The organism is Streptomyces humidus (assembly GCF_014649655.1).
GTDB classification, from domain to species: domain Bacteria; phylum Actinomycetota; class Actinomycetes; order Streptomycetales; family Streptomycetaceae; genus Streptomyces; species Streptomyces humidus.
Genome location: NZ_BMTL01000005.1, coordinates 55,975 through 111,918 on the forward strand (window position 1 = coordinate 55,975; position 55,944 = coordinate 111,918).

The 55,944-nt window shown below is 72.7% G+C and carries 52 protein-coding genes and 1 pseudogene (1 of these 53 only partly in view); 29 read left to right on the plus strand and 24 right to left on the minus strand.

The window, feature by feature from the left end; all coding sequences use genetic code 11:
- The first annotated feature begins 153 nt into the window (after positions 1-153).
- From IE239_RS06965 to glpK, 3 genes are all read left to right on the plus strand, one after another.
- Entirely contained in the window at positions 154-1,737 is a 1,584-nt protein-coding gene (locus IE239_RS06965; protein WP_229877868.1) for a carboxylesterase/lipase family protein, read from the plus strand.
- A gap of 387 nt (positions 1,738-2,124) precedes the next feature.
- Positions 2,125-2,970, plus strand: coding sequence for an MIP/aquaporin family protein (locus tag IE239_RS06970; RefSeq protein WP_190148379.1), 846 nt, complete (start codon positions 2,125-2,127; stop codon positions 2,968-2,970).
- Between the two features lie 24 nt (positions 2,971-2,994).
- Complete coding sequence (glpK, locus tag IE239_RS06975) at positions 2,995-4,512, plus strand: glycerol kinase GlpK (RefSeq protein ID WP_190148380.1); 1,518 nt, start codon at positions 2,995-2,997, stop codon at positions 4,510-4,512.
- Between the two features lie 146 nt (positions 4,513-4,658).
- Here the strand turns inward: glpK and IE239_RS06980 are convergent, their stop codons facing one another.
- The 4 genes from IE239_RS06980 to IE239_RS06995 form a co-directional block, all read right to left on the minus strand.
- Positions 4,659-4,892 (minus strand): WhiB family transcriptional regulator, encoded by a 234-nt coding sequence (locus IE239_RS06980; protein ID WP_190148381.1) that lies wholly within the window; start codon positions 4,890-4,892, stop codon positions 4,659-4,661.
- Between the two features lie 425 nt (positions 4,893-5,317).
- On the minus strand, positions 5,318-5,773 hold the full coding sequence (locus tag IE239_RS06985) for a MarR family winged helix-turn-helix transcriptional regulator (protein WP_190148382.1): 456 nt from the start codon (positions 5,771-5,773) through the stop codon (positions 5,318-5,320).
- Entirely contained in the window at positions 5,773-6,189 is a 417-nt protein-coding gene (locus IE239_RS06990; RefSeq protein ID WP_190148383.1) for an SRPBCC family protein, read from the minus strand. The genes IE239_RS06985 and IE239_RS06990 overlap by 1 nt, the downstream gene beginning before the upstream one ends.
- 194 nt (positions 6,190-6,383) lie before the next feature.
- A complete protein-coding gene (locus IE239_RS06995) occupies positions 6,384-6,731 on the minus strand; it encodes a DUF1330 domain-containing protein (RefSeq protein WP_190148384.1) in 348 nt (115 codons plus the stop codon).
- 512 nt (positions 6,732-7,243) lie between these two features.
- Between IE239_RS06995 and gdhA the strand changes: the two genes are divergently transcribed.
- On the plus strand, positions 7,244-8,590 hold the full coding sequence (gdhA, locus tag IE239_RS07000) for an NADP-specific glutamate dehydrogenase (RefSeq protein ID WP_190148385.1): 1,347 nt from the start codon (positions 7,244-7,246) through the stop codon (positions 8,588-8,590).
- A gap of 483 nt (positions 8,591-9,073) precedes the next feature.
- Here the strand turns inward: gdhA and IE239_RS07005 are convergent, their stop codons facing one another.
- A complete protein-coding gene (locus IE239_RS07005) occupies positions 9,074-9,553 on the minus strand; it encodes a hypothetical protein (protein WP_190148386.1) in 480 nt (159 codons plus the stop codon).
- Between the two features lie 327 nt (positions 9,554-9,880).
- Between IE239_RS07005 and IE239_RS07010 the strand changes: the two genes are divergently transcribed.
- On the plus strand, positions 9,881-13,042 hold the full coding sequence (locus IE239_RS07010) for an AfsR/SARP family transcriptional regulator (RefSeq protein WP_190148387.1): 3,162 nt from the start codon (positions 9,881-9,883) through the stop codon (positions 13,040-13,042).
- Between the two features lie 150 nt (positions 13,043-13,192).
- Here IE239_RS07010 and IE239_RS07015 read toward each other — a convergent pair whose 3' ends face one another.
- Positions 13,193-14,185 (minus strand): L,D-transpeptidase, encoded by a 993-nt coding sequence (locus IE239_RS07015; RefSeq protein ID WP_229877869.1) that lies wholly within the window; start codon positions 14,183-14,185, stop codon positions 13,193-13,195.
- Positions 14,186-14,569: 384 nt separating this feature from the next.
- Here IE239_RS07015 and IE239_RS07020 point away from each other — a divergent pair, with 384 nt between their 5' ends.
- The 4 genes and pseudogenes from IE239_RS07020 to IE239_RS07035 all read left to right on the plus strand — a co-directional run bounded on the left by IE239_RS07020 (position 14,570) and on the right by IE239_RS07035 (position 17,297).
- Positions 14,570-15,415, plus strand: coding sequence for an RNA polymerase sigma factor SigF (locus IE239_RS07020; RefSeq protein WP_190148389.1), 846 nt, complete (start codon positions 14,570-14,572; stop codon positions 15,413-15,415).
- A 137-nt stretch (positions 15,416-15,552) separates the two neighbouring features.
- A complete protein-coding gene (locus tag IE239_RS07025) occupies positions 15,553-15,723 on the plus strand; it encodes a hydrophobic protein (protein WP_190148390.1) in 171 nt (56 codons plus the stop codon).
- Positions 15,724-15,933: 210 nt separating this feature from the next.
- Positions 15,934-16,626 (plus strand): annotated as a pseudogene (locus tag IE239_RS07030) (alpha/beta fold hydrolase); the annotation flags it as partial.
- Between the two features lie 164 nt (positions 16,627-16,790).
- Entirely contained in the window at positions 16,791-17,297 is a 507-nt protein-coding gene (locus IE239_RS07035) for an ATP-binding protein (protein WP_190148391.1), read from the plus strand.
- A gap of 110 nt (positions 17,298-17,407) precedes the next feature.
- Here the strand turns inward: IE239_RS07035 and IE239_RS07040 are convergent, their stop codons facing one another.
- Positions 17,408-17,773, minus strand: a complete 366-nt coding sequence (locus IE239_RS07040; protein ID WP_190148392.1) for an STAS domain-containing protein — start codon at positions 17,771-17,773, stop codon at positions 17,408-17,410.
- 255 nt (positions 17,774-18,028) lie between these two features.
- Between IE239_RS07040 and IE239_RS07045 the strand changes: the two genes are divergently transcribed.
- Positions 18,029-18,892 (plus strand): YihY/virulence factor BrkB family protein, encoded by an 864-nt coding sequence (locus IE239_RS07045; protein WP_190148393.1) that lies wholly within the window; start codon positions 18,029-18,031, stop codon positions 18,890-18,892.
- Between the two features lie 95 nt (positions 18,893-18,987).
- Here IE239_RS07045 and IE239_RS07050 read toward each other — a convergent pair whose 3' ends face one another.
- The gene (locus IE239_RS07050) at positions 18,988-19,158 is read right to left on the minus strand and encodes a DUF5670 family protein (RefSeq protein WP_190148394.1); all 171 of its coding nucleotides are present in this window, start codon (positions 19,156-19,158) and stop codon (positions 18,988-18,990) included.
- Positions 19,159-19,466: 308 nt separating this feature from the next.
- Between IE239_RS07050 and IE239_RS07055 the strand changes: the two genes are divergently transcribed.
- Together IE239_RS07055 and IE239_RS07060 are read left to right on the plus strand one after the other, a co-directional pair.
- Positions 19,467-20,273 carry an MEDS domain-containing protein gene (locus IE239_RS07055; RefSeq protein ID WP_190148395.1) on the plus strand — a complete coding sequence of 269 codons (807 nt, stop codon included), beginning with the start codon at positions 19,467-19,469 and terminating at the stop codon, positions 20,271-20,273.
- The gene (locus IE239_RS07060; protein ID WP_190148396.1) at positions 20,270-21,235 is read left to right on the plus strand and encodes an anti-sigma factor RsbA family regulatory protein; all 966 of its coding nucleotides are present in this window, start codon (positions 20,270-20,272) and stop codon (positions 21,233-21,235) included. The genes IE239_RS07055 and IE239_RS07060 overlap by 4 nt, the downstream gene beginning before the upstream one ends.
- Before the next feature lie 177 nt (positions 21,236-21,412).
- On the opposite strand, the gene IE239_RS07065 is transcribed toward IE239_RS07060, so the two are convergent.
- From IE239_RS07065 to IE239_RS07085, 5 genes are all read right to left on the minus strand, one after another.
- Positions 21,413-22,657, minus strand: coding sequence for an NAD(P)/FAD-dependent oxidoreductase (locus IE239_RS07065; RefSeq protein WP_190148397.1), 1,245 nt, complete (start codon positions 22,655-22,657; stop codon positions 21,413-21,415).
- A gap of 216 nt (positions 22,658-22,873) precedes the next feature.
- The gene (locus IE239_RS07070) at positions 22,874-23,962 is read right to left on the minus strand and encodes a DUF5914 domain-containing protein (RefSeq protein WP_190148398.1); all 1,089 of its coding nucleotides are present in this window, start codon (positions 23,960-23,962) and stop codon (positions 22,874-22,876) included.
- Positions 23,959-25,017: a phytoene/squalene synthase family protein gene (locus tag IE239_RS07075; RefSeq protein ID WP_190148399.1), complete on the minus strand. Its 1,059-nt coding sequence runs from the start codon at positions 25,015-25,017 to the stop codon at positions 23,959-23,961. The genes IE239_RS07070 and IE239_RS07075 overlap by 4 nt, the downstream gene beginning before the upstream one ends.
- Positions 25,014-26,567: a phytoene desaturase family protein gene (gene crtI, locus IE239_RS07080; protein ID WP_190148400.1), complete on the minus strand. Its 1,554-nt coding sequence runs from the start codon at positions 26,565-26,567 to the stop codon at positions 25,014-25,016. The genes IE239_RS07075 and crtI overlap by 4 nt, the downstream gene beginning before the upstream one ends.
- Positions 26,564-27,895 carry a polyprenyl synthetase family protein gene (locus tag IE239_RS07085; RefSeq protein WP_190148401.1) on the minus strand — a complete coding sequence of 444 codons (1,332 nt, stop codon included), beginning with the start codon at positions 27,893-27,895 and terminating at the stop codon, positions 26,564-26,566. Before IE239_RS07085 ends, crtI begins: the two co-directional genes overlap by 4 nt.
- A gap of 320 nt (positions 27,896-28,215) precedes the next feature.
- On the opposite strand from IE239_RS07085, the gene IE239_RS07090 reads away from it, so the two are divergent.
- From IE239_RS07090 to IE239_RS07115, 6 genes are all read left to right on the plus strand, one after another.
- Positions 28,216-28,842, plus strand: coding sequence for a sigma-70 family RNA polymerase sigma factor (locus IE239_RS07090; RefSeq protein WP_190148402.1), 627 nt, complete (start codon positions 28,216-28,218; stop codon positions 28,840-28,842).
- A gap of 285 nt (positions 28,843-29,127) precedes the next feature.
- A complete protein-coding gene (locus tag IE239_RS07095) occupies positions 29,128-29,529 on the plus strand; it encodes a hypothetical protein (protein ID WP_190148403.1) in 402 nt (133 codons plus the stop codon).
- Between the two features lie 132 nt (positions 29,530-29,661).
- The gene (locus IE239_RS07100) at positions 29,662-30,855 is read left to right on the plus strand and encodes a lycopene cyclase family protein (protein ID WP_190148404.1); all 1,194 of its coding nucleotides are present in this window, start codon (positions 29,662-29,664) and stop codon (positions 30,853-30,855) included.
- 118 nt (positions 30,856-30,973) lie between these two features.
- Positions 30,974-31,705 (plus strand): class I SAM-dependent methyltransferase, encoded by a 732-nt coding sequence (locus IE239_RS07105; RefSeq protein WP_190148405.1) that lies wholly within the window; start codon positions 30,974-30,976, stop codon positions 31,703-31,705.
- Positions 31,702-33,258, plus strand: a complete 1,557-nt coding sequence (locus IE239_RS07110; RefSeq protein ID WP_190148406.1) for an FAD-dependent oxidoreductase — start codon at positions 31,702-31,704, stop codon at positions 33,256-33,258. Before IE239_RS07105 ends, IE239_RS07110 begins: the two co-directional genes overlap by 4 nt.
- A gap of 189 nt (positions 33,259-33,447) precedes the next feature.
- Positions 33,448-34,260, plus strand: a complete 813-nt coding sequence (locus IE239_RS07115; protein WP_190148407.1) for a MerR family transcriptional regulator — start codon at positions 33,448-33,450, stop codon at positions 34,258-34,260.
- Positions 34,261-34,631: 371 nt separating this feature from the next.
- On the opposite strand, the gene IE239_RS07120 is transcribed toward IE239_RS07115, so the two are convergent.
- The 4 genes from IE239_RS07120 to IE239_RS41865 all read right to left on the minus strand — a co-directional run bounded on the left by IE239_RS07120 (position 34,632) and on the right by IE239_RS41865 (position 39,015).
- Complete coding sequence (locus IE239_RS07120; RefSeq protein ID WP_190148408.1) at positions 34,632-35,402, minus strand: phosphatase PAP2 family protein; 771 nt, start codon at positions 35,400-35,402, stop codon at positions 34,632-34,634.
- Positions 35,403-36,356 (minus strand): YihY/virulence factor BrkB family protein, encoded by a 954-nt coding sequence (locus IE239_RS07125; RefSeq protein ID WP_190148409.1) that lies wholly within the window; start codon positions 36,354-36,356, stop codon positions 35,403-35,405.
- A gap of 1 nt (position 36,357) precedes the next feature.
- On the minus strand, positions 36,358-38,118 hold the full coding sequence (locus IE239_RS07130) for a bifunctional phosphatase PAP2/diacylglycerol kinase family protein (protein WP_190148410.1): 1,761 nt from the start codon (positions 38,116-38,118) through the stop codon (positions 36,358-36,360).
- A gap of 372 nt (positions 38,119-38,490) precedes the next feature.
- Positions 38,491-39,015 (minus strand): hypothetical protein, encoded by a 525-nt coding sequence (locus IE239_RS41865; RefSeq protein WP_229877874.1) that lies wholly within the window; start codon positions 39,013-39,015, stop codon positions 38,491-38,493.
- Between the two features lie 198 nt (positions 39,016-39,213).
- On the opposite strand from IE239_RS41865, the gene IE239_RS07140 reads away from it, so the two are divergent.
- Positions 39,214-39,456, plus strand: a complete 243-nt coding sequence (locus tag IE239_RS07140; protein WP_190148411.1) for a DUF5302 domain-containing protein — start codon at positions 39,214-39,216, stop codon at positions 39,454-39,456.
- Between the two features lie 183 nt (positions 39,457-39,639).
- On the opposite strand, the gene IE239_RS07145 is transcribed toward IE239_RS07140, so the two are convergent.
- Both IE239_RS07145 and IE239_RS07150 read right to left on the minus strand, forming a co-directional pair.
- Complete coding sequence (locus IE239_RS07145) at positions 39,640-40,089, minus strand: spore-associated protein (RefSeq protein WP_190148412.1); 450 nt, start codon at positions 40,087-40,089, stop codon at positions 39,640-39,642.
- 455 nt (positions 40,090-40,544) lie between these two features.
- Positions 40,545-40,979, minus strand: a complete 435-nt coding sequence (locus tag IE239_RS07150) for a VOC family protein (protein WP_190148413.1) — start codon at positions 40,977-40,979, stop codon at positions 40,545-40,547.
- A 177-nt stretch (positions 40,980-41,156) separates the two neighbouring features.
- Between IE239_RS07150 and IE239_RS07155 the strand changes: the two genes are divergently transcribed.
- The 4 genes from IE239_RS07155 (at position 41,157) to IE239_RS07170 (ending at position 44,542) form a co-directional block, all read left to right on the plus strand.
- On the plus strand, positions 41,157-42,293 hold the full coding sequence (locus tag IE239_RS07155; protein ID WP_190148414.1) for a molybdopterin-dependent oxidoreductase: 1,137 nt from the start codon (positions 41,157-41,159) through the stop codon (positions 42,291-42,293).
- Positions 42,290-42,694 (plus strand): hypothetical protein, encoded by a 405-nt coding sequence (locus IE239_RS07160; RefSeq protein WP_190148415.1) that lies wholly within the window; start codon positions 42,290-42,292, stop codon positions 42,692-42,694. Before IE239_RS07155 ends, IE239_RS07160 begins: the two co-directional genes overlap by 4 nt.
- A gap of 121 nt (positions 42,695-42,815) precedes the next feature.
- A complete protein-coding gene (locus IE239_RS07165; RefSeq protein ID WP_190148416.1) occupies positions 42,816-43,436 on the plus strand; it encodes a hypothetical protein in 621 nt (206 codons plus the stop codon).
- Positions 43,437-43,489: 53 nt separating this feature from the next.
- Complete coding sequence (locus tag IE239_RS07170) at positions 43,490-44,542, plus strand: NAD-dependent epimerase/dehydratase family protein (RefSeq protein WP_190148417.1); 1,053 nt, start codon at positions 43,490-43,492, stop codon at positions 44,540-44,542.
- Between the two features lie 131 nt (positions 44,543-44,673).
- On the opposite strand, the gene IE239_RS07175 is transcribed toward IE239_RS07170, so the two are convergent.
- Positions 44,674-45,786 (minus strand): sensor histidine kinase, encoded by a 1,113-nt coding sequence (locus tag IE239_RS07175; protein WP_190148418.1) that lies wholly within the window; start codon positions 45,784-45,786, stop codon positions 44,674-44,676.
- Entirely contained in the window at positions 45,776-46,501 is a 726-nt protein-coding gene (locus IE239_RS07180) for a response regulator transcription factor (RefSeq protein ID WP_190148419.1), read from the minus strand. The genes IE239_RS07175 and IE239_RS07180 overlap by 11 nt, the downstream gene beginning before the upstream one ends.
- A gap of 113 nt (positions 46,502-46,614) precedes the next feature.
- Between IE239_RS07180 and IE239_RS07185 the strand changes: the two genes are divergently transcribed.
- From IE239_RS07185 to IE239_RS07200, 4 genes are all read left to right on the plus strand, one after another.
- Positions 46,615-47,334 (plus strand): glycosyltransferase family 2 protein, encoded by a 720-nt coding sequence (locus IE239_RS07185; RefSeq protein ID WP_190148420.1) that lies wholly within the window; start codon positions 46,615-46,617, stop codon positions 47,332-47,334.
- Positions 47,331-47,987, plus strand: coding sequence for a TIGR04282 family arsenosugar biosynthesis glycosyltransferase (locus IE239_RS07190; protein ID WP_190148421.1), 657 nt, complete (start codon positions 47,331-47,333; stop codon positions 47,985-47,987). The genes IE239_RS07185 and IE239_RS07190 overlap by 4 nt, the downstream gene beginning before the upstream one ends.
- Positions 47,988-48,073: 86 nt before the next feature.
- Positions 48,074-48,850, plus strand: a complete 777-nt coding sequence (locus IE239_RS07195; protein ID WP_229877930.1) for a class I SAM-dependent methyltransferase — start codon at positions 48,074-48,076, stop codon at positions 48,848-48,850.
- The gene (locus IE239_RS07200; RefSeq protein ID WP_190148422.1) at positions 48,847-50,307 is read left to right on the plus strand and encodes a glycosyltransferase family 87 protein; all 1,461 of its coding nucleotides are present in this window, start codon (positions 48,847-48,849) and stop codon (positions 50,305-50,307) included. Before IE239_RS07195 ends, IE239_RS07200 begins: the two co-directional genes overlap by 4 nt.
- Before the next feature lie 30 nt (positions 50,308-50,337).
- On the opposite strand, the gene IE239_RS07205 is transcribed toward IE239_RS07200, so the two are convergent.
- The 3 genes from IE239_RS07205 to IE239_RS07215 form a co-directional block, all read right to left on the minus strand.
- A complete protein-coding gene (locus tag IE239_RS07205) occupies positions 50,338-50,721 on the minus strand; it encodes a toxin Doc (protein WP_190148423.1) in 384 nt (127 codons plus the stop codon).
- Positions 50,721-50,960 (minus strand): hypothetical protein, encoded by a 240-nt coding sequence (locus IE239_RS07210; RefSeq protein WP_190148424.1) that lies wholly within the window; start codon positions 50,958-50,960, stop codon positions 50,721-50,723. Before IE239_RS07210 ends, IE239_RS07205 begins: the two co-directional genes overlap by 1 nt.
- A 154-nt stretch (positions 50,961-51,114) precedes the next feature.
- Positions 51,115-53,343 carry an alpha-L-fucosidase gene (locus tag IE239_RS07215; protein WP_190148425.1) on the minus strand — a complete coding sequence of 743 codons (2,229 nt, stop codon included), beginning with the start codon at positions 53,341-53,343 and terminating at the stop codon, positions 51,115-51,117.
- 453 nt (positions 53,344-53,796) lie between these two features.
- On the opposite strand from IE239_RS07215, the gene IE239_RS07220 reads away from it, so the two are divergent.
- Both IE239_RS07220 and IE239_RS07225 read left to right on the plus strand, forming a co-directional pair.
- Positions 53,797-54,861 (plus strand): sugar ABC transporter substrate-binding protein, encoded by a 1,065-nt coding sequence (locus IE239_RS07220; RefSeq protein ID WP_190148426.1) that lies wholly within the window; start codon positions 53,797-53,799, stop codon positions 54,859-54,861.
- A gap of 55 nt (positions 54,862-54,916) precedes the next feature.
- Positions 54,917-55,944, plus strand: the 5' portion of a protein-coding gene (locus IE239_RS07225; RefSeq protein WP_190148427.1) for a sugar ABC transporter ATP-binding protein. It continues 535 nt past the right edge of the window; the window shows 1,028 of its 1,563 coding nt (coding positions 1-1,028); the start codon lies at positions 54,917-54,919; its stop codon lies off the right edge, out of view.

Below are 55,944 nucleotides of genomic sequence, written 5' to 3' on the forward strand. Positions count from 1 at the left end.
CGGCCCTAGCGTCGAGGTGTGAGCGACGACCTGGCCTGCCTCATGTACCTGCTCGCCACGACGACGGGGCCGACAGCCTGTACGACCGTCGCCGGACGGAGCCGCTGGTGCGTGCAGCCGTGGCACGGCAGGACCTGAGGACCTTCCACGCTGATGGGGGAGAAGATGAGCATGCACCGCGTCCTGACCGCCCTGGGCTGCGCCTTGACCGCCGTACTCGCGTCGGCCGCGGCCCCCGCGCCGACGCAGGCGGCTCCCACCGGGCCTGCCCGGCCCGCCACCACCGTACGCACCCAGGACGGCCTGGTGCGGGGCGCCGCCCACGACGGCTACCGCACCTACGAGGGAATCCCCTACGCGGCGCCCCCGGTGGGCAGGCTGCGCTGGGCGGCGCCCCGCCCCGCGGTCCCGTGGCGCGGCGTCCGGGACGCGACGCGCCCGGCGAGCGCCTGCCCACAGCCGGCCGGCGAGGTGCCCGGCGGCAGCACCGACGAGGACTGCCTCCGCCTGAACGTCACGACGCCCGACGACACCCGAACGGCGCATCCCCGGCCGGTGGTCGTCTGGCTGCACGGCGGCGGCTTCACCACTGGTGCGGGCAGTTCGTACGACGCCCACCGCATGGCCACCCGCGGCGACGTCGTGGTCGTCACCGTCGACTACCGGCTCGGTGCGCTCGGATTCCTCGCGCACGGCGGGCTGCCCGGCTCCGGCACCTTCGGGCTGGCCGACCAGCAGGCGGCGCTGCGCTGGGTCCGCGCCGAGATCGGCGCCTTCGGAGGCGACGCGCGCAACGTGACGCTGGCCGGCGAGTCGGCAGGCGGCTACAGCGTCTGCGCCCAGCTCGCCTCACCCGCCGCCGCTGGCCTCTTCGACCGGGCGGTCATCGAGAGCGGGCCGTGCACAGGCCGCCCCGACCGGCCCTTCGCTCCGTCCTCCGTCCTGCTGTCCGCGGCACGCGCCACGGGCTCGGACCTCGCGGCGAAGGTCGGCTGCGGCTCCGCCCACGACGTCATGGCCTGCCTGCGCAGCGTGGACGTCACGCGTCTGCTCGCCGCCCAGGAGACCGATCAACAGCCCGCCTACACAACCCCGTTGCTGCCCGACGACCCCGCGGCGGCTGTCGCCGCAGGCCGTTTCCACCGCGTCCCCGTGCTCATCGGCAGCAACCATGACGAGGGCAACGGGTGGGCCGCCGGGATCGTCAGGGCGGGCAACCCGGTCGATCCCGGCACCTGGCCCGACGTCGCGGCCGCCTTCTTCCCCTCGCCGGGACAGGCCGAGGCGATCGTCCGTGAGTATCCCGTCCACGACACCGACGGGGGCCCGGTGTTCGGCGCGGTCATCGGCGACGCCGACTTCGCCTGCCCGACGGCGGGCGCGGCAGGCCTGCTCGCCGTCCGGGTACCCGTCTGGCGTTATGAGTTCGCCGACGAGCACGCTCCGCCGCTCACCCCGGGCACGCCGCCCTTCCCGCTCGGCGCGCCGCACGCGAGCGAACTGCCCTACCTGTTCGACCTGGGCGGCCGTCCGCGCGACCTGACCGCGGCACAGTACCGGCTCGCCGACGCCATGATCGACTACTGGACCCGCTTCGCCCGCACCGGTGACCCCGACGGCCCGTCCACGCCGCACTGGTCCCGCCGGACGGTGCTCTCCCTGGAGCCGGACCACATCGTCCCCACCCGTACGGCGCAGCGGCGTCACCACTGTGCGTTCTGGGACGCCCTCAGGTGACCGGAGGGCCGCGCCCCCGGGCCGGCTGCGGCGAGGGCCAGACAGCCGAGCCGGTCGCCGAGGGCTTCGGCCGCGGGGCTCGGGGGGCGAAGCGGGCCCCGGTCCTCGCGGCCGGGGAGGGGCCGCGAGCACTGCCTCACGCGCGACCGTCCTACTCACGCGCGACCGTCCTACTCACGCGCGACCGTCGTCCTGTTCACGCGTCGCACACCGCGCCGGTGGCGCTCCTCATCAGGCTGCTCGGCGGGGCGCCCACTCTCTGATCGTCATTGCCGGACTGTGGATATTTCCGATTTGCGCGCTTCGTTCATGATCGCCCTATGCTGTTCTACGGAAGACCTCGAGCAGACGACGTGCCGGCTCCGCGCCGGCGGGAAGCGGGCTTCCATGGCTGAGCGATTCAAGAGGTCCGGGTTGGTCGGCGAACTGTCGGCCGAGTTCACCGGGACCATGATTCTCATCCTCTTCGGCTGTGGCGTGGTGGCCCAGGTGGTCGCCGGTGGAGCGCTCACGACGCCGCCAGGAGGACTCGGAAACCACGACAGCATCGCCTGGGCCTGGGGTCTGGGCGTCACCCTGGGCGTCTACGTCGCCGCGCGGCTGAGCGGCGCCCACCTCAATCCGGCGGTGACGGTCGCCCTGGCCACCTTCAAGGGGTTCTCCTGGAAGAAGGTGGCGCCCTACGTGGTGGCCCAGACCGTAGGCGCCTTCGTGGCGGCTCTCATCGTGCGGTGGAACTACACCGAGGCTCTGGCCAAGGCCGACCCCGGTCACACCATCAAGACGCAGTTCGTGTTCTCCACGCTCCCCGCCAACGGCAATCCGAACCTGCCGGTCCACGAGTGGGGCGCGTTCCGTGACCAGATCATCGGCACCGCCATCCTGCTCCTGCTGATCCTCGCCGTCACGGACCTCCTGAACACGCCACCCGGCGCCAACCTCGCCCCGTTCATCGTCGGTCTGATCGTCGTGGCCATCGGTATGGCGTGGGGCACCAACGCGGGATACGCGATCAACCCGGCGCGTGACTTCGGCCCTCGACTGGCCAGCTTCATCACGGGCTACGGAACGGCATGGCGAGATCAGTACGGGAACCTCTACTTCTGGGTGCCGATCGTCGGCCCCCTGCTCGGCGGCCTGCTCGGCGCCGGCCTCTACAAGATCTTCGTCGGTCGGTTCCTGCCGACGGCCGAGCCGGAGCCTCCCGGCCGCGTTCCGGCCCCCGAGGAATGACCCCCACAGCAGAGGCGGCAACCCATGGCTGACTTCGTCGGCGCGGTGGACCAAGGCACCACCAGCACGCGATTCATGATCTTCGACCACTCCGGCAACGAAGTGGCGAAGCACCAGCTGGAACACGCCCAGATCCTGCCGCGCTCAGGATGGGTCGAGCACGACCCGGTGGAGATCTGGGAGCGCACCAACTCGGTGATGCAGAACGCGCTGCGCCACGGCAACCTCGCCCCCGAGGACCTGGCCGCGATCGGAATCACCAACCAGCGGGAGACCACCGTCGTGTGGGATCCACGCAACGGACGTCCCTACTACAACGCCATCGTCTGGCAGGACACCCGCACCGACTCCATCGCCGCGGCCCTGGAACGCTCGGGCAAGGGTGACGTCATCCGCCGCAAGGCGGGGCTGCCGCCGGCGACCTACTTCTCCGGCGGCAAGATCCAGTGGATCCTGGAGAACGTCGACGGCGTCCGTGAGGCGGCCGAGCAGGGCCACGCCCTCTTCGGCAACACGGACGCCTGGGTCCTGTGGAACCTGACCGGCGGCCCCGACGGCGGTGTCCACGCCACCGACGTGACCAACGCCAGTCGCACCATGCTGATGGACCTGGAGACCCTCGACTGGGACGACGAGCTGCTGGGCTTCTTCGGCATCCCCCGGCAGATGCTGCCCACCATCAGCCCGTCCTCCCACCGCGAGGCGTACGGGGTGACCCGCACCTCCCGGCCGTTGCGTGCCGCCATCCCCATCACCGGGGTGCTCGGCGACCAGCAGGCGGCCACCGTGGGACAGGTCTGCTATGCGCCGGGCGAGGCCAAGAACACCTACGGCACCGGCAACTTCCTGGTCCTCAACACCGGTACTGAGCTGGTCCGTTCGCAGCACGGACTGCTCACCACCGTGGCCTACCAGTTCGGCGACAGCCCGGTGGTCTACGCACTGGAGGGCTCCATCGCCGTCACCGGGTCCGCGGTGCAGTGGCTGCGTGACCAGATGAAGATCATCAATCACGCGGCGGAGAGCGAGACCCTCGCGCGCACCGTCGAGGACAACGGCGGTATGTACTTCGTTCCCGCCTTCTCGGGCCTGTTCGCACCGTACTGGCGCTCCGACGCCCGCGGCGCGATCGTCGGCCTGGCCCGGTACAACGACAACGGTCACCTGGCCCGGGCGACCCTGGAGTCCATCTGCTACCAGAGCCGCGACGTGGTCGAGGCCATGGAGCAGGACTCCGGAGTCCACCTCGACGTGCTCAAGGTCGACGGCGGCGTCACGGCCAACGACCTGTGCATGCAGATCCAGGCCGACGTCCTCGGCGTGCCGGTCAGCCGTCCGGTGGTCGCCGAGACCACCGCGCTCGGCGCGGCCTACGCGGCCGGCCTGGCCACCGGATTCTGGCGCGACACCGACGAACTGCGCACCCACTGGCAGGAGTCGAAGCGCTGGGAGCCCCAGTGGTCCGACGACCAGCGCGCGGAAGGATACGCGGGCTGGAAGAAGGCGGTGGAGCGCACCCTCGACTGGGCCGAGGTCGAGTAGCCCGACGACGGCAGGCGCCGCCCCTGAGCGTCGGGCGGCGCCTGCCCATGTCCCGAGGACCGGCCCTCTCGACGGCCTGAGCAGGTCCGGCGGTGATCACGGCCTGAGCAGGTCCGGCGGTGATCACGGCCTGGGCAGGCTCCGGTTCAGGTCTTGCGCCAGAGGCGCAGTGCCCGGCGTTCGCCCGCCGTCATCGCGCCCCAGATGCCGTCGTACTCACCGCTGCGCAACGCCCAGCTGCCGCAGGCCGTCACGACAGGGCACCGGTGGCAGACGGCACGGGCCCGCTCGATCTGCAGTTGCGATGGACCGTCCTCGCCGATCGGAAAGAACAGTTCGGGGTCTTCGGAACGGCATGCCGCCGAGTCACGCCAGTTCACGCGCTGCCTCCCGGGAAGCCCGCCGCATGATCGACGTCACTGGCATGCGGGCGCGGGAAGCAGCGACCGGCAGAGCGAGAAGACATCACCACAACCTCCGCGTGGGAGTTCGGCCACCCGCTTACGGGCAGCTCGTCGTAGCGGTGCTCGGTACACCGCATCACCCGGCAGAGGTAGGCAAAAATATAGGACTATTTTCGCGTTCGGTACAGATTCGCGGTCCGGGAAAGCAGCGTCAACCGATGCGGCCGCCCCGGTGGAGCCTTCGGGCGCCGCGTCGGGCGGCCGCGCCCAGGGGCTCGACGGTCGTTTGCCGCGGCCGACCGGGACGTGAGCGAACCCGCCGCCCGCCTGTGTCGCGGACGGCGAGCCGCCTCAAGCGTGGCGTCGGGCGTCCTGACGAAGGACGGAAGGGCGCCCCGCCGTCACGACCGAGGGGTCGACGGGGATGTTCCCGCTTCGGGGTGGGCCAGGCGGCGAAGCAGGGGCACGGCTTCGGCGAGGGGCACCGGCTGGAAGAAGCGTGCGTCGGCGAGTTCGACGGCGGCGACCGCGCGGGGGGCCAGGTCCGCGCCGGCGTCGGTGACGCGCAGTCGCTTGGCGCGGGTGTCGGCCGGGTCGACGTCCCGCTCGATGAGCCCCTTCTGCTCCAGGGTGCGCAGGACCTGTGAGGTCATCTTGACGTCGGTGCCCGCCTGGCGGGCGAGGGTCAGCTGGTTGGGATGCTCGCCCTGGGAGTTGAGCCACCAGGTGCAGGCGAGCAGCACGAACTGAACGTGGGTGAGGCCGAGGGGTGTCAGGACTGCCGCGAGGTCACGCTGCCAGCGCAGTGTGGCGTGCCAGAGCAGCAGACCGGGGCTTTCGCCGGGGCTGAGGGGCATCAGCGCGCAGCCCGTTCGACCAGTGCGGCCATCGTGTCGGGCCAGTCGGCCGTGATGCCCGGACCGATGTGGGCCCCGGCCTCGTCGGCGCCCGCGCCGCTGATCTCCATCCGGTACACCACCCGGACGCGGCCGTGATCGATCCGGTCGATCCGGTGGACGGTCCGCAGCAGCAGATCCCCGAAGCGGGCCTCGTCGACGAACAGTTCGCCTTCGGTGACCTCGGCGATACGGAGCAGTACCGGGTCGTCCCCGGGCGGCGTCATCGTGATGTGGGCGCCCGTCGTGAACGGGCCGTCGATCTCGGTCTTCTCGATCTCCGCGTTCCACGCGCCCCAGTTCTCGACGTCCGCCCAGAGCCGCCAGATCGCCTCGGGGCGCGCGCCGGTCTCGATGCTGTGCTCGTACTTCCACATAGGGGCCGGTCTCCTTCGGTCAAACAATGTGCCCAAAGATTATCTCTGCGCAGACTATCTGTCCAGGATCCTTCCGATCCCGGTCCGATCCCGGTCCGATCCCGGTCCGATCCCGGTCCGATCCCGGTCCGATCCCGGTCTGGTCCCGTTCTGGTCCCGCGCTGAGGCCGGTCGGCCCGCGGTCTGCCGCAGGGCTACCGGGCAGGCGCTGCGTCCCGTATCGCCCGGGCGGTGCTCGTGGGGTCGTATCCGTCGGGGACCCCCGGGACGAGGATGATGTCGCCCTCGATGTGCCGCGAACGCAGCGGCGCGATCTCCTGGTACGCGGCCGAGTCCCACCAGGCCCGCGCGTGGTCGAGTGAGGGGAAACCGATCACCACGACGTGCCCAGGCCAGTGACCCTCCCTCACCTCGTGCTGTGCGCCGTGCACCAGGAAGCGGCCCCCGTACGGCGTCATCGTGCCGATGATGCGCTCCATGTACTCGGCGATCTCCGGGTGCGGTGCGGCTTCCTGCAGGTGCGCTATCGCATAGGCGGTCATGGCGTCCTCCGACTCGTCGACTCCTTGATGCCGACGAGCCTGACACCGCGACACGCTGAGGTCGATGACCTCTCGGGTAAGGGCGCGCACGCCGCCACGCCCGCCTCTGTCACGGGTGAACTCCCCTGCCGTCGTATGCATCGACGGTCCGACGTGTTGAACGGGTCCACATTTCGACGGGGCGCCGTGATGAACAAGTTCATGTGTTGACGGGTCCATGTGTTGACGGGACGACGGCACGACGGGTCGGGGCGACAGGATGACAGGGCGACTGACCCCAGGAATCAACGCGTCGAGGGATCGGAGGGTCGTCACATCGAGGGAAGCAGATGTGTTCGGGAGAGGCAGGTGAATCCGGGGGAGTCGGGGGCCGGCGACGGCCTGGTGTCCCGTCCTCGGCGCTTCCTCCCTGACACGGTGGCCCCTGTCATGCGTATTCATGGACAGCACAGCGGCCAGGCGTGCCGGACGAGGCGAGAGTGCCTGGCGGACGAACAGGAGAGCAGACGCGTATGAATCCCAGTGCTCACATCGAGGCCGTCTACGCGGCAGTCCGCCGGCGCAACCCCGGGGAGAACGAGTTCCACCAGGCTGTGGGCGAGGTGCTGCACACGCTGGCTCCGGCGCTGCAGGCGCATCCGGAGTACGTCGACGCGTTCATCGCCGACCGGCTGTGCGAGCCGGAGCGGCAGCTGATCTTCCGGGTGCCGTGGGTGGACGACACGGGCCGGGTCCAGGTCAACCGTGGATTCCGGGTGGAGTTCAGCAGCGCGCTCGGCCCCTACAAGGGCGGTCTGCGGTTCCACCCGAGCGTCAACCTCGGCATCGTCAAGTTCCTGGGCTTCGAGCAGATCTTCAAGAACGCCCTGACCGGACTGGCGATCGGCGGCGGCAAGGGCGGCTCGGACTTCGACCCCAAGGGCCGCAGCGACGGCGAGATCATGCGCTTCTGCCAGGCGTTCATGACCGAGCTGTACCGGCACCTGGGCGAGCACACGGACGTCCCCGCGGGCGACATCGGGGTCGGCGGGCGCGAGATCGGCTACCTGTTCGGCCAGTACAAGCGGATCACCAACCGCTTCGAGGCGGGGGTGCTGACCGGCAAGGGCGTCTCGTGGGGCGGCTCCCACGCCCGGACCGAGGCCACCGGTTACGGCGCGGTCTACTTCGCGCAGGAAATGCTGGCCACGCGCGGAGACGGCTTCGACGGCCGCAAGGTCGTGGTGTCCGGCTCTGGGAACGTGGCGGTCTACGCGATCGAGAAGGTGCACGCGCTGGGCGGGTCGGTGGTGGCGTGCTCGGACTCCTCCGGATACCTCGTCGACGCGGACGGGATCGACCTGGAGCTGCTGAAGACGGTCAAGGAGGCCCGGCGGGCGCGTCTGTCGGCGTACGCGGAGGCCAGGCCCACGGCACGGTTCTCCGAGCGGGGCTCCGTCTACGACGTGCCCTGCGACGTCGCGCTGCCGTGCGCCACGCAGAACGAGTTGCATGCACCGGACGCGGCGACCCTGGTGAAGAACGGTGTCCGGGCGGTCGCCGAGGGCGCCAACATGCCCTGCACCCCGGAGGCGATCGAAATCTTCCGCGAGGCGGGCATCCTGTTCGGGCCCGGCAAGGCCGCCAACGCGGGCGGTGTCGCCACCTCCGCGCTGGAGATGCAGCAGAACGCCTCCCGTGACGTCTGGACCTTCGAGGAGACGGAGAAGCGGCTGGCCGCGGTGATGCAGGGTGTCCACGCCCAGTGCCGTGCCACCGCGGACGCATACGGAGGCGCCCCCGACGACTACGTCCTGGGAGCCAACGTCGCGGGCTTCCTGCGCGTCGCTCAGGCGATGACCGCTCAGGGCGTCGTGTAACCCGCACCGGTCGGAACGTCAGGGCGCGGACCTCAGGAGCCGTATACGGCGTGCGGCGTGCGGCGTGCGGCGTGGTGCGTGGTGCGTGGTGCGTGGTGCGTGGTGCGTGGTGCGTGCGGCCGGGCCCCCGCATTCCCTGGTGCGGCCCTTCGGAAACGCTCGTTCTGACGGACAGGCCCCGACGGCCGCCGCACGCCGAGGGCCCCCGTCCACGTCACGCCGACGGCCCCCCCCCGTCCACCTGACGCGCGCACCTGACGCGCGCCGATCCGGGAGGAAGGCGGCGGCTCGCACGGCGAACGGCCGACGCCGCACGCCCCCGGTGTTCCGGGAAAGTCTCGCCGGCCTCGGTGGGGTCGGAGGCCGCGGGGGCCGGCGCCTCCCCTGTGGGCGCCGGCCCCCGCCTGGTCGAGGTTCGCCGGGACGGGGCCGGGGGGCGTGGGGCACACCGCGGCACGTGCGGGCAGCCCCCTTCGGGGCGTCTCAGGCCTGCACGAGCACGGTGCACCAGACCTCGTTGTTGTCGCCGATGCCGCAGTCGGCGATCTCCCCGCTCCGGATCTTCGTCCAGACGCCCTTCGCGCGCCAGTGCCAGGTGCCCACCCGCGAGAACCGCTCGTGATAGCCGTGGCCGGCGAAGGTGAAGGCGTCGACGTCGTTGCCGGTGCCGTTGCCGCCGCGGGTGCCGTTGCCGAACGACTCCTGCTTGCACTTGGCGTGCTTGAACTCGCTCCCGGTGCCGCCGCCCCAGTTCCACACGTCGCAGTAGTGCGGACCCTCGCCGAGACTCATCGTGTAGTGCATCGTCTCGCCGGTCCTGTTCTTCACCGCGCCGCACAGGGGGCCCACACACCCGTCCGCCGAGGCGGTCGTCGCCCCCGCGACGACCACTCCGGAGGCCATGAACGCGGTGGCGACGACGGCGACGGCCGTCCGGTTCGCCCAGGGCATCATCTTGCGCATGACAGATCCATTCTCTCGTTGCGTCGGCTCGGCCCATGCCTCGCACGACCACGGCAGGGCGGGTGGCGACCTCGCTCCGCGGAAGCCCGCGCGAGCCGACGTGGGGGCGGAGTGGGGCGTTCCCGGCGGCACACGGCGTCTGCCGCGATCCACCTGACGGCACGTGAGCCGAGGATCTACCGTGAACCTTGCGAAAACCTTGTGGCGGCCGTCAGGCGACGGCCCCGGAACGCAAGACGGAGGGCTGCGGGGAAGCCCGACCTGCCCGGCGGGCGGAGAACCCCGCCGCCGGTCTGCCGTTCCACCGTCCGTCCCACGTGAGGCACGATGAACCTGTACCTGCTCGGACCTTTGGAACTGCGCGTCGCGGGAAGCCCGGTCGACGCCGGGCAGCCGCGTCGACGAGCGGTCCTCGCGGCGCTGGCGGCCGACGCCGGGCGGCCGGTCCCCATGAGCACGTTGGTGGAACGTGTCTGGGACACCGCCGCGCCCGACGGGGCCCGGTCGGTTCTCTATGCGCACATCAGCCGTCTGAGGCGGCTCCTCGACGAAGCAGCGACAACGGCGACAACGGCGACCACGGCGGCCGCGGCGACCACCGGGACCACGGTGGCAGCGACGGACGGCGATCGGGCGCAGGCGTCCCCGGCACCGCTGCGCATCAGCCGCACCGCCGGGGGCTACGTCCTGGAGGCGGACGAGAACGCCGTCGACCTGCTCCGGTTCCGCTCGCTCGTCGGACAGGGGCGCGCGGCGCACCTGTCCGACGCACGCCGGGCCCAAGTACTCCAGGAGGCCCTTCGGTTGTGGCGCGGCGTGCCGCTGGCGGGGATGCCGGGGGCGTGGGCGGAGCGGGCGCGGACGGCCTGGACGCAGGAGCGGGTCGAGGCGGCGCTCGCCTGGGCCCGCGTCCTGCTGCGACAGGAACGGCCTGAGGAAGTGCCCACGGTGCTACGGCCGTTGCTGGCGGAGCACCCGCTGTGCGAGCCGCTGGCCGTGGCGGTGATCCGGAGCCTGGCCGAGACCGGAAGGACGGCCGAGGCACTGGACGCGTACACCGCGATCCGCCGAAGGCTCACATCCGAGCTGGACGTGGCCCCCGGCCGTGAACTGCAGGCTGTGTACGAGGAGATGCTGCGCGGCACCGGACGGGAGGAGCCGCCGGGCGCGGGCTCCGCGCCCGGCGCCGTCCGCGCGGCCGCACCGTCCACCGTGCCGGTTCCCGCCCAACTGCCCATGGCGATCAGTCACTTCAGCGGGCGGGAGGAGCAACTGGCTGAACTGACCAGGCGTCTGGTCGCCACCGACGGTGCCGACAGCGGGGAATCCGGAGCGGCCGTGGTCGTCTCCGCCGTCTCCGGGACCGCGGGCGTCGGCAAGACCGCGCTGGCCGTGCGCTGGGCGCACCGGATGCGCGGGGCCTTCCCCGACGGACAGCTCTACGTCGACCTGCGCGGCTACGATCCGGACGAGCCGGTCTCCGCCGCCCAGGCCCTCGCCGGGTTCCTCACCGCGCTGGGCGTGCCCGGCCAGGAGATACCGCTGCGGCTCACCGACCGGGCGGCGCGCTACCGCACCGCCGTCGACGGACGGCGGCTGCTGGTCCTCCTCGACAACGCCGCCTCCGCCGCGCAGGTGCGCCCGCTGCTGCCCGGGAGCCCGACGTGCAAAGTGGTGATCACGAGCCGGGACTCGCTGTCGTCCCTGGTCTCGGTGCACGGAGCGCACCGCATGGTCCTCGACGTCCTCTCCCCGCAGGAGGCGCTGGCCCTGCTGCGCGCTCTGATCGGGTCGCGCGTCGAGGCCGACCCCGCGGCGGCCGCCGCCCTCGCGGAACAGTGCGGGTGGCTGCCCCTGGCCCTGCGCGTGGCGGCTGAACTGGTGCTGTCACGCCGTCAGGAACCCCTGGCCCGACTGGTGGACGAACTGCGGGACCGCCGGCGGAGGCTGGATCTCCTGGACTCCGGGGACGGGGACCCCCGGGCCGCCGTTCGGGCCGTGTTCTCCTGGTCCTACGACCGTCTCCCGGACCAGGAGGCGCGTCTGTTCCGGCTGCTGGGCCTGCACCCGGGGCCCGAAGCGGACGTGCACTCCGCCGCCGCCCTGGCCGGCGAGAGCGTGGAGCGGACGCGACGCTCCCTGGACGTGCTCTCCCGTGCGCACCTGGTGCACCGGAGCGGGCCCGGCCGCCACGGCATGCACGATCTGCTGCGCGCCTACGCCGCGGAACTCGCGAGCCGGCACGACGGGGCGGCGGAGCGCGACGCCGCCATGACCCGTCTGCTGGACCACTGTCTCGCGGCGTCGGCCGCGGCCATGGACGTGCTGTACCCCGCCGAACGGCATCTGCGCCCCGCCGTCGAGGAGCCCGGCACGGGTCTGCCGCCGCTGCGCACGGCCGACGAGTGCCGCGCATGGCTGAGCGCCGCGCAGCCCACCCTGGTGGCCCTGTGCTCCAGGACCGAGGAGCCCGGACCGTCCCGGCACACCGTACGGATCGCCACCACGCTCCACCGCCACTATGAGCGCACGGGACACTTCGCCGACGCGCTGACCGTGCACACGCACGCCGTGCGGGCCGCCCGCGCGGTGGGAGACATCCGCGGCGAGGTCGACGTCCTGGCCTGTCTCGGCGCGGTCCACCGGCGGCTCGGCGACTACGAGAGCGCCCGGCGGCAGCACGCGGACGCGCTGGAGCTGTGCCGTCGGATCGACTACCGCGCCGGCGAGGCCCGGCATCTCACCAACGTTGGCGTGCTGCACGAGCTGCAGGGCGGCTACCGGGAGGCCGCCGAACACCACGAGCGGGCCGTCGAGCTGTTTCGCGCGGCCGGGGACGACCACGGCGAAGCCGACGTGCTCAACAACCTCGGCATCGTCCAGGAACTGCTGGAGGACTACCGGGCCTCGATCGAGCGGTACCAGCAGGCGTTGGCGCTGTACCGGCGGACGGGTCACACCTTCGGGGAGGCCAGCGCCCTCGGGAACACGGGGATCGTCCTGGCGCGGCTGGGCGACCACGCCGCCGCGGCCGGGCGTTTCGAGCAGGCGCTCGCCCTGTTCCGGCGGCTCGGGCACACCGGGGGAGAGGCCCACGCGCTGTCCAACCTGGGGGACGCCCTGTGCCGTCAGGGCAGACACGAGGAGGCTGCGGAACATCAGCGGCAGGCTCTGGCCCACTTCCGGCGGACCGGGGAACCGTACGGCGAGACGGGCGCCCTCAACGGCCTGGGCGAGGCATTCCACGGCGCCGGACGGCACGCCGAGGCGCTGGAGGCTCATGCGTCGGCGCTGGAACTGGCCCGCAGCATCGGGGAGCAGGAGGAACAGGCCCGCGCCCACATCGGCTCGGCCCACGTCCGGCAGGCCCGGGGGGAGCGGACGGACGCCGTCGATCACCTTCGCCTGGCGCTGTCCCTGTACACCGCGCTGGGCTCTCCCCGCGCGGAGGAGACGCGCAAGACGCTCCTGACCGTGACGGCCGGGTAGTGCGGTGTCCGCCGATGTCCGACGACGGCCCCGACGGCAGCCCCCGGCCCAGGGGACGAGCACGAGCACGACAGGGCCTCGCCGTCGGACGTCGGGGAGCGACCGAAGGACGAGCGGCAGCGTGGCGAACGGCGCCGCCCGCTCCGGACGTCACAGCGTCGAGGTCGTCTGCTCCCCGGAGGAACTGCCCGCGAGCCACTCGTCCCAGCCCAGGTTGAAGGCGGCGTAACCGTTGTCGGCCGAGGCCTTGGCCCGGGGCGAGCCGGTGATGGTGACGGGGTCGCCCTGCTTGACCTGGTCGTAGAACCACTTGGCGTCCGAGATGGACAGGTGGACGCAGCCGTGCGAGCCGCGCGCGCTGCCGCTCCCCGGGTTGGGGTCGCCGGTCGAGTAGTGCACGTAGGTGCCGGACTGGGTCAGATGGACGTCCCAGGGCAGCGTCAGGTCGTAGAAGTTGGGGCTGCCCTTGTCGCAGCTGATACCGACGCTGCAGGAGGTCATGTGGACCTCCTTCTCCTTGTCGATGACGGCCATCGTGCCGTTCCACGTCGGGTACTCGGCGCTGCCCGCGTTGATCGACAGGGTGCGCACGGTGTTCCCGTTGCGGGTCACCTTCATGGTGTGGCCGGTCACCGAGACATCGGCGCGCACGTCCTCACCGACCTTGAAGGTGTGGGTGTACGTGCGTACGCCGAAGCGCCCGTTGCCGTTGCTGACGCCGTTCATCTCGGCGTCGACCTTCACCGTGGTGCCGGAGGGCCAGTAGTTCTTGGGACGCCAGTCGGCGCGCCTGTCGCCGAACCAGTGCCAGGCGCCGGCCACCGGTTGCGAGGTGCTCACCTTCATGTGCTTCTCGACCGTGGCCCGAGCCTTGGACGCCACGGGGTCGGTGAAGATCACCGAGATCGGCATGGCCACGCCGACCGTGGTTCCCGTCTGCGGCGTGATCGTCTCCAGCAGCATCGGCGGACCGGCGGGCTTGGAGGGCGACGGCGAGGAACTCGTACGGGCTGCGCCCGTCGCCTTCGCGTCGCTGCCGCCCGCTTTGTCGCTGCTGCCCCCGGACCCGCCGCAGGCCGTCGCGCCCACCAGCATCACACCCGTGACGAGTGCGATCCCTATGCCGCCCTTGCGCCGTCCCACGACCGGTCCCCGCTCTTTCGCACTTCGGCCCTGGCGGGCCCGACCTGCTGTGAGACGGCGAACGAGCGGGGCGCAGTTGCGCAGGCCGCGTAAAGGGTGTCCCAAGACTCGGTCCATTCAGACCAGGTCCCGGCCGGGCCGTGGCGGCCGGGGCGCTCTTTTCCCGCATCGGCTGTGCGGCCGGCCCACCGTCAGCCGAGTCGCGGGTGTTTCCCCGGGTCGGCGATCCGAGGACTACGGGCTTTCTCGCAGGGCTCGTCGGTCTTCCGCCGTCGATCGGGGCGTTCGTGCGGGCATGGAGGCGGGACGAGGGGGTAGTCGCGGGGCTGTGCCGGACGCGTGCGGCCGGCCACGACGGGGCTTCGACGGCGGGAGGGGTATGTCATGACGCTGATGAGCACGGAGGCGACGGGCACGCAGGTGCACGAGTTGCCGGAGATAGCCGACCCCTCCCGGGTGGCGCCCAAGGACGCCCGCGCGCTGTCGAGGCTGTTCTTCGACCAGTTGGCGGTACTGGAGGAGGGCACTCCGGAGTACAGCTACGCACGGAACACGCTGATCGAGATGAACATGTCCCTGGTCCGCTTCGCGGCCGGCCGGTTCCGCGGCCGCGGTCCGGAGGAGATGGAGGACATCGTCCAGGTCGGCATGATCGGCCTGATCAAGGCGATCGACCGGTTCGACCTGTCCCGGGAGGCGGAGTTCACCTCCTTCGCGATCCCCTACATCGTGGGTGAGATCAAGCGCTTCTTCCGCGACACCACCTGGGCCGTGCACGTCCCCCGCCGCCTGCAGGAAGCCCGCGTCCATCTGGCGCGCGCCACGGAGGAACTGCGCAGCCGCCTCGGACGTACCCCGACGGTCAGGGAACTGTCGGAGCTGATGAGTCTTCCCGAGGAAGAGGTGCGCGAGGCCCGTCTCGCCGCGAACGGCTACAACTCCTCCTCCCTGGACGCCACGATAAGCGGCAGCGAGGAGGGCGAATCGGCACTGCAGGACTTCATCGGTTCCGAGGACGCCGCACTGGGGCTGGTGGAAGATTTCCACGCCTTGGCCCCCCTGCTCTGCGAACTCGACGACAGGGACCGGCAGATCATCCACATGCGGTTCGTGGAGGAACTCACCCAGGCCCAGATCGGCGAACGTCTGGGCGTCTCGCAGATGCATGTCTCGCGGCTGCTGTCGCGCACGCTCACCCGGCTGCGGGAAGGCCTGCTCACCCAGAACTGAGACGACCCGCCCCACGGCGAAGGCGGCCCGCCGGAATGCAGCTGCTGTTTTCGGCATCCTGCGGGAAAAGAGCAGGCGCGTGACAGTGAATAACGGGGAAGGCGCCGGGAAGACGGAAGAAAAGGAGGTCGATAAGTATGGTTCCCCTGCTTCTCGTGCTGCTTCTCGCCGTCATTCTTTTCGGCATCGGTTTCGCCGTCAAGGTCCTGTGGTGGGTGGCCCTCGTCGTTCTGGTGCTGTGGCTGCTCGGCTTCGTCATGCGTTCCACCACCACGGGCGGCGGCCGCGGCCGCTGGTATCGATGGTGACCTGAACTCCGTACCCTCACCCTCACCCTCAGCCACGAAGGGGACCGGCCCGCATCGGGCCGGTCCCCACGCGCGCGTGCGGGCCGCCGGAGGGCCTCCGTAGCGCCGCAGGAGGGACTCATCTGCGCACCGTGTGCAGGACGGGGGCGCGCCGGGGTGGTGAGGCGCGGCTGCGGGGGAGCGGTGAGCGGGGTCCGAGAGGGTGAACGGATGGACATCGATCGCAGGAACAACGTCACCGTCACCGGCAACCCGCACGGGCGGACGGTGGTGCTGGCGCACGGGTTCGGCTGCGACCAGAACATGGCGGCTGACCGTACCGGCCCTGACCGGTGACTACCGGGTGGTGATGTTCGACTACGTGGGTTCGGGCCGCTCGGATCCGTCGGCCTTCTCGGAAGACCGCTACTCCTCCCTCGACGGCTATGCCCGCGACGCGGTGGAGGTGTGCGAAGCGCTGGACCTGCACGACGCGGTGTTCGTGGGGCACTCGGTCAGCGCGATGATCGGGGTCCTGGCCGCCGGCCTGGCCCCGCGGCGTATCGGGGCGCTGGTGATGGTCGCCCCGTCCCCCCGCCACATCGACGACGAGGGGTACCGGGGCGGGTTCGGCGCCGAGGACATCGACGAGCTGCTGGCGTCCCTGGAATCCAACTACCTGGGCTGGTCGGCGGCCATGGCGCCGGTGATCATGGGGAACGCGGACCGGCCCGGGCTCGGCGAGGAGCTGGCCGCCGCCTTCTGCGCCACCGACCCCGACATGGCACGTGTCTTCGCCCGGACCACGTTCCTCTCCGACACCAGGGACGAACTGAAAAACGTCCAGGTGCCGACCCTGGTGCTCGAATGCACCCAGGACGTCATCGCCCCCCCCGCGAGGTCGGCGCCTTCGTCCATCGGGCCGGGAGCGACGCGGCCGCCCGGCCCTGACAGGTCACGACCCGACTCCTCGGAGAGCGGCGGCGCGTCGGGAGCGCCCACGGTGTGGGGCGCGGGCGCCCGGGTAGACGGAGGAGCAGAACAGACCGAAGCGCCGAAGAGCGGTGAACGCGACGAAAGAGTCATTTATGGTCACCCCGCTGAGGAAGCAGACGGCAGACGGACAGAGCGGGGACGACGGCGCCCCGCTCCGCTACGGCGCGATATGGGAGGACGGCGCCGCGCGCGCCGCGGACGCCCGGCAGGCCCTGCGGGCTTTCCTCGGCCACGCCCGGCGCATAGGCCGCGCCGTGGTGCCGAGCACCTTCGCCGTCGACGCCGAACTCGCCACGAGCGAAATGGTCACCAACGCCATCCTGCACGCCCCGGGCCCCTGCGGAATGACCCTGGAGCTGACCGACGACGAATTGACGATCACGGTCTGGGACAGTTCCACCGAGAAACCGGCGCCGAAGAGAGTCGACCCGCGCCGCGTCGGCGGCCATGGAATGCACCTGGTGCACACCGTCAGCGACAAAGTCGTCGTCGCCCTTCGCGCCACGGGGAAGCTGGTCAGCGCCCATCTGTCCCTGACCCCGAGCCGGAACGGCGCCCCTCTCGGCGGACCTGCCTTCCCTGCCTTCTTCCCGGGCTGAACCCGAGGCCCGCCGGAGCCCCGTCCTCGCGGACGGCAGACCCTCCAACGGCGTGAGGCGTGAGGCGTGAGGCGTGAGGCGTGAGGCGCGTGGCGTCAGGGGGGCAGGGGTCAGGCGTTCAGGGCCTCCTCCACGGTGCGATGGCAGGGAATGATCTCGTCGATGCCCACGAGCTGCAGCAGACGCACGACGGACTCCTGGGCGCCGGCGATGCGCAGCCACCCCTGTGCGCCGCTCACCCGCCGGTGGGTCGTGACGAACACGTTGATGCCGCTGGAGTCCATGAAGGTCACGCCGCTGAGGTCCGCCACGATGCGCGGGGGCGGCGCACCGTCGTCGGACAGCAGCGCCTGGTTCAGTAGATCCTTGACGTCGTGGTCGATCTCCCCCTCCACGGTCACCACGAGGACGCCGTCGACCACTCGGGGCTGGACGGAAAGATGATTCGGCCGGTCTTCCCTGGGGATGTCGTTCACGTCTCCTCGGCTGCGCCTGGGCCTGCCCGCTCAGGGCGTGCTCGCACGATTCTGCCCCACCGGTGCGGCGGCATGCACCCGGACGGGCCGCCCCGCCCGCCGTGAGCCGAAGAGCTTCGGGCGTGGCCTCGGCGTGGCCGCACGATCGTCCGGCTACCACGGATCTGGCGGGGTATCCGGGACACATGCACCGCACGGTGTCGCACCACAGGGCTGGGGGAACGGTTGAGCACGGAGGGTGAGAACATCCCCGTCATGGACGAAGCGGACGGTCGCACGGTTCGGTGGGCGGCGGCACTGCGCCGGACGCCGGTGACCATCTGGAACGACGACGTCACGGACTGGGCGGCCGCGCTGACCTACTACGCGGTCCTCGCCCTGTTCCCCTTGCTGCTGGTCATCCTCTCGATCCTGGGCCTGACCATGCCCAGGGCCAGACCCGAGGTCATCGACCGCATGGCACAGGCCGCCCCGGCCGAATCCCGCGCTCTGCTGCGCAGCACCCTGCGGCAGATGTCCGAACAGTCGTCGACGGCGTGGACGCTGATCTTCGTCGGAGGGACGGGAGCCCTGTGGTCGTCATGCAGCTATCTGGCCGTCTTCCGCCGGGCGTTGTACGCCATGCACCGGACCAGCGCCGACCGGCCGGTCTGGCGCACGGCCCCGCGCATCGTGTTCACGGCCCTGGGCCTGAGCTCGCTGCTGCTCACGTCCACCCTCGCGCTGCTGCTCAGCGGCGGCCTGGCCCGGCGTCTGGGCCGCGTTCTGGACCTGGGCACCGCGCCGCAGGACACCTGGGACGCCTTGCGGTGGCCGGTCGTGGCCGTGGTCGCCGTCGCCCTGGTGCTCGTCCTGTACCGGTCAGGACCGGCACGCTCCCGCCCCGTGAGGAGGATGGCACCCGGCGGGACACTCGCCGTCGGGCTCCTGCTGACGGTCTCGTTCGCGTTTGCCCTCTACACCTCCCACGTCAGCACCTATGACCGTCTGTACGGTTCACTGGCGGGCGTCGTGGTCTTCCTGGTCTGGCTGTGGCTGTCCAACCTGTCCCTGCTGGTCGGCGCCCAGTTCAACGCGGAGCTGACCAAGCCCGTCGACGAGGGACGACCCCCGAAGTGACGAGGGACGACCCCCGAAGCGACGTCCCGGGGCGGGAGACGGCTGTGGGCCCCGGGAAATTCCCGGGGCCCACAGGACGGCCGTCGTGCGCTGGGTCACCAGCGGTACCAGCGGCCCCTGCGGCCGCCGGCGCCCGCACTGCGCATGACGAAGCCGAGCAGCCAGACGACCAGCACGATGACGGCGATCCACCACAGTGCCTTCAGCGCGAAGCCCGCGCCGAAGAGGATCAGGGCCAGAAGCAGAACGAGAAGCAGGGGAACCATAGTTATCGACCTCCGTCGCTCCTCGTGCCCGGCGCATCGAAGAACATACGGTCGAATCAGCTGGTTTCTTCACTGTTCCCGCGGGAACCGGACCCGATTCCGTCACCTTCACCGACGACGCATCGGACAGCGCCGGTGAACCCGGCCGGCCCGCGAATTCCTGCGTGTCGCCGATGCGCCGGGCCGGAACGATGCCGCCGGTGGCGCCGCGAACTCGTGGTGGATCTCCGTTCGGCTCAACGCCCACCCGACCGGACCGGTACTCTCTTGTATCGCGGGAACGGGTGGGAAAGCCGGAAGGGGACCAGGTGAGAGCGGCGCGGACGTTGGCCACGTTCGACGACGTCGAGCTCGGTGACCACGTCTGCTGGCACCCCGACTCGGCCGACGCGTTCCCCGCCGATGTGCTCGCCTATGTGGCTGACGGCGCTCTGTACGGCGACAAGATCGTGGTCGTGGGGTCCACCGGCGCCGTCTCCGGCCTTCCTCGCGACGCGGTGCCCTCCGCCTCGGTGATCCTCGACTCCCCACGTATCGCGGACCCCGACTCCGTCCTCGCCGCGGTGCGCAGGGAAGCGCGGACCGCGGCCCGGGAGGGCTACCGGTCGGTGCGCGTGCTGACCGAGCGGGCGCCCGCCGCAGCGCCCGGCGGGGCCGAGGAACTGCTGGCCCAGGAGCTGAAGCTCGACGAGTTCGCTTCGGAGAGCAATGCCATCGTGGTGTGCGCGTTCCGGCCGTCGCAGTGGGACAGGCCTACGCTGGAACATGTGACAGGTGTGCACCCGCACGAGATGGGCATACGCGCTGAGCGTCCGGCCTTCCGGATGTACAGCACGGGTGCCGACGTCTGGAGCGTGGACGGAGTGATCGACTCGGAGTGCGCGGACGCGTTCAACACCGCGGTGCGCGCGGCGGTGCGCTTCGCGCCCAAGGTGAGTCTGCGCTTCGACACCCTGGAGATGATCGACGCCGCCGGCATGCGCGCACTCGTCGACGCAGCCCGTCATCTGCCGGACCGTCGCATCGTCGTGGAAGGCGCCAACGACATCGTGCGCCTGTGCTGGGAGCTCGCGGGCTATGTGACCGACGGCATGCCGGTGGTGATGGCGGCATGACCACGATCCCGCCCGCGCACCCGTCCGACGACGCGGCCACGTCCGCGTTCCGGCACGAGCTCTACCCCTATCGCGGGGACGAGCAGTACCTGTCCGGGACACTGGGGTACATCCACGAGGCGCTGGAGGGCGGCGAAGCCGTGGTCGTCGCCGTCCCCGAGGGCAGGGCGTCGCTCCTGCGCGGCGAACTCGGCGACGAGCCCGCCGTCACCTTCGTCGACACCACCACGCTCGGACCCAACCCCGGCCGGCTCGTCGGTGCCTGGGTTGCCTGGATGAAGGAGCGAGGGGCGCAGGACAGGCCGGTGCGCGGCATCGGGGAGACGGCCTGGCGCGAGGCCCGCAGCGCCGCGCACCTCTCCGAGCTGCGATATCACGAGTGGCTGTTGAACCGCGCCTTCGCCCGCAGCTCCGCCTGGTCCATGCTGTGCCCCTACGACGACGCCGACGACGACCGGAGCGCCCTGCAGTCCCTGTCCCGATGTCACCCGTTGATCCGTCAGGACGGCCACTACGTGCGCAACGAGGGATTCCTCACCGCCGAGGAGTACCCCTTCGACGCCCTGAACCCTCCGTGCGATCCGTTCCAGGAACTGAGCTACGCCCACGGTGACCTGGCCGCGGTGCGCTCCAAGGTCGCCCGGTGCGCGGCGGACGCGGGTGTTTCTGAGGACCAGCAGCGAAAACTGGCCGTCGCCGTCACGGAGATCGCCACGAACAGCATCCGGCACGGCGGAGGCCACGGCACCCTGCGCACCTGGACCCAGGACTCGACGTTCCTGTGCGAGTTCCGCGACGCCGGTTACATCGCGGACGTGATGGCCGGCCGCAGCCGTCCCACCGTCGACCAGATCGGCGGCCGTGGTCTGTGGCTCGCCCACCAGCTCTGCGACCTCGTCGAGATCCGCTCCACCCGCGACCGGGGCACCACCATCCGCCTGCACGTCGACGTCGCCCACTGAGCCGAGCCGACGCCTTCGGGACGGACCCGCCGCGGCGGCGCGTCCGGCCCTTGCGGCCTGGCCGGACCTGGCCGGTCCTGAGCTGGTGCGCGTGGCGCGGCGACCCGCACGGACCCGGCAGCGGGCGTCGGCCTCGCGGGCGGACCATGCCGTGGGTGGACGGCGTCACAGGTCACGTCATCGGCGCCGCAGGTCGCGCAGTACCTCCCGGGCGGCGCGGGCGCCCGAGGCCATGGCTCCCTGGACCGAGCCCGTGGCCCGGTGGTCCCCGCACACGTACCGGCCCGGCGTCACCCGCGTCGTGCGCGTGAGTTCCTGGGGCGCCGCCATCGCGGGCAGCGCCTCGGGGACCGTGCGGACGGCCAGCAGATCCCAGCGGGCGGCGTCGGTCTCGTAGACCTCGCTCAGCACCCCGCGCAGACCGTGCTCGCGGCCCTCCGCGTCGGCCCCCGGCACCGAGGTGGCGACGAGGGCCCGGCCGGGCGGCGCGTAGGAGGCTGCGACCTCGCTCAGCACACACGTGTTGAGGAAGCGCCGCCGGGTGTCGACCAGCAAGGTGGGCTCACGCAGGGGAGACTCTGCGGGAGCGTGGTAGTAGGTCGTCACCGTGCGGTAGACGGGCACGGTCACCTGCGGCAGCAGGGTGACGGCCGGTCCGGGGCCGGCGGCCACCACCACGGCGCGCGCCGGGACGATCTCGCGGGCGGCGGTCTCGACACCGTCGTCGGTCAGCCTCTCCACCGGAGTCCCCAGCCGCACGACGCCCTCCGGCAGCGCGGCCGCCAGGGCGCGCGGCACGGCTCCGATGCCGTCCGCGGGCAGGCACAGGGCGCCGCGCAGCATACTGCGCCACACCAGGTGGAATACCCGGGCGGACGTCTCCAGCCGGTCCTCCAGGAACACTCCGGACAGGAAGGGACGGAAGAAGCGCTCGACGAAGGCGTCGCTGAACCCGGCCCGGTCGAGCGCCGCCCTCGTGCTGAGATCGGAGCGCCGTTTGATCCGGCGTGGCGGAAGCAGCGCGTCCGAGAGCGCGAGAGCGCCGAGGGCCGCCAGATCGCGCGGTCCCGCCACCCGACCCGAGAGGAGGCCGACGAGCGCGGACGGGTGGGAGCCGGGGGCGGTCAGACGCCGCCTGCCGGCCTCGGTGTGGACGAGGACGCCCCGGGTGAACGGGCGCAGGTCCGGCCCGGGCAGCTCCAGACGGCGTCTTACCTGCGGATACGACGTGTTGAAGACCTGGAAGCCCCGGTCGATCACGAAGCCGTCCACCCGGTCGGAGCGCATCCGGCCGCCGACCCCGTCCGACGCCTCCAGAACCTGTACCGCGAGGCCGGCCGCGAGGAGGTCCTGCGCACAGGCGAGACCGGCGACGCCTGCTCCGATCACCACGACGTCGGGGGAACACCGCTCTGCGCTCACGTCGATTCCTTCCGTCGCCGCGCCCGCCCTCGTGTACGGGGGGCGTGCTCCGCCGTGCGGCGGAGCTCCGTCGACCTCTCTTCGCCGCCGGCCACGGGCACGGATGCACCGCGGCGCGTACGCGGAAGGACGCCGGTCCGGTGGCGGCCGGTCCGGGCGGCCCGCGCAACGGCACGGAGCCCGGCGGTGGGCGCGCGGCGGTGGGCGCGCGGCGGGTCAACCGGGGAAGCGTCCCGTCGAGCGCAGCTGCCAGCGCCGCTCCGCGTAGGCCAGGTCGTCGCGCCACAGCCGTCCGGCGGCGGCCCGCACGAGGGGGCGCAGCAGCGGCGACATCCTGCGCGCCACAGCGAAGCCGGGACGGTCCGATGCCGCGACGACCGCCTCCACCACCGCCGTGCGGGGCCTGCCCCGGTCGTCGGCGCCGAGGGGGGTCGCGTGGGTCTCGACCACCGAGCTGCGGCCTTCGCCCTCCGTGATGTGCATGACGACCGTGCGCGGATCGGGCGCGGTGAACACGGCGCGGACCGGCACGACCAGGCGTCCGGTGAGTCTGAAGGAGACGTCGACGACGAAACCGTCCTCCTGCTCCTCCTGCTCCTCCTGGGCCTCGCCGTCCGTTCTCGCTTCCGCGCCCTTCCCGCTCTCCGCCGCCGCCCGGGCCTTCCCCGTCGTCGCGGGGGCGTCGACGACGGTCAGGTCGACGAAGGAGTACGGGTGGAACCAGGCGCCGTGCCAGGGGTCCAGCCGGTTGGCCACGACGTCCTCCGGCTCGCACGCGCCGACGCCCACGTAGACGGCCGTCACCGCGCGGGACAGCGCGGGCCTGGCCGGCAGCACCGGCGCGTCCAGGGGCGGCTCGCCGCCCACGTCGTCCAGGCGCACCCACACCAGTACGCCGTCGTCGTACGCGGGCAGGGGCTCCCAGCCCGCGAACGGGGCGCCCCGCAGGGCGAGCCCGTGCCAGTGGCAGACGAGTGTGCCGCACCTGACCGGACTCTCGCGCAGCGGTGCGCCCAGGTGCGGACAGACGCCCGGTCCGGCGACGAGGCGGCCCGCGGCGTCGCGCCAGACGACGACCTCCTGCCCGGCGACCGTCCGGGCGAGGGGCCGGTCGTCGCGGACGTCCCGCGTCGCGCCCACGACGAACCAGTTGCCCGAGGGGCGTGCCTGAGCGCGTTTCAGCGCCTGGGCGATGGCCGCCGGGCGGGCCTCGCGCCACGTCGGACGCTGTCGGTCCCAGGCGACGGGGTTCGCGCGCAGCGACAGGGGGAGGCGTCCGCGGCGGACGGGTCGACGGGGGTTCACGTGACCTCCTCGTGCAGGGGTTGCGGGGCGGCGGTCCGGGGCGCCACCTGCGTGCCCACGCGCCGTCCGGGCGTGACGGACCCGGTGGTGGGCGCGGTGGAGACCGCCGTCCTGCGGGTCGTGCGCGCCCGCGTCCGGGCCGCCGCCAGGCGCATCAGCCCGTCGGCGGCCACCGCGGCCCGCCGTCGGCGGGGCACCACGGCACGCCGGTGCAGGACGGCGTAGCCGTCGGCGGCCACCGCGTCGAGGATGCCGCCGTAGAGCACCGACGCGGTGCGGATACAGGGACGTGACACGGGTTCGAGCATCGCGATGCCGGGCGCCGCCTCGCGGTAGACGCCACGGGTGAGGTCCTCGAAGGCCCTGAAGGCCGCGGTGATGCGCGCATCACCGCGGCCGGTGCCGCGGCTCCAGAGCAGCAGCTCGCGGTCGACGCCGTGCGCGGACAGCAGGTCGGCGGGCAGATAGACGCGGCCGCGGTCGAGGTCCTCGCCCACGTCGCGCAGGAAGTTGGTCAGCTGGAAGGCGACGCCGAGGGCCGCCGCGTGCGGGGCCGCCTCCTCGCGCGGGACCACGGAGCCCAGGACGGGCAGCATCTGCAGCCCGATCACCGCCGCGGAACCGTGCATGTACGCGCGCAGGTCGTCGTAGGTCGCGTAGTCGGTGACCTCCAGGTCGCTTCGCATGGACGCCATGAAGTCGCCGAAGTGGTCGTGGTCGATGGCGTGGCGCCGGGCCGTGTCGGCGAGCGCGAGGACCACCGGCTCGGTGCTGTTCCCGTCCCGCAGCCCCCGCTGGAGGCGCTCGTGGAGGCGGGCGAGGTCGGCCGCGCGGCGATGGGCGGGGACGCCGGCGTCCAGGGAGTCGACGATGTCGTCGGCCCAGCGCGCGAAGCCGTACAGGGCGTGGACCGCCGGCCGCCGCTCCACGGGCAGCAGCCGGGTGGCGAGGAAGTACGTCTTGCCGTGCCGGGCGTTGAGCTGTCGGCACCGCGTGTAGGCGTCGCGCAGCGCCGGCTCGGTGATGCCCGCGGCGTCGAGTTCACGGACCGTCATGAACGTGCTCCTTTCGGCGCGGTCGGCGCGGTCGGCGTCGGGCGCGCGCGCCGGGGGACGGCGGCCGTGTGCCGCCCGGTGATGCGGGCCGCGGCGAGCTTGCCGGACAGCAGGACGGTGGGGACGCCGACGCCCGGTGTGGTGCCGCACCCGGCGAGTACGGCGTTGTCGAGGTCGCGGACCAGGTTGCGGGGCCGGAACGGGCCGGTCTGGGCGAAGGTGTGGGCGGCCGAGAAGGGGGTGCCGGCCGCGTGTCCCTGGGCCGTCCAGTCGGCGGGGGTGACCAGGACCTCTTCCTCGACGGCCTCCGCGATGCCCTCGAAGCCGCGCCGGTCGAGCTCCCGCAGGACGCTGTCGCGGTAGCGCGGGCCGAGATCGCCCCAGGCGGCCGCGTCCGGCCCGATGTCGGTGTTCGGGCAGGGGGCGAGGACGTAGTGGAGGTGGTGACCGGGCGGCGCGAGCGTCGGGTCGGTGGCGGTGGGACGGGTGATGAGCAGCGACGGGTCGCTCATCAGGCGGCCCTCGCGGGTGAGTTCGTCGAAGGTGCGGCGCCACGCGTGGCCGAAGGACAGCGTGTGGTGGCCGAGGCCCGGCCATGTGCGGTCGGTGCCGACGTGCAGGACGACGGCCGACGGAGCGTGCCGGATGCGCAGCGGGCGGCGCGGGGTGCGACCGAGCAGGCCGTAGGAGACCGGCAGGTCCGGAGTCAGGACCACGGCGTCGCACGGGATGCGGTCCTGGTCGGTGACGACGGCGGTGACACGGCCGGCGGAACGTTCCAGCCGCGTGACGGACTGCCCGAAGCGCAGGTCGGCGCCCGCCCGCGCGGCGGCGTCCGCCATGGCCTGCGGCAGGGCGTGCATTCCGCCGCGCGGGAAGTACACGCCGGCGACGGTGTCCATGTAGGCGATCACGGCGTACGCGGCGAGGGCCCGCGCCGGGGCGACTCCGGCGTAGAGCGCCTGGAAGGAGAAGACGCGGCGCAGCCGTTCGTCGCGCAGGTGACGGCCGATCCCCGCGTCCAGCCGTCCGAATCCGCCGAGCGCGGCGAGCCGTGCCAGGTCCGGAGTGAGCAGTTGCAGGGGCGAGTCGAAGTTGGCGTCGATGAAGCGGCGCATCTGGGCGCGGTACAGGCGCTCCAGCCATCGGCGCAGCCGCCGGTAGCCCGCCGCCTCCTCGGCGCCCGCGAAGCGCTCGACCTCCGCCTCCATCGCCGCCGCGTCGGTTTGCACGTCGAGGCTGCTGCCGTCCGCGAACCGGGCCTGGTAGGCGGGGTGCAGCGGGACGAGGTCGACGCGGTCGCGCAGGCTCTCGCCGACCGCGGCGAACGCCTCGTCGGCGAGGTCCGGCATGGTCAGCACGGTGGGTCCGGTGTCGATGCGGTAGCCGCCGCGCTCCAGTCGTCCGGCCCGGCCCCCGGGCAGCGCGTCACGCTCCACGAGGGTGACCCGGCGGCCCGCGCCGAGCAGGTGCAGTGCGGCCGCGAGACCGGAGAGGCCGGCGCCGACCACGACCACGTGATCCGTGCGCCCGGAGACGGTCCGGGTCATCGGACGCCCCCCTCGGCGCCGACGGCCAGCAGTGCGGAGACGGGCATGCCGTGGTCCGCTGCGCAGGGGCCGGGGGAGGGGACGGGGGCCGTGCCGGCCGCCGCGTGCAGCAGTTCCCGCAGGCGGCCGCGGCCCGGCGGCTCCAGCGCGGCGGAGTCCAGATGGCGCATCCCCTGGGCGACCAGCCGGCCGATCTTCGCCTCGACGACGTCACGCGCGCCGGTGGCCACCAGCACGTCACGGACTTCGGCGAGACCGCTGTCGGAAAGATCGGCGCGGCCGAGCGACCGCCGGAGCACGGCCAGTGCGCGCCGGTCTCCCGTGGCCTCCGCCCGGGCCCGGGCCACCGCCGCCAGATAGGTGGGCTTGCCCGCCCGGATGTCGCCGCCCTTGGGCTTGCCGGTGAGCGTGGGGTCGCCGAACACGTCGGTGAGGTCGTCGCGCAGCTGGAAGGCGATGCCGACGCAGCGGCCGGCCGAGCACAGGGCGGCGGTGCGCGCGATGTCCGCGCCCGCCAGGGCGGCTCCGAGTGCCAGCGGACGCTCCACCGAGTACAGCGCGCTCTTGAGACAGGCGGCGCGCACGGCGCGGGCCAGGGAGACCGAGGACGTGATCTGGCCCTGGAGGTCCAGGTACTGACCCGCCACCATCTCGGTGCGCATCGTGCTCCACAGGTCGCGCACCCTGCGGGCGGTGTCCGGCTCCACCTCGACGGCCGCGACCATGTCGTCCGCCCAGGCCAGCGCGAGGTCGCCGGCGAGGATCGCCGCGGCTTCGCCGAACCGCCGGCCGGCCTCGGGCGACACGGCGCCGGCGTACTGGGCGGCGACGTCGGCGTGCAGGACGGGCCGGCCGCGACGCAGCCGGGAGCCGTCCATGACGTCGTCGTGGACGAGGGCGCAGGTCTGGATCAGTTCGAGGGCGGCGCCGACCCGCAGCGCGGCCTCCGCCTCGACGAGGCCGCCGCCGCAGGCCCGCAGCGCCCACCACACGAACTGCGAGCGCATGCGCTTGCCCCCCTCCAGGGTGAAGGCGGCGACGCGTTCGGCGAGGTCGTGTCCGAACACCGGGTCGAGGGCGGCGGCGCGCTCGACCCGATCGCTCAGAAGGTCGTCCAGAAGGCGGCCCACGGCGGCGGACACGTCACCGTCGACCTCCTCCAGGGCGGCGCCGTCCAGCCGCAGCCGCGGGGCCGGGGGCGCCTGTGCGGGCGCGCCCGGGGCGGGGAGACCGTCTCCGAGCAGGGGGGACCCGCCCGCGGGCCGCACGGTGTGAGGGTCGGGTGCTTTCTTGGCCACAGGAAGATCCTTCGCCTCGGTGGGGCGCATCCCTGTTCCTCTCGCGCGGTCGCCTGGGTGTCTGACGTGATGCATTCCGCGCCAGGGGTCTCCACGGATGCGCCATTCGGGGAGAACGTGCGGTCGATCCGGGCGGCGGAGGCGACGAATGCCGGCTGAACGCGACAGGCGTGACCGAGAAACGACGCAAGGTCGATGCAAGTTGTCGTACTGCTGCTGCGCTTCGCATGGTGGGGGAGTGGCGGTCGCCGTCGGCGACCGTGATCACGGCATGCGGGGCCGTCTTCGGGGGACCCGCCCCGCCCGCCCCGAGAGACGGCACGGTCGCCGCCCGCACGAGGAGCAGCAGCATGACTGCACGCCAAGTCACCGAGCAGACCGTCGACAGCGCCCCGCTGTGGGCTCCGACGGAGGACTCCCTGGCCGACGAGGAACTCGCCGCCGGGTTCGCGGCGGGCGACGAATCCTGCCTCGTCGCCGCCTATCACCGGTGGGGCGCTCTGGTGTACACCCTCGGGCAGCGCTCGCTGGGGGACGCGCGGGAGGCGGAGGACGTCACCCAGACGGTGTTCCTGGCCGCGTGGCGCGGACGCAACGGGTTCGACCAGGCACGCGGCACGCTGAGCGCGTGGCTGGTCGGCATCACCCGACGCAAGATCGCCGACGCCCTGGCGGCGCGTACCCGGCGGGCCGAACTCGTGGCCGCGGCCGGCGCGCGGATGGCCGCCGGGAACGTCGACGGCGGCCCTCGGCCGGACGCCGTCCTCGACCGCGTCCTGATCGGCCGCGAGCTCGCCAGGCTGCCCGCAGCCCAGCGGCGCGTGCTCACCCTCGCCTTCTACGACGATCTGACGCAGCCGCAGATCGCCGACCTCACCGGCTGGCCCCTGGGCACGGTCAAGAGCCATGCCCGACGCGGTCTGCACCGGCTCGGCCGCTGCCTCCAGGGGCAGGGCGTCGGCGATCACGGAAAGTGATTCGATGCAGAAGCGATGCGAATCTGCTCAGATCCGGTCTCGAGTCGATCGGCGCGCTGCGCACCGACCCTCCCGTCCGGTCCGGATCCGGTCCTTTTCTGTCCCGGCCCGGTCCTGGTGAGCCGCGAGTCACACGACCGGTGCATCCGCCGCGGCCCCTGCGACCGTAGTTCTGCCCGTGGAGCCGCCACAGGGAGCTCTGCCCGCCCCGAGGACCGCCCCCGAGGACCGCGCCGACACACGCGGGGCTCGCGCGGCGGACCGTGAGGACGTCAGGAGGACGGCGTGGCCGAGCGCCCTGCACTGCGCCACATCCCTCACGCGGAGCTGGTCTCCCGCGCACTCGACGGCGCCGGGGCCCCGTGGGGTGCTGCCGCCGCCCGGCATCTCGGCCTGTGCCGCGCGTGCCGCGAACGGCTGGCCCTCTACGAACGCGCCGTGGCCGCGGGCCGCCTGAGCCGTGCGGGCGAAACGCTGCACACGCCCCCCACCCGGGTGTGGACCGCGATCCGCGCCCAGCTCGCCGCCGACCGTCCCCGGACGCCGCCGTCCCCGCCCCCGGCGGCTCCCCGCGCCGTGCGGCGGGCCCTCGCCTGCGCACGGCGAGGCCGGAAAGCCGTGGCACGGGCCGTGGTCCGCCTGCTCGCCCGCCTCCGGCCGGGACCGCCCCGCGGGTCGAGCCGCTGACACCGGTCCGCCCACACGGCCGACAACCCGGCGCAGCCTGCATCCGTGAGGCCCGTTCAGGGTGAATGCTTCCGACAGACCGCCGGATGTCCGCACACCGCCGGTGGAAGGCGCACGCAGAGGGAGCGGCTCGTGGTGCACGCAGAGGTGGCCGTCCTGGGCGCGGGAGCGGCGGGACTGTCCCTCGCCCACCGGCTCGCACAGGCCGCCCCCGGGGCCCGTCGGGTGTCTGCCGTCCTGGTGGACGCGCCGCCCGGTCCGCTCCGGCCCCCGAGCCGTACCTGGTGCTTCTGGGAGCAGGACGCCGGCCCGTTCGACGCCGCGCTGACCGCCGAGTGGCGCAGCCTGCGCGTGCACACCCCCGCCGGACGGCCCATCCAGGACGACATCGCCCCCCTCCGCTACAAGATGCTGCGCTCCGACGACTTCGAGCGCCTCGTCGCCCGCGGTCTGGCGCACAGCGACGACGTCCGGCGACTGGAGGCGACCGTCGAGACGGTGCACGGCGACGCCCGCGGAGCCGAGATCCGGGCCCGTGCCGCCGACGGCCGCCCGGTGACGGTGCACGCCCGCTGGGTCTTCGACTCCCGGCCCCTCGCCCGCCTGCCCGCGGCCCGGACCACCCTGTTGCAGCACTTCCGCGGCTGGTTCGTCCGCACCGAGCGGCCGGTCTTCGACCCCGCCACGGTGGACCTCATGGACTTCAGGGTGCCCCAGCCGCCCCGGGGCCTCGCCTTCGGCTACCTCCTGCCCACCGGACGTCACGAGGCGCTCGTGGAGTACACCCGGTTCTCCGACGCCGTCCTGCCCCGCGAGGCCTACGAGGACGAACTGCGGCGCTACACCCAGGACGTGCTGCGCCTGGGCGCCTTCGAGGTCACCGCGACGGAGACCGGCGTCATCCCCATGACCGACGCCCGGTTCACCCGCCGTCCGGCGCCGTCCGTCTTCCGCATCGGCGCCGCGGGAGGCGCCACCCGGCCGTCCACCGGCTACACCTTCTCCGCCGTCCAGCGTCAGACGCGGGCCGTCGCGGACGCCCTGCACGCGGGCCGCGACCCGGCGCCGCCGCCCGCTCATCCGGCCCGCTCGCGCGCGATGGACGCGGTGATGCTGCGGGCACTGGACAGCGGCCGCGTCGACGGCGCCGCCTTCTTCGCGGGGCTCTTCGCGCGCGTGCCGATGGAGCGGCTGCTGCGCTTCCTCGACGGCGGCACCCGCCTGCGCGAGGACCTGTCCGTCGGCGTCCGCACCCCCGTCCTGCCGATGCTGCGCACCGTGGCGGAGCTGCCCTGGCTCGCCCGCACGCCGTCTGCCGGCCCGTGAGCGACGCGAAAGGAGTCCGGACACCCGATCCCGCGGCGGGGGACCTCCGCCGCCGACCGCCCCACTCCGGCTGCCCGGCCGCGTCCCGGCCGCCCGCACGCCCCCCTGAGGAGACCGCATGACCCTGCTGCGCGACGATGAGCTGGCCGCCGCGTTCGACCAAGCTTCTCGCAGCTACGACACCCTGGTCGCCGCCAACCCCGGCTACCACGGCCAACTGCGCCGCTCCGCCCGCCGCCTCGGCCTGCCCGACGGCGGCGCCGGACTGCGCGTGCTGGACCTCGGGTGCGGCACGGGCGCCTCGACGGCCGCCCTCGCCGCCGCCCTCCCCGAAGCCGAGATCACCGCGGTGGACGCCTCCGACGGCATGCTCGAGCGCGCCGCGCGCAAACCGTGGCGGGCCGGGGTGACGTTCGTACGGGCCCCCGCCGAAGGGCTGGCCGAGGCAGGCGTGCGAGGCCCCTTCGACGCGGTCTTCGCCGCCTACCTCTTCCGCAACGTCACCGACCCCGACGCGGTGCTCCGCGCGGTGCGCGACGTCCTCGCCCCGCGCGGCCGGCTCGCCGTGCACGAGTACATCCTCAGCGGCCGGGGCGCCCACCGCGCGGTGTGGACGGGGGTGTGCCGCGGACTCGTCCTGCCCGTCGCCACCCTCCTCGGCGACGGCGACCTGTACCGCCACCTGTGGCGCAGCGTCGTGGAATTCGACACGGCGGATGGCTTCGCCGCCCGGGTCCGCGCCGCCGGTTTCCAGGACGTCAGGACGCTGCCCCTGCCGGGATGGCAGACCGGCATCACCCACACCCTCGTCGCCCGCCGCCCCGGACCGACCGGGGAGGGCGGCCGATGACCCGCCCCCGGCGACCCCACGCCGCCGCCCGCCGCGGCCGGGACCGGCGCGCCCGCACCGTCCTGCCCGCCCCGGGCACACCGCGCTTCGTCGGCGACCGTCCCCCGACCGTGGCGGTCGTGGGAGGCGGCATCGCCGGTCTCGCGGCCGCCACGGGCCTGGCCGAGAAGGGCGTGCGGGTCACGCTCCACGAACGCGAGGCCGCCCTGGGCGGACGGCTCTCCGGCCACCCGACCGTCCTCTCCGACGGCAGCACCGTCACCATGAGCCGCGGCTTCCACGCGTTCTTCCGCCAGTACTACAACCTGCGCGGCCTGCTGCGGCGCACCGATCCGGGGCTCACCCGACTGCGCGGACTTCCCGACTACCCGCTCCGGCACGGCAGCGGCGTGCACGACAGCTTCCGGCACGTCCCGCGCACCCCGCCGTGGAGCGCCCTCGGCTTCGTGGCCCTGAGCCCCACCTTCGGACTGCGCGACCTCGTCCGTATGGACCCGGTCGCCGCACTGCCCCTGCTGGACGTCCGCGTCCCCGAGGTCTACGAACGGCTCGACGACGTCAGTGCACACGACTTCCTCCACTCGATCCGCTTCCCGCAGGCCGCACACCATCTCGCGTTCGAGGTGTTCTCCCGGAGCTTCTTCGCCGACCCGCGCCACCTGTCCGCGGCCGAGATGGTGTTGATGTTCCACATCTACTTCCTCGGCTCCGCGGAGGGCCTGCTCTTCGACGTGCCCGACGAGCCCTTCCCGAGCGCCCTGTGGGAGCCGCTGGCCGACTATCTGCGCGGCCACGGCGCCGAGGTGCGCACCGGAGCCCGCGTCGAGACCGTCGAACCCACCGCGGACGGTGGCTTCGTCGTCGCCACGGACACGACGCAGCGCCGCCACGACGCCGTCGTCCTCGCCTTGGACACCCCGGGCCTCGGCTCCCTCGTCGCCTGCTCCCCGCGCCTGGCGGACAGCGCTTGGCGGCAGCGGATCACCCGGCTGCGCGCCGCGCCGCCGTTCCTCGTCTCCCGCCTGTGGCTGGACCGCCCGGTCGCCGCCGACCGTCCCGGCTTCCTGGGCACCAGCGGTTACGGAACCCTCGACAACGTCAGCGTGCTGGAGCGCTGGGAGGGGGAGGCGGCGCGCTGGGCCGCGCGCACCGGAGGGTCGGTCGTCGAACTGCACGCCTACGCCCTGCCCGAGCGCGCGGTGCGCGACGTCGAACAGAAGCGCCTGGTGGAGCAACTGCACCGGGTCTATCCGGAGACGCGCGCGGCGACGGTGATCGACGAGCGGCACGAGTGGCGTGCCGACTGCCCGCTCTTCCCGGTCGGCGGACACCGCGACCGCCCGACCGTGCGCACCTCCGATCCCGGGCTCGTGGTGGCCGGCGACCTCGTGCGCACGGACCTGCCCGTGGCCCTGATGGAACGTGCGGCCACGAGCGGTTTCCTCGCGGCCAACGCGCTGCTGGAACGCTGGGGAGTCAGCGGCCAGACCCTGTGGACGGTCCCCGACCGCGGACGCAGCGCGGTACTGCGCGGACTCGCACGACTCGCCTGACTCTCCCGGGGGCTTCGACGGGTCTCCGGGTGTGAGACCGGTGGGCTCGCGTCCTCCCTGCACCGCTGTCTGCAAGAGTGAGGTGTGGCATCAGGCGGAGCGCCGTCACCGATCCTGCTCGTCTCTTCCGGCCGTCCGACCAGTGTTCTTGACCCTCACACCGTGTCAGGCGGTCAACTCGGAGACATCATGTTCACCATCGGAGACTTCGCCCGGCACGGCCGCGTGTCGGTCCGGATGCTGCGCCATTACGACGCCACCGGCCTGCTGCGTCCGGCCCACGTCGACCCGGCCACCGGCTACCGCTACTACACGGCCGCCCAGTTGGCCCGCCTCAACCGCGTCATCGCGCTCAAGGACCTTGGCTTCACCCTCCAGCAGGTCCGGGCGATCCTGGACGAGAAGGTGACCACCGAGGAACTGCGCGCCATGCTCCGGCTGCGGCGTGCCGAACTGGAGGCGGCGATCACTGCCGCTGCGGCCCGGCTGGCCCAGGTCGAGGCGAGGCTCTGCTCGATCGAGAGCGAGGGGCAGATGCCCGGCAACGACGTCGTACTGAAGAGCCTGCCGAGCGTGCGGGTGGCAGAACTGACCGGAGTGGCACCAGACTTCGACACCATCGGCCCGGTCATCCAGCCGCTGTACGACGAGCTGTTCCGGCGTCTGGAGGCGGCGGGCATCGCCCCCTCCGGGCCCGGGGTCGCCTACTACGAGGACGCGCCGGGCGGCGGGATCCTCATCCATGCGGGCGTCGAGGTCTGCGCACCCCTCAGCGAGGGCGACGGGCTGCAGATCGTGGACCTGCCGCCCGTCGAGCAGGCGGCGACCGTCATGCACCGCGGCTCCATGGAGACCGTCCTGCCCACCGTTCAGACCCTCGGTCTCTGGATCGACGCCAACGGCTACCGCTCGGTCGGCTACCCCCGAGAGATCAACCTGGAATGCCCCGACAGCCACGACGAGTGGGTCACCGAGCTCCAAGAACCGGTGAACAAGGTCTGACAAACCCGTGCGCGGACGGGGACGGCGGTGCACCAGGCCCGCGGTGGCCCGGCGGCGGCCCCGGTGGTACGGCGGGTCCGGCGCGGGCCTCGCCGGCCGGGTGACCGTCGAGGGCATGGTCGCTGTCGCCTCGGCCGCCTGCTGCCGACCCCGGCGTCGTCGCCCGACGTCACGTGCGCCGGCCGACCGGGCCCACAGGCGGAAAGGCCGTCGGCGGGACGATCGCGATGACGACGAGAACCGGAAGCCGTCCGCCCATCACCGCGCCCTCCTCCTAGGGATGACCGGGACGCCGGGCCGTGGTCCCGGGGCGCGGCCCCGGCAGGTCCCGGGCGCGGTCGCGAGGTTCCCGGGCCGGGGCCTCCCGCCGGTCACGGTTCGGGGTGGGCGCCGACGAGTTCGGGCTCCAGGCCGTCGCTCACCTCGGCGTGGCCCCGGCCGGCCTCGGCGCGCCAGGCCTCGAAGGCCCAGGCGGTGAGGGTGACCACGGCGAGGCCGAGCAGCCAGCCGCCCACCACGTCGCTGAACCAGTGCACGCCGAGCGCGACCCGGGTGAAACCGACCCCGAGCACCGACACCACCGCGACGCCCCAGCACAGAGGCCGCCAGGCGCGCGGCGCCAAGGGCAGCAGAACCAGCAACAGGACGGCGAACGACGTGGTGGCCGTCATCGCGTGACCCGACGGGAAGGAGAATCCCGGCGCGTGCGCCACCGGGTCCTCCAGGGACGGTCTGGCCCGCTCGACGACCGTCTTGACCAGCAGGCCGATCAGCCCGCCGGCGACGGCCGTCACCGCGGACCAGGCGGCCAGCCGCCAGGCCCTGCGGTACAGCAGCCAGACGGTGACCAGCGCGACGGCCGTGCGCAGGACGGCCGGGTCCCAGACCCAGTCGGACAGGAAGCGCAGGACACCGGTCCATGCCGGATGCGTCACGGCCGTGTGGTGCAGTCGCTCGGCGGCGCCCGCGTCCAGGCGGCGCAGGGGCCGCCACTGCCCCTCGACGAGGACGAGCAGCAGTGCGAAGGGCACGGCGGCGACGGCGGCGACGACAGCCGCTCCGATCAGCCGGGCGCCGAATCTGCGGTCGGCCGCCCGGCGGCGATGGTCTCGAAGGTGCCGGACCGCGGCTCGCACAACCATTCAGACTCCGGGATCGGGTTCGATCGGCTCGGACCGCTGGGCCCGCGCGGCTTCCAGCTGCGCGGCGAACGCCAGCCCGAGGAAGAGGGCGATGGAGGTCAGATAGGCCCAGAGCAGCAGCGACATGAAGGCGCTGAGCGGGCCGTAGACCGTGTCGAAGGAGCCGCTGATCCCGAGGTAGAGGCTCAGCAGCCAGGTCAGCGCCGTCCACAGCACCAGGTACACGGCCGCGCCGAAGGCCAGCCAGGTGTATCCGGGCTGTCTGCGACGGGGAGAGCTGCGGAAGATCACGCTGGCCGAGATGAGCGCGAGCAGCAACCCGGAGGGCCAGCGCAGTATCTCCCAGGCTGTCCGGGCGCCGCCGTCGAGCTGATAGACGCTCACGGCCGCGGACGCCAGATCCCCGCCGGCCACCATGACGACGAACCCGAGCCCGAGCGGCAGTCCGGCGCCGACGGACATCACCAGACCGCGCAGGTACTTCTGCCGGAAGGGACGGTCCCGCTCGTTGCCGTAGATCCGGTTGGCGCCGCGCTCCACCTGGCACATCGCGGTGGTGGTGTTGACCAGGGAGAAGAGCAGACCGAACCAGAGAGCGACCTGCGCGCCGTCGCCCGCCGTGCGGCGGCTGCGGTCGAGCGCGTCGTCGACCACGTCGGCGCTGGGTCCCTCGGCCATCCGATGGATCGTCAGCTCGGCGATCCGGCCTATGTTCTCGGTGTGCAGCGTGGTGGACAGCCCGACGAACGCGATGGCCAGCGGGATCACGGAGAGGACCGTCTGCAGGGCGAGCGCACGCGAATGGGTGAAACCGTCGGCGTACCGGAAACGGACGAAGGAGTCGCGCAGCAGGGCCCAGCCGCCGTAGCGGCGCAGCGATGCCAGCGCCTCGTCGGCGGACAGTTCGTCGCCGGTCATGTCACGCGTCTCGGGGACCTTGGTCGCCGTACCCATGTCACGCACCCCCGGCCGGCAGCAGCACGGTCAGCGCACCCGGCCTGACCTCGGCGGTCAGCAGACGGCCGGGCGTCACCGGATCTCCGTCGAGCTCCCGGGACTGCGGGGAGCCGAAGGTCAGTTCGGCCCGCCGGAACGTGAGGAACTCCACCGGCACGCTTTTCGCCTGGTCGCCCCCGCGGCCGGTCGTGACGGTGTCCACGGCCGGCCGCCGGGACGCCTTCGCACCACCGCGCAGCAGCGTCCACAGCGCGCGCACCCAGCCGCCGACGCCGCGCGGGTCGAGGATCAGCAGATCGAGCCGACCGTCGTCGGGGCGGGCGGCCGGCAGCAGCGTCGTCCCGCCCTGGACGGTGCCGACATTGCCGATGAGCACCATGCGGGCCGTGCGGTGCAGAACGAGCGCCTCGTCGAGCCGGACCGTCAGACGCATCCGCGGTGTGCGCAGCGCACCGACGCCGGCCAGCACATAGGCGGGCCAGCCCAGGACGGACTTGGCGCGGTCGTCGGTGTGCTCCATGATCGCGGCGTCGAGTCCGGCCCCGGACATGGCGGCGAAATGGGTGGCGGCGAGGCCGTCGCCCTCGATGCGGCCGAGGTCGATGCGGCGTGGGGCGCCCCGAAGCGCGGCGTCGAGCGCGGCGGTGGGGGACAGGGGCAGACCGAGGTTGCGGGCCAGCAGATTGCCCGTGCCGCAGGGCACCAGGGCCAACGGCACGCCGCTCCCGGCCAGCGCGTCCGCGGACGCCCGCAGGGTGCCGTCGCCGCCGCAGACCACGACCAGTCGTGCGCCGTCGCGGACCGCGGCGGCCGTCTGGCCCGTGCCCGGGTCCTCGGCGGTGGTCTCGATGAACACCGGTGCGCGGTGACCGTGGCGTTCCAGAACCTCCCGCAGCGCCTCGCGGTCGGCTTCGCCGGTCACCGTCGGGTTGAAGATCACCGCGGTGCGGCCCGGGCCCGGTGCTGCCCGTCCGGTCCCGGTGCCCGCGGCGGCCGGAGCGGGGCGCGCCTCGACCGGAGCGGTCACGGTCCCGTCGGTGAACAGGGCACGACCGACGATCAGCAGGGACAGGCTGCCGTTGGCCAGGCCGCCCACGACGTCCGTGGGATGGTGCATGCCCCGGTAGAGACGGGCGACGGCCACCAGCACCGGCACGAGGAGCAGCAGACCGCCCACGATCCGCCGCCACGGCCCGCGGAGCCGGGACAGCGCGAGCACCGCCAGCCCGCCGTAGAGCGCGGTGGCCGCCCCGGTGTGACCGGACGTGTAGCTGGAGGTGGGCGGTGAGGCGTCGAGGCGGTCCACCTCGGGGCGATGGCGGTCCACCGACTCGGTGATGACCAGGAACACCAGCGACTGGAGCGACACGGCGACGGCGAGGAACGACGCCTGACGCCACATCGGCAGACGGGGGATCAGGATCAGGCCCGTACACGCCAGGACGGTGACGGTGATCACCGTGAGGGTGTCGCCGGCCTGCGATCCGAGGTACGACAGCGTGGTGAGGGTGCGGGTCCTGGCCTGTTCGAAGCCCTCGTTGACGTCGTCCTCGACCGTCATCGGCCACAGTCCGCGGGCGGGCCCGGTGATCAACAGCCCGAGGCCCACCATCAGTGCGCCCTGGCAGACCGTCAACGCCCCGATGCGCGCGGCGGTTCGCCCCATGCCCCGGGGCAGTGCGAAGGAGCGGCCGGTCCGGGCGGTTCCCGGTCTCCCGCCGGGCAGTTCGGCCGGTCTTTCCGGTGCGGCGGTCGGCATCATGTCTCCCACGGGTCGGCGCGGTACGGCGTTGTCGGCCACAGATGTCGAGGCCGATCCACCGTGTGCCCCTGATGTCCCCGCGCAGACCTGCCGTGGGTAACGACTGTCTCCGGCGTGGTGCGGTGCGCCCGGTCGAGCCCGTACGCCCGGTGGTGTCACGCCCTGTGGTGTCGAGGGCGTCGGTCACACGGAGCGGGGCGCGTGCGGCCGAGCGGGACGATGCGTGCCGCGTCCCGGTCACGGCGTGAGCTTCGAGGGCGGCGCGGGGTCCTCTGCCGGACCTGCCCGGTCGTCCCCGCGGCGGCGCACGGCCCGTCGTGCTCCGTCAGCCCGCCCTGGCGACCGGCCCCGAGCCGGACCCCGAGCCGGTCACCGACTCCCGGGAGCGGACGCGGGGGCGGGGGCGGGGGCGGAGTCCGAGCCGGCCGAGGCGGGTCGCATGTGCGAGCAGTTCCCCTCCACGGGTGCCCTGGGGACGCGCATGCGGCGCAGCAGCCCGCGGGTGAGACGGGTTTCGAGCGTGGTGCGCCAGGCTACACCGGGGTGCCGGGAACGCAGGTGCGAGAGCGCCCTGGTGCCCAGCCCGCAGTCGCGGAACGGTTCGTCGAGGACGACGTCGGTGATCACGCCCTCGGCGCACTCGTCGCACGCTCGGTAGGTCACCCGCCCGACCACCTTGCGGATGTGCACGAGCAGCAGGCACTCCTCGCCCGCGCCCGCCGGAGCGGGCGAGGGGAGCAGCTCGACGTCCCGGTAGGCCAGAAGCCGCCGGTGCCACCGGCCCGCTCGTCGTGTGGTGCGCCGATGCCTTCCCTCCCGCCGCCCCTGTGAGCCGCTCTCGCGTACAGGCCGACCGTGTGCGTTGCTCGTGGCGTACGTCTGGTTTCCCTGCATCTCCCGCGGCTGCCCTGGATCCGCCCGTCTCATGTGCGAGCCGGCCGCCTGGATGGCTCCTCGCGTCGGAGGCCTCGCCGGGTCCCGGGCCCGCCGGCGCCGACCGCGCTCGTGATCGATGCGGCTGGGACGTGGCACTTCGCGCGGTGCCCGCCATGACAAGCTGTGCTTTCCACTGCCCAGTGCCAGGAGGTCACCATGGCTGCAGAGTCTGCAACGCCCGAGGGCTCGGAGCCGGTCGACGGGGAGAACCCTTCTCTCTCGCCCGACGAAGACGGCCAGTACGACTTGAAGCGCAAGTTCCGCGAGGCTCTGGCGCGCAAGCGCGGTGTGCAGGCGGACGCCGCCGACGTCGCCGCGAACACCGGCACCTCGAAGATCCACGGCGCGCACGGTCCGGCGGCGAGCCAGCGGTCGTTCCGTCGGAAGAGCGGGGGCTGAGTCCCGTACGCCCCCGGAGACGGCTACGTGCGGGAGGTGCGTCGCGGGGTCGCCCCGGCGGAGCCGGACGGCTCCGCCGGGGCGGGGTGGACCGTTACGGCCTCCGGCGCCTCCCGCGCCACGGCGCCCGCAGGCCGGCCCGGGCGTCCGCCCGGGCCGACGGTGGGCGGGAGGCTGCGGAGATCAGCGCGTGAAGGTCTTCCGGTGCTCCGTGAGCGAGGCGCAGTTGGAGCCTGTCACCTGGACCGTGGTGTTGGCGATGCCGCCGCCCCAGTCGACGCAGTGGCCCTTGCCGATGACGTAGGAAGGACCCGCGTACGAGGTGTAGCGCCCGTAGTCGTCGTCGCCTTCGTTGGTGTCGGGCACGTAGATCCAGGCGGACATGTACACGGCGGTGCCGGGGTTGTTGCGGATGGTGACGACGCAGTTGTTCCCGTTGCCGGCGTTGTAGGTGAGGTAGACGGTGCCCAGCGAGCCGACGGCGGCGGAGTTCACGGTCTTGTAGCCGCTTCCGCAGACCTTCTGCGGGGTGGTGTTGGGTGTGGCGGAGGCGGGTGCCGCCAGGGCGGTCGTGGCCCCGAGCGTCACAGTGGCCAGCGTGGCGACGCCCAACATGGAGTGAGTGAAGCGCATATTTCCCCCTTGTGCGTGTAGGAGTCGGTTGCTCCTGCCTTATGTGACCGGCGAGCCGTTCGGATGGTTGTGCCGCGATCGCTGCTGTTTTGCGCCACAACTCACCTCGCATTAGGCCGAGTTGGGACGCAACCGAAAAGGCGGGCGGAGGGTGTGTCGGCGCCGGTGGGTATGGCGGCAGGGGCTCCGGCCGTGACCGTCGGCGTTCCGCGAGTCCCGGGGGGAGGCCGTCGAGGAAGAAGCTCGTGCGGGTGCGGGTGCGGGTGCGGGTGCGGGTGCGGTCGCCGGACCGGGGGCCGCGGTGGGCCGGGGGCCGTGGTGGGCCGGGGCGACCGTACCGCGTCGGGCACGGGGCCCCGGTGCATGTCGCCGGGCTCCGCCGTCTGCTTCGCGCCCGCACCCGACCTGTTCTGGGAGCAGGCCTGCCACAGCCCTCGCGGGCTGACGCCGATTGCTCAGTCGAGGCAGAATTCGTTGCCTTCGACGTCCTGCATCACGATGCAGGACTCGTTCTCCTCGTCGGCGAGGAGGACTCGTACGCATGTCGCGCCGAGCGCGACCAGCCGTGCGCACTCGGCCTGGAGCGTGGCCAGTCGCTCGTCACCCACGAGTCCGGTGCCCGCCCGCACGTCGAGGTGCAGGCGGTTCTTGGCGGTCTTGCCTTCGGGCACCCGCTGGAAGAACAGTCGCGGGCCCACTCCCGAGGGATCGCTGCATGCGAACCATGCCCCGCGTTCCTCGGGCGGCAGCGAGCGGTTGAAATCGTCCCACGAGTCGAACCCCTGCGGTGGCGGCGGTACGACATACCCCAGCACCTCGCACCAGAAGCGGGCCACACGCTCGGGTTCCGCACAGTCGAAGGTGACCTGGAACTGCTTGATCGACGTCATCGGATCACCGTAACAGGGGGTGCCTTCCCGCACCCGCGCGGGCGCAAGTGCCAGGTGTGGCACGTCACTTGGGCCCACGGAGGTGCGTCCCGACGGGGCGCCGGTCCCTCGGAACGTCCCTGTTCCGTAAGGGTTTCATGGTTCCGGAGCGGGCACGCCGACAGGTGGGATGGGGACATGAAACTGCACGTGTCTCCACCGGCGTTCCGGGGCAGGCTGCACGATCCCCGCACGGCGACCTCGATCGGCCGCTGGCTGGGGGCGGCGTTCGCGGTGTGCTTCGTCACCGGACTGATCAGCCACTTCATGCAGCATCCGCCCGGCTCGCTGGCCGACGACATCCCCAGCCGTCCGGTCTGGGGGTACCGGCTCTCGCAGGGCCTGCACGTCGCCTCCGGCATCGCGGCCGTCCCGTTGCTGCTGGCCAAGCTGTGGACGGTGTATCCGCACCTGTTCGCCAGGCCGCCGCTGAGGTCGGTCAAGCACGCCCTGGAGCGGCTGTCGGTGGCGGTGCTGGTCGCCGGAGCCCTGTTCGAGCTGTCGACCGGGCTGCTGAACACCGCCCAGTGGTATCCGTGGCCCTTCTCGTTCGTGCCGGTGCACTACGCGGTGGCCTGGCTCGTCGTCGGGGCGCTGGTGCTGCACGTGGCGGTCAAGGCGCCGGAGATCAGGGCGCACTGGACCCGCCGGTCGTCCGGAACGCTCGCCCTGCCCGCGCAGGACGGACCGGACCGGCGCTCGCTGCTGGCCTCGGTGGGCGCGGCCGTCGCAGCCGTCACGCTCACCACCGTGGGCCAGTCGTTCACGCCGCTCAAGGACCTCCTGCTGTTCGCGCCCCGGGACCCGGACAAGGGGCCGCAGTCGCTGCCGGTGAACCGGACCGCCGCGGCCGCCGGTGTCGGCCGGATCGCCGACGAGGCGTACCGGCTGGTGGTCGCCGGTCCGCGGAGCTACACCCTCACTCTGGACGATCTGCGCGCCCTGCCCCAGCACGAGGTGGAGCTGCCGATCGCGTGTGTGGAGGGATGGAGCAAGTCGGCGCGCTGGAGCGGCGTCCGCGTCGTGGATCTCCTGGAGCGCGCGAGTGCCCCGGCCCATGCCCGGGTGAGGGTGGTGTCCTTGCAGCTGAGGGGCGGTTACCGGGTGTCGGAGATGGGTCATCGGCACGCCCGGGACCCACTGACCCTGCTCGCCCTGCGTCTGAACGGCGAGGAACTCCACCCCGACCACGGATACCCGGCGCGGCTCATCGCCCCAGACCGGCCCGGTGTGCTGCAGACCAAATGGGTGGGCCGACTGGAGGTGACGTCGTGAAGGCGCTGCGGGTGCTGGCGGGCACGGCCGGTGTGGCGCTCATGGGCGTCGGGGCGTTCCTGCTGACGGATGTCCGTGACCCGGCCGGCGTGCTCGTATGGCTCGGAGGTGCGGTCCTCCTGCACGACGTGGTGATCGCTCCGGCAGTGCTGCTGATCGGGCTGGTGCTGGTGCGAGGCGGCATCCGTGGTCCCGTGCGCGGGGCCCTCCTCGTCGCCGGCGCGTTGACGGCGGTGGCACTGCCCGTGCTGCTGCGGCCGGGCAGGACGGCCAACCCGTCCGTGCTGCCGCTGGACTACCCGCGCAACTGGCTGATCGCGCTGGTGGCCGTGGCCGCGGTGGCGGCGCTGTGGGCGGCCGTGCGGGAGTTCGTGCGCGCCCGCGGGCGGACCGATCGGTGACGCGCCGGATCCGGCCGTCGGGCGCGCCGCGTGACGCACCGTGAGACGTGACGTCTTACGGGTGTCTTACGCATGCCGGGCGACCGGCACCGAGCACCTGCGGCCCCCCTAGCGTGAGCGGATGCGATCTTTGCGTACTGCGCGCGTCATGGCGCTGGTCACCGCTCCTCCGCTGCTGCTGGCCGCCGCGGGCCTGGTGCACCCCCGGCATCTGACGTCGGCGACGGCGGGCGACTGGGCCGGGCTGCACATCGTCCTGCTGCCCGTCTTCCCCCTCCTCGTCCTCGGCCTGGTGGTCCCGCTGTGGGGGAGGCCGCGCCAGGACACGGACGGGGCCCTGACGGTGCTCGCCTGGGCCGGATGCGCCTGCTTCGCCGCGTACTACTCCGGCCTGGACGCGGTGGCGGGCATCTCGGCCGGGACGGTGGTCGAGCACGGCGTCCACGGAGCGGCCGGGCGGCTCTTCGCCACCGGCGACGAGTTGGGCCGGACCGGGGTGTACGGGCTGGCCGTCGCCTCGCTCGCCTGCTGCGCGGTGCTGTGGCGACGGCACGGGGTGCGGGTGCTGCCCGGTGCGGTCGTCCTGCTCGCCGCCTGCTGGTCCTTCGCGGACAGCCATATCTTCTGGCCGAAGGGCGTGTTCACCATGGTGGCCTTCGCGGTGGCCTTCGCCCTGCTGACGCTGGCGGCGGCCCGGCCGGCCGGCCGGGTGCGGGAGCCGGAAAGGCTTACGAACCCCTGACGTCCTCGATCCGAACGGCCCACTGGCGGCCCGGGGCCCCTACGGTCGGTGGCATGTTGATCCTGGTCACTGGAGGTGCGGGCTTCATCGGCTCGCACATCGTCACCGCTCTCGCCGGCGCCGGCCACGAGGTGCGCGTCCTCGACGCGCTGCTGCCCGCCGCACACCGCACGGCGCCTGAGATCCCCGCCGGGACGGACTGGCGGCACGCCGACGTCCGTGACAAGGAGGCGGTGACCGACGCCCTGCGAGGGGTGGACGCCGTCTGCCACCAGGCCGCGATGGTCGGACTCGGCAAGGACTTCGCCGACGCCCCGGACTACGTCGGCTGCAACGACCTCGGCACCGCCGTGCTCCTGGCCGCGACGGCCGCGGCGGGCGTGCGGCGCCTGGTGCTGGCGAGTTCGATGGTGGTCTACGGCGAGGGGCGCTACGAGTGCCTCCGGCACGGCGTCGTCCGGCCGGGACCGCGCAAGGTGGCCGATCTCGACGCGGGTGGCTTCGAGCCCCCGTGTCCGCGCTGCGGGGAGCCGCTCGACGCCGGCCTGGTGGACGAGGACGCCCCGGCCGATCCGCGCAACGTGTACGCGGCCACCAAGCTGGCCCAGGAGCACCTGGCCGCCGCCTGGGCGCGGGCGACCGGAGGACGCGTCGCCGCCCTGCGCTACCACAACGTGTACGGCCCGGGCATGCCCAGGGACACCCCCTACGCGGGCGTCGCCTCCCTGTTCCGGTCCGCGCTCTCGCGCGGCGAGGCCCCGCGCGTCTTCGAGGACGGCGGCCAACGCCGCGACTTCGTCCACGTCCGTGATGTCGCGGGCGCCAATCTCGCGGCCCTGGACGGCCTGGACGGCTCCCCGGACGGCGGCCTGCGCGCGTACAACGTCGGCAGCGGAGACCCGCACACGGTCGGGGAGATGGCCGCCGCGCTGGCCGAGGCGTACGGCGGGCCGGCGCCCGTCGTCACGGGCGAGTACCGGCTCGGCGACGTCCGCCACATCACCGCTTCCTCCCGGCGGCTGCGCGACGAGTCGGGATGGAAGCCGCAGGTCCCCTTCACAGAGGGGATGACGGAGTTCGCCTCGGCGCCCCTGCGGGCGGGGTGAGCCCGCGGGGCGCCCCACGCGCCCGCTGAGCCCTCTGCTCGCCTTGCGCCCTCTGAACTCCACTCGCTCCACGACCACGGCAGGGCCGGCCCCGTCCTCCCACCGGGCCGGCCCTGCCGTGGTCGCCGTTCTCAGACCACGGCCGGCAGGTGTACCTCGAACCGGCAGCCGCCCGGCACGTTGCACACCTCCGCGCGTCCCCGGTGGGCCTCCACGATGCCCCGCACGATGGCCAGGCCGAGCCCCGCGCCGGCCGGCGGTGTACGGGCGTCGGTGCCGCGCCAGCCGGTGTCGAAGACGCGGGGCAGATCCTCCGGGGCGATCCCGCCGCAGCCGTCGGTCACCGACAGCACGACGCGGTCCGCCTCACGGTGCGCCGAGACGGCGACGGTGCCGTCCGCGGGCGTGCGGCGGATCGCGTTGACGAGCAGGTTGGCCAGGACGCGGGACATCTCTCGGCCGTCGACCTCCACCGGCACGGCGTCGACCCCGCGGCCCACGAGCCGCACCCCGTGTTCCCTGGCCAGGGCGTCGACTCCGGCGATGGCGTCGCCGACGAGGTCGTACACGGACATCCGGGTCGGTGAGAGGGCGAGCACCCCGGCCTGGATACGGGACAGTTCGAACAGGTCGCCGACCATGCCGCTCATCCGGCCGACCTCCGCGCGGATCCGGGTGAGGTAGACGCGGGGATCGTCGACCATGCCGTCCTCGAGGGCTTCGGTCATGGCCTGCAGACCGGCCAGCGGGGTGCGCAGGTCGTGGGAGATCCAGGCGACCAGTTCGCGCCGGGACGTCTCGAGCGCCCGCTCCCGTTCCCGGGAGGCGGCGAGCTTGGTGCTGGTGGCGGCCAACTGGCGGCTCAGCTGAGCGAGTTCGGCGGTGGGAGCGGTGGCCGGGGGAGTGAAGCTCCCGTCCTCTCCCAGGGCGCGCGTGGCCTCGGCCAGCTCCCGGCTGCCCCGGACGACGCTGCGGCCCAGAAGCAGTGCCACGACGAGTGAGACGGCCGCGGCCATCGAGCACACCATCGTCACCACCCAGAGGTCGTGCTCGGAGAGGAACATCGCGCGCGAGACCAGCATGGTCCCGGCCAGCATCGCCGCCACGGTGACGGCGGCCACCACGGCCAGGGACACGGAGACGGACCGGTTGCGCAGCCCCCGCAGGGCCGCCGCGCCCACCAGTCCGGCGCCGGCCGCGCCGATCGCCGCGTAGAACGCTATGAGGAGCGTGTCACCGATCATCGCCGGCCTCGGCTTCCTGGTCCCCGGGAGGGTCGAAGCGGTAGCCGACGCCCCACACCGTGCTGATCAGACGGGGGCGGGCCGGGTCGTTCTCGACCTTCTCGCGCAGTCGCCGCACGTGCACGGTGACCGTCGACAGATCGCCGAACTCCCAGCCCCAGACCTGCTGCATCAGCTGCTCCCGGCTCGTCGCCCGGCCCGGGTGCCGGATGAAGAACTCCAGCAGGTCGAACTCCCGGATGGTGAGGGCCAGTTCGACACCGCTGCGGGTGGCGCGCCGGGCGGTGGGATCCAGGGCGAGCGGTCCGGAGCGCAGCCATGTACGCGCCGTCCCGGCCCGGGCGGCCGTCGACGCGCCGGACCTGCGCAGCACGGACTCCACCCGCAGGACCAGTTCCCTGGGACTGAAGGGCTTGGTGACGTAGTCGTCCGCGCCGACCTCCAGGCCGAGGATGCGGTCCTCCTCGTCGCCGCGCGCGGTCAGCATGATCACCGGGAGCGGCCCGGTCGCGCGGATCCGGCGGCAGACCTCCAGCCCGTCCATGCCGGGCAGCATCAGGTCCAGCACCACCAGGTCGGGTGTGCGGCGGGCGGCCTGCGCGACGGCGGTGGGACCGTCGGCGGCCACGTCCACGGCGAAGCCGGCCCGGTCGAGATATCCGGCGACGACCTCGGAGACGGTGGGGTCGTCATCGACGACGAGTACGCGTTTCACATCACCGAGTCTCACATCAGGGGCCCGCCCCCGACGGACGAGGTGGGCGACGTCAGCGTTCCGTAAGAACACGAAATCCCTTATGCCGCTTTTGCGTCCGTACAGTGAATGAGGTGATCAACACTTCCCCCCCTTCCGTGGACGTCGTGCTGCCCTGCCTCGACGAGGCCGAGGCCCTGCCGTGGGTGCTGGAGCGGATTCCGCCCGGCTGGCGCGCGATCGTCGTCGACAACGGTTCCACCGACGGTTCCCCGGACATCGCCCGCGACCTGGGCGCCCGGGTGGTCCACGAGCCCCGCCGCGGCTTCGGCGCCGCCTGCCACGCGGGTCTCACCGCGGCGACGGCCGACGTGGTCTGCTTCTGCGACTGCGACGCCTCCCTCGATCCCGGACTGCTGCCGACCGTCGCCGGCCCCGTCCTCGCCGGCACCGCGGATCTCGTCCTGGGCCGACGCCGGCCCACCACCCGCGGCGCCTGGCCGCTGCACGCCCGCCTCGCCAACCTCGAACTGGCCCGCCTCGTGCGCCGCCGCACCGGGCTGCGCCTGCACGACCTGGGGCCCATGCGCGCCGCCCGCCGGGAGGCGCTGCTGGCCCTGCGCCTGACCGACCGGCGCTCCGGCTATCCCCTGCAGATGGTCGTCCGCGCCGCCGACGCCGGCTGGCGGGTGACGGAGACCGAGACGCCCTACCGCCCGCGCGCCGGCCGTTCCAAGGTCACCGGCACCTGGCGCGGCACCTGGCAGGCCGTGCGCGACATGCGTGCCGTCCTCGCCGAGCCGCCGGCCGCCGCGCCGGCCCTCGGCGCGAGCGTCCTGGGAGGCGTCCGATGAACCCCCGCTCCGCGACCGCGAACCCGCCCACCTTGCTGGTCATAGCGAAGGAGCCGGTGCCCGGACGGGTCAAGACCCGCCTCACGCCGTCCTACACGCCACAGGAGGCCGCCGCGCTGGCCCAGGCCGCTCTGACCGACACGCTGCACGCCGTGCTCCAGGCGCCCGCCCGGCGCAGGGTGCTCGTCCTCGACGGGACCCCCGGCCGCTGGCTGCCCCCCGGTTACGAGGTCGCCCCCCAGGGATCCGGTGGCCTCGACGAGCGCATCGCCGCCGCCTTCGACCTCTGCGACGGCGGTCCGGCGCTGCTGGTCGGCATGGACACCCCGCAGCTCACCCCGGACCTGCTGGCCGAGGCCGGCCGCGACGGGCACGACGCCTGGTTCGGCCCCGCCGCCGACGGCGGCTTCTGGGCCCTGGGCTTCGCCGACCCGTCCCGCGCCGGGACCCTCGTGCGCGGCGTTCCGATGTCCACCGACCGCACCGGAGCCGTCCAGCGGCGCAGGCTCGAGGAGGCGGGCCTGAGCGTCGGCCTGCTGCCGACCCTGCGCGACGTGGACACCGCGGCCGACGCCGCCTCGGTGGCCGCCTGCTGCCCGCCGCGCTCCCGCTTCGCCACCGCCATGGCCGCGCTCGCGCAGGCCGTCCGTTGAGCGGCGTCGCGCAGGACGCGCGCACCGCCGTCACCGCCCCGGACGAGACCGGCGCGTTCGCACCGCCCCAGGAGGACCACCTCCACGTGACGCTCTCCTCCCCGCTCCCGGCGACCGCGCCACGGGCCGACCGGTTCCCGCCCGCCGAGCCGGGCGAGCCCTGGACGGACGACCCCTACGGGCGCGCGGTGCGGCTCGGCCGCGGCCCCCTGTACCTGCGACGCATGACGACGCCCCCCGCAGGAGAGCCCGACCTGCTGCCCCTGGACGTGGAGCGCTACTGCGCCGCGCCCGACGCCGCCGACACCGACGTGCTGCACCGCTGCACCGGGCCCGTCCTGGACGTGGGCTGCGGCCCGGGACGTCTGGTGGCCGCCCTGTCGGCCCGCGGCATGACCGCGCTCGGCGTGGACGTGAGCCCCGCCGCCGTCGCCCTCACCCGGCGACAGGGCGCGAACGCCCTGCGGCGGTCCGTCTTCGACCGGCTGCCCCGAGAGGGCCGCTGGGGCACGGTGCTGCTGATGGACGGCAACATCGGCATCGGCGGCGACCCGACGGCCCTGCTGGCCCGTCTGCGCCGGCTGCTCCGTCCCGGCGGGCGCCTGCTGGCCGAAGCGGCCCCGCACGACGTGGACGAACGCCTCACCGTCCGTGTCGAGGACGCCGAAGGCCGCCACGGGCGCCCCTTTCCCTGGGCCCGGGTCGGCGCCACCGCCCTGCTGCACGCCGCCGACGCGACCGGCTGGATCCTCACCGGCCGGTGGACGAGCGAGGACCGCGTCTTCCTCGAACTGCACCGCCCGACCGCGAGGACCACGGACGTCGTCCCTCCCATGCGCCGCGGGGGATCGAGCCGTCCATGACCACCGCCGACCCGCTCCTGCGGGATCCCGGGCACGCCACGCCGCAGTCCCCGGGCCCCGCCGAACCGGCTGCGCCGGGCGGCGCCCGGACCCGCGTCGCGGTGACCGCGATCCTCGTCCTCGCCGTCGCCCTCGTCGTCGCGGGCACCCTCCACGAGGGCGACAACGAGAGCGCCCCCGGCCGTCTGCTCGCCGGATACGGCCTCGCCTGGACGCTGTTCGCCGCCGCGGTGTGGACCGTGCGCAAGGTCCCGGCCCGCGCCGCGACCGTCCTCGTCCTCGCCGGCGCGGCCGCGGTCGCCCTCGCCGGGCTCACCGCGCAGCCCCGCACCAGCAACGACATGTACCGCTACGCCTGGGACGGCCGGGTGCAGGCCGCCGGGATCTCCCCCTACGCCCACCCGCCGGCCGCTGATGAGCTCGCTCCCCTGCGCGACGACTGGCTGTTCCCCGACCGGGCCGCCTGCGAGGGATGGGGGCTCACTCGGACGGCCAAGGGCCTCTGCGTACGCATCAACCGGCCTACCGTCCCCACGATCTACCCGCCGGTGGCCGAGGGCTGGTTCTTCGCGGTGCACACCCTCTCCCCTCCCGACAGCCGCCACAAGCCGCTCCAGGTCGGCGGCGCGGTCCTCGCCTTCGGCACGACCCTCGCCCTGCTGGCCGTCCTGCGCCGCCGCGGCGATCCGCGGCTGGCCCCGGCCCGGGCAGCGCTGTGGGCCTGGTGCCCCGCTGTCGCACTGGAGGCGGTCGACAACGCCCACATCGACACCCTGGGCGTCCTGTTCGTCGTGCTCGCCCTCGGCACCGCCACCGCCGGAACCCGCCGGGGCGCGCTGCTCGGCGCCGCGATCGCCGTCAAGCTCCTGCCCGTACTCGTCCTGCCCGGCGCACTGTCCGGGCAGCGCGGCCCGCTGCGCGTCCTCCGGGTGGTCGCGGCGGCCGTCGCGGCGGTGGCGCTCGCCTACCTGCCCTTTGTCGTGAGCTCCGGAGCGGGCGTCCTCGGCTACCTCCCCGGCTACCTCCACGAGGAGGGCTACGAACCAGGTCACGTACGCCGCTTCGCCCTGCTGAGGCTCCTGCTGCCCGACGTGGCCGCGGGTGTGGCCGCGGCGCTGCTGCTCGCCCTGGCCGCGCTGTACGTGTGGTGGCGGGGGGACCCGGCCCGGCCCTGGCGCGGCGCCCTGGTAGTCACCGGCACCGCGCTGGTCCTCTTCTCACCGAGCTATCCCTGGTACTCCCTGCTGGTGGTCGCGCTCGTGGCGATGGACGGACGCTGGGAATGGCTGACCGTCACCCTCGCCGGCACCGCCCTGTACCTCGGCGGCCGTCTGCTGCCCGGCTTCCCCCTCCAGGCATGGGCCTACGGCAGCGCGGCCGTCGTGATCGCTGCCGGAGCGGGACTGCGCACGGGCGTGGCCCGCCGCGCGCTGCGGAGCCGCCCCGCCCCCTCCTGACGCGTCGGGGTCCGGGACCTGCCGACGGCGTCAGATCCTCCAGGAGCGCAGGACGTCGGCGACGGCGTAGATCGTCAGGCGGGTCTCGCGGATCTTCCTGACCAGGTCCGCGAAGCCCCCGTAAGGAGGATCGATCCCTTCTCCCGACTGATCCATGTACTGACCGGCGACGAACGCGGCGAAGAGGCTGTTGTGGTGCGGCAACGGCTCGAGGCGCACGACGGTGTGCAGAAGGGCGGCCGCCCGCCACGCGACGTGGGGGTTGGAGGCCGCGAGCGTCGGCATGCGCGTCTTGTGCCGTGCGACGGCCGCCACCAGCGCCGAGTAGTCGGTGACGGACACGTCGTCGTCGCCGAGGGCGGCCTCCTGGACGTCCAGGAGCCAGGGGACGTCGATGTAGAGGATCTCGCTCATCAGGCGGCAGCAGCTCCCCGGCCGCGCTGCGACGGCGGGACCTCGTCGGGGAACGCCTCGTCGAACTCGGCACGGAGCCTGTCGGCCCAGGAGGCGGCGCCGGCGACGAACTGCTTGCGGTGCATCTCGCGGACACCGAGGTCGTGCATGTACTGCTTCAGGCTCTTGCCCTCGGCCGCGGCAGCCGTGCGCACGCCTTCCATTTCCTCTTCGGTGAAGCTCACATTCAGGGATGGCATACGAGCAGGGTACCTATCAGGTACCTGCGGGGCCAGCCTCCGGAGAAGGTGCTGACAGCCAACGGCGGGCCCGCCGGCCGACCGCCGGACCCGACTGCACCGCCGCGGCCGCGTGGCAGAGACGGGCCGCCGCGGCCGCTCGCACGTCCCGGGGTCAGACGGCGGTGAAGGTCCACAGCAGGTTGGAGCCGCTGCCGTACGTCCCCTGCCTGGTGACGGAGCCCGGGGCCACGTCGCCGCCGCCGTCGAGGACCAGGCCCGTGGTGCGGTTGGCGATCGAGCAGCTGTCGCCGCCCCGGTGGGTGATCGTCCACTGCTGGTCGGCGCTGCCGCTCCAGGGAGCCTGCCGGGCGGCGGAACCGTCGCCGCCGCCCCGGCCGTCGGCGACCATGCCGTTGGCGCGGTTGACCAGCCGGTAGTAGCCGCCCGCGACGGGCTCCGCGCGCCACTGCAGGTCGGCGCTGCCGTCCCAGGCGCACTGCTTGAGGTCGGACCCGGAGGCGACGTCGCCGCCGCTGTCCAGGGCGAGCCCGTCGGCGACGTTGGTGATCCGGAAGTACGTCGCCGGGTCGAACCGGACCCTCAGCGAGGCCACCTGGTCGTTGTCGCCGGTGGTCCTGAGGTCGGGGGTGTCGGCGGTGAAGGTCCAGGAGGCGCCTGTGCAGTCGTCCCCGGCATAGCCGACCACCTGGTAGCCGGGGGCCGTCCGGAGCGAGGACAGCGTGCGTGCGCCGAGTCCGGCCGCGGTCAGGTCGGCCGCCGTGTAGTCGCCGAGAGAGAGCACGGCGGCGGTGCCGGAGTAGTCGACGTCCGTGAAGGCGGTGGCGCCGGCGAGCGGCCGCAGCGCCGGAATCGCGCCGGAGAAGGTGAGCTTGAGAACGTAGGCGTCGGCACTGTACGGCGCGCAGGCGGGCAGGGCGACGGTGAGGCCGGAGGCGCTCTGGGCCGGAGTGGGCAGGTCGATGCAGGCGCCGGCGGTCGCGCCGAGGAGCTCGACCGAGGCCAGCGACGAGAGGTCGATCCGGTCGGGGGCGAGGGTCCGGACCGTCAGCGAGTCGCCGGGCCAGCCCAGGACGGTGGCGTACAGGACGGTTCCGGCCTTGTCGCGGGTGAAACGGATGTCCTGCGCGGTGCCGGCGCGAGGGGTGGTGAAGGAGCCGCCGCCCATCTTCGTCGGGCCCTCGCCGTACGCCGTCCAGGCGCGGGTTCCGTACAGCGACTCGCCGAAGCGCTTCAGGTGGTCGCCGATGCCGAGCAGGATGTCCTTCTGCGCCTGGGGGATGCTGCCGTCGGCCATCGGCGCGATGTTCAGCAGCATGTTGCCGTTCTTGCTGACCCGGTCGATGAGCGAGTGCAGCATCTCCTGCGTGGTGTAGTAGCCGATCCCCTGGGTGTGGCACCAGCTGCTGCTGGAGATGCTGTCGTCGGTCAGCCAGTACGGGCTGGTGAGGCCGGCCGGGCCGCCGCGCTCGTAGTCGAAGACCTCGCCCTTGCTGTTCATGCCGTCCTTGTAGGTCGCGACGACCTCACGGCCCCAGCTGTCCGCCTGGTTGTAGTAGTACGCCAGGAAGTTCAGGCGCTGGGTCTCGTCCACGGCCTGCAGCTCGAAGTCCTGCCACAGGATGTCGGGCCGGGCGCGGTCGATGACCTCCTTCAGCTTGTCGAACCAGAGCTGGTTCTCCGCGGCCGGACCCAGCTGTCCGTAGAGCTTCTTGAGGCTGGGGTCCGTCTGGGCGGGGGCGAACTCGTAGAAGCCGGTGAAGTGGTACGCGTGGTGCATGGCCACCAGCAGTTTCAGGCCCCTGGCGCGGATGGCCGTGCAGAAGAGCCGCAGCAGGTCCAGCCCCGGGCCCCTGTCCACCGAATTCCACTCGTTGACCTGGCTGTCCCACATGGAGAAGCCGTCGTGGTGCTCGGCCACCGGGCCGGCGAACCTGGCGCCGGCGTCGACGAACAGCTGCGCCCACTCGTCGGGGTCGAACTTCCCGCCGGCCGACTTCAGCTTGGGCGCGAACTCCACGAAGGCGCCCGCGATGTCCCGGGCCCCGTCGATGAAGTGGTGGTACTGCCATGCCGATGGCCGGCCGTAGGTCGCGACATGGTGCTGATGGACGCTGTCGTCCTCCTGGTACATGGTGCGCGGGTACCACTCGTTGCCGAAGGCGGGGACGCTGAAGACCCCCCAGTGGAAGTAGATCCCGAACTTCGCGTCCTGGAACCACTCCGGGGCCGGCGGATGCCGGTCGACCGAGTCCCAGTCGGGCGTGTACGTGCTGGTCGCCGCCGGTGCGCCGTCGGCGCCGGACGCGTCTCCTGCGACGGCTGCCGGTGCCACGGAGGCGGCGCCGGCCGGGAGGTGGCGTCTGTTGATCGGACTCGGCATCGAGACATTCCCTGGTACGGAGTGTGCGGGGGGACACGGGTCGGCGTGGCTGTGGTGCACAGGGTGCCGCTTTTCACGGATGAAGGTCCCCCGAGTCCCCTGGGCATGTCAACCTCGGTGCAGGGATGAAAGCGGCCACACGGAGAGAGGATTTGTCTTGAATGTGACGATATGAAGCTTATTGCGACCGGGTAGACATCGCATGTCTCGGGAGACTCCAGGCAGGGCGAGTCATCGGATGATGTTGGCTCATGGGATGGGCCTCTTCCTGCGCGGACGCCGCCCTCCGCTCGCGAGGCATCCGTGAGCAGGCATTTCCTTGTCGTTGTGGTGGGGGTCTGGACAACACGGCGAGAGCGCCTCTATAAACATCCCATCTCTAGTCCGCGGCGATACGCAGATGCCGTCGAGGCGAAACATCTCCCGCTACGGGACCGGCGCGAGGAATCACCGATGAGACTCAGAACCACCCTGTGTTCAGCCGTTTCCGCCCTCTCCGCGCTGGCTCTGCTCAGTGCCTGCAACAGCGGTTCCGCCGCGTCGGGATCGTCGGGCGGCGAGCCGCTCGTCGGGGTCGACTACCCCCGCTCCGACACCGACTTCTGGAACTCCTACATCAAGTACACGCCGCAGTACGGCAAGGAGCTGGGCCTGGACCTGAAGACCACCAACTCGCAGAACGACGTCGCCAAGCTCACGGCCAACGCGCAGACGCTGATCAGCCAGGGCATCAAGGGCCTCGCGATGGCCCCGCAGGACACCGCCGCCGTCGCGCCCACCCTCGCGCAGCTGGAGGCGAAGAAGATCCCGGTCGTCACCGTCGACACCCGCCCCGACACCGGCAACGTCTACATGGTCGTGCGCGCCGACAACCGCGCCTACGGCGAGAAGGCGTGCCAGTACCTGGGCACCAAGCTCGGCGGCAAGGGCAAGGTCGTCATGCTGGAGGGCGGCCTGGACTCCATCAACGGCCGTGACCGCACCCAGGCGTTCAACGACTGCATGAAGAAGGACTACCCGGGCATCAAGGTGTTCGGCGAGGCCACCAACTGGGACGGCGCCGTCGCCGCCCAGAAGCTGCAGACGGACCTGACGGCCCACCCGGACATCAGGGGCGTCTACATGGAGGCCAGCTTCGCGCTCTCCGGCACGCTCCAAGTCCTCAAGCAGAAGGGCCTGTTGGTGGACCCGAAGGACGAGAAGCACGTCTTCGTCGTGTCCAACGACGGCATCCCCCAGGAACTCAAGTCCATCGCCGAGGGCAAGATCGACGCCACGGTCTCCCAGCCGGCCGACCTCTACGCCAAGTACGCGCTCTACTACCTCAAGGCCGCGATCGACGGGAAGACGTTCAAGCCCGGCAAGACCGACCACGACAGCACCATCATCCAGGTCCGCGACGGCGTCCTCGAGGACCAGCTGTCCGCCCCGCTCGTCACCGCCGACGGCGGCACCTACGGCGGTGTGCCCAGCCTCAAGAGCGACGACAAGTCGCTGTGGGGCAACAACCTCGGCTGATCCCTGCGGCCTTCTCACCCCAACGGCAACGGCTCACGAGAACAAGGCGGTCGAGATGAGCGAAGGGGAGCGAGCAGTCACCCCCGGGCCCGCTCCGGCGGACGGCGGACGGGTGCCCGCGGACCCGCCCGTCGTCGAGGCGACGGGCATAGTCAAACGATTCGGTCCGACGGTGGCCCTGAACGGCGCCCGGATCACCATCAGGTCCGGAGAGACCCATGCCCTTGTCGGCCGCAACGGAGCCGGCAAGTCGACACTGGTGTCGGTCCTCACCGGCCTCCAGGCCGCCGACGAGGGAACGGTGACCTTCGGCGGCGAGCCGGCCCCCCGGCTCAGCGACCGCGACGCCTGGCGGCGACGCGTGGCCTGCGTCTACCAGAAGTCGACGATCATCCCCACCCTGACCGTCGCCGAGAACCTCTTCCTCAACCGGCACGACCGCGGAGCCGGCCGCCTCATCAGCTGGCAGGCCACCCGTCGTCGCGCACAGGACCTGCTGTCGACCTGGTCGGTGGACGTCGACCCGCAGACCCCGGCGGCCGATCTGAGCGTCGAGCAGCGGCAGTTCGTCGAGATCGCCCGCGCACTGTCCTTCGGGGCCCGGTTCATCATCCTCGACGAGCCGACCGCCCAGCTCGACGGGGCTGCCATCAACCGCCTCTTCGACCGCATCCGCGACCTGCAACGCCAGGGCGTGACCTTCCTGTTCATCAGTCACCACCTCCAAGAGGTCTATGACATCTGCGACATGGTCACGGTGTTCCGCGACGCCCGGCACATCGTCACCGCGCCGGTCGCGGAACTCGCCCGCGCCGACCTCGTCGCCACCATGACGGGCGAGGCGGCGGCCGGCCGACGCGAGGAACGGGCCGGCGCCCTCGACCCCGGCGCCGCCGCCGCGCTGAGTGTCCGCACCCTGCGGGGCGACGGGTACGACGACGTCAGCTTCCAGGTGGGGGCCGGCGAGATCGTCGGCCTCGCGGGCTCCGCCGGCAGCGGGCGCACCGAGGTCGCCGAGACCGTCGTGGGCCTGCGGGCGCCGGCCGCGGGCGACGTGGAGATCGCCGGGAACCGCCCCCGGCC

Excerpts from the sequence above, each read along its gene's own strand:
- IE239_RS06990 (WP_190148383.1), bottom strand. The coding sequence starts at position 6,189 with ATGTGGAAGTACGAGCACAGCATCGAGACCGGCGCGCGCCCCGAGGCG.
- crtI (WP_190148400.1), bottom strand. The coding sequence starts at position 26,567 with ATGACCCGGACCGTCTCCGGGCGCACGGATCACGTGGTCGTGGTCGGC.
- IE239_RS07075 (WP_190148399.1), bottom strand. The coding sequence starts at position 25,017 with ATGACGGTCCGTGAACTCGACGCCGCGGGCATCACCGAGCCGGCGCTG.
- IE239_RS07175 (WP_190148418.1), bottom strand. The coding sequence starts at position 45,786 with ATGATCGGTGACACGCTCCTCATAGCGTTCTACGCGGCGATCGGCGCG.
- IE239_RS07050 (WP_190148394.1), bottom strand. The coding sequence starts at position 19,158 with ATGGTTCCCCTGCTTCTCGTTCTGCTTCTGGCCCTGATCCTCTTCGGC.
- IE239_RS07155 (WP_190148414.1), top strand. The coding sequence starts at position 41,157 with ATGAAACTGCACGTGTCTCCACCGGCGTTCCGGGGCAGGCTGCACGAT.
- IE239_RS06985 (WP_190148382.1), bottom strand. The coding sequence starts at position 5,773 with ATGCCCCTCAGCCCCGGCGAAAGCCCCGGTCTGCTGCTCTGGCACGCC.
- IE239_RS41865 (WP_229877874.1), bottom strand. The coding sequence starts at position 39,015 with ATGCAGGGAAACCAGACGTACGCCACGAGCAACGCACACGGTCGGCCT.
- IE239_RS07060 (WP_190148396.1), top strand. The coding sequence starts at position 20,270 with ATGACCACGATCCCGCCCGCGCACCCGTCCGACGACGCGGCCACGTCC.
- IE239_RS07110 (WP_190148406.1), top strand. The coding sequence starts at position 31,702 with ATGACCCGCCCCCGGCGACCCCACGCCGCCGCCCGCCGCGGCCGGGAC.
- IE239_RS07090 (WP_190148402.1), top strand. The coding sequence starts at position 28,216 with ATGACTGCACGCCAAGTCACCGAGCAGACCGTCGACAGCGCCCCGCTG.
- IE239_RS07035 (WP_190148391.1), top strand. The coding sequence starts at position 16,791 with ATGGTCACCCCGCTGAGGAAGCAGACGGCAGACGGACAGAGCGGGGAC.
- IE239_RS07205 (WP_190148423.1), bottom strand. The coding sequence starts at position 50,721 with ATGAGCGAGATCCTCTACATCGACGTCCCCTGGCTCCTGGACGTCCAG.
- IE239_RS07215 (WP_190148425.1), bottom strand. The coding sequence starts at position 53,343 with ATGCCGAGTCCGATCAACAGACGCCACCTCCCGGCCGGCGCCGCCTCC.
- IE239_RS07025 (WP_190148390.1), top strand. The coding sequence starts at position 15,553 with ATGGTTCCCCTGCTTCTCGTGCTGCTTCTCGCCGTCATTCTTTTCGGC.
- IE239_RS07045 (WP_190148393.1), top strand. The coding sequence starts at position 18,029 with ATGGACGAAGCGGACGGTCGCACGGTTCGGTGGGCGGCGGCACTGCGC.
- IE239_RS07210 (WP_190148424.1), bottom strand. The coding sequence starts at position 50,960 with ATGCCATCCCTGAATGTGAGCTTCACCGAAGAGGAAATGGAAGGCGTG.
- IE239_RS07130 (WP_190148410.1), bottom strand. The coding sequence starts at position 38,118 with ATGCCGACCGCCGCACCGGAAAGACCGGCCGAACTGCCCGGCGGGAGA.
- IE239_RS07020 (WP_190148389.1), top strand. The coding sequence starts at position 14,570 with ATGACGCTGATGAGCACGGAGGCGACGGGCACGCAGGTGCACGAGTTG.
- IE239_RS07115 (WP_190148407.1), top strand. The coding sequence starts at position 33,448 with ATGTTCACCATCGGAGACTTCGCCCGGCACGGCCGCGTGTCGGTCCGG.
- IE239_RS07105 (WP_190148405.1), top strand. The coding sequence starts at position 30,974 with ATGACCCTGCTGCGCGACGATGAGCTGGCCGCCGCGTTCGACCAAGCT.
- gdhA (WP_190148385.1), top strand. The coding sequence starts at position 7,244 with ATGAATCCCAGTGCTCACATCGAGGCCGTCTACGCGGCAGTCCGCCGG.
- glpK (WP_190148380.1), top strand. The coding sequence starts at position 2,995 with ATGGCTGACTTCGTCGGCGCGGTGGACCAAGGCACCACCAGCACGCGA.
- IE239_RS07165 (WP_190148416.1), top strand. The coding sequence starts at position 42,816 with ATGCGATCTTTGCGTACTGCGCGCGTCATGGCGCTGGTCACCGCTCCT.
- IE239_RS07125 (WP_190148409.1), bottom strand. The coding sequence starts at position 36,356 with ATGGGTACGGCGACCAAGGTCCCCGAGACGCGTGACATGACCGGCGAC.
- IE239_RS06965 (WP_229877868.1), top strand. The coding sequence starts at position 154 with ATGGGGGAGAAGATGAGCATGCACCGCGTCCTGACCGCCCTGGGCTGC.
- IE239_RS07010 (WP_190148387.1), top strand. The coding sequence starts at position 9,881 with ATGAACCTGTACCTGCTCGGACCTTTGGAACTGCGCGTCGCGGGAAGC.
- IE239_RS07145 (WP_190148412.1), bottom strand. The coding sequence starts at position 40,089 with ATGCGCTTCACTCACTCCATGTTGGGCGTCGCCACGCTGGCCACTGTG.
- IE239_RS07140 (WP_190148411.1), top strand. The coding sequence starts at position 39,214 with ATGGCTGCAGAGTCTGCAACGCCCGAGGGCTCGGAGCCGGTCGACGGG.
- IE239_RS07200 (WP_190148422.1), top strand. The coding sequence starts at position 48,847 with ATGACCACCGCCGACCCGCTCCTGCGGGATCCCGGGCACGCCACGCCG.
- IE239_RS06995 (WP_190148384.1), bottom strand. The coding sequence starts at position 6,731 with ATGACCGCCTATGCGATAGCGCACCTGCAGGAAGCCGCACCGCACCCG.
- IE239_RS07150 (WP_190148413.1), bottom strand. The coding sequence starts at position 40,979 with ATGACGTCGATCAAGCAGTTCCAGGTCACCTTCGACTGTGCGGAACCC.
- IE239_RS07085 (WP_190148401.1), bottom strand. The coding sequence starts at position 27,895 with ATGCGCCCCACCGAGGCGAAGGATCTTCCTGTGGCCAAGAAAGCACCC.
- IE239_RS07190 (WP_190148421.1), top strand. The coding sequence starts at position 47,331 with ATGAACCCCCGCTCCGCGACCGCGAACCCGCCCACCTTGCTGGTCATA.
- IE239_RS07220 (WP_190148426.1), top strand. The coding sequence starts at position 53,797 with ATGAGACTCAGAACCACCCTGTGTTCAGCCGTTTCCGCCCTCTCCGCG.
- IE239_RS07170 (WP_190148417.1), top strand. The coding sequence starts at position 43,490 with ATGTTGATCCTGGTCACTGGAGGTGCGGGCTTCATCGGCTCGCACATC.
- IE239_RS06970 (WP_190148379.1), top strand. The coding sequence starts at position 2,125 with ATGGCTGAGCGATTCAAGAGGTCCGGGTTGGTCGGCGAACTGTCGGCC.
- IE239_RS07005 (WP_190148386.1), bottom strand. The coding sequence starts at position 9,553 with ATGCGCAAGATGATGCCCTGGGCGAACCGGACGGCCGTCGCCGTCGTC.
- IE239_RS07120 (WP_190148408.1), bottom strand. The coding sequence starts at position 35,402 with ATGGTTGTGCGAGCCGCGGTCCGGCACCTTCGAGACCATCGCCGCCGG.